Here is a 54,981-nt window from a genome sequence, read left to right as displayed (position 1 = left end):
CCGCGGCAGGGTCAACGCGCCACCGCCGAGGTGCAGCACGTCCAGCGCACGCCCCGCCTCGGCCACCGTGTCCAGGACGTGGCCGAGCCGGCGCGTGTACTCGAACTCCAGGTGCGCGGGCTCGTCCAGGTCGACGTACGACTGCGGGGCCCCGTCGACGGTGAGCAGCCAGGCCCGCCTCCGGTCGACGTCGGGCATGAGCTTGGCGGTGCCGTGGTCGGTGACGCGGCTGACGGGTACGGCTTCGTTCACGCCCTCATTGTGCCCGCGGTGGGGGACATGGCGCTCCCTCGTGGCGGAGACGGGACCCCGGTGCCCGGCGGGCCCTCGCCTGCGGGGTCGCCGGGCGGTCCGGGGAGGGCCGGCTTCGGGCGCCGTCGACGGCGGCCGGGCACGAGGGGGCGGCAGGCTTCGGGGCGTCCCCGACCGCGGATGCCGCCAGGTGGGAGGCGTACCGGACCACGAGGCCGATCCTCGCCGACGCCCTGCGCCGCGTCGCACGGGCTGCGCGGCGCGGGAGTTGGAGTGCCGGCCCGGTCCGCTACGGGCCGGTGTTCCGCAGCGCCTCCCGCACCGACAGGGGGGCGAGGCGCCGTCCGTGCTCGGCCACGAAGGCGCGGACGGCGTCCGGGCCGGTCCTGGCGTACTCGCGCAGACACCAGCCGATGGCCTTGCGGACGAAGAAGTCGTCGTGGCCGCCCTGGCGCAGGCAGTAGGAGAAGAGGCGGCCGGTGTCGGTGCGCTCCTTGTACCGCAGTTGGTGGAGCAGGGCCGCACGGACCAGCCGGCGGTCCGCGTCCCCGATCCAGGCGTCCGTCTCGGCCGTGAGGTCGCGATCGGCCGCGACCAGTCCTCCCACCACGTGTACGGAGAGCGGGTCGACGGTGTCCCACCAGGAGACCGTGGTGAGCAGATGCCGGACCACCGGCAGGAGTCCGGACGAGCATTTCGTCACATGCCGGCGCAGGAGGTCGACGGCGAAGTAGTGGTACTCGCGCTCGGGCAGCCGCCGGCAGCGCAGGGCGATCGCGGCGAGGTCCGGCTCGCCGGGACGGGGCACCCCCGCCAGGACGGTGCGGGACAGGGCACGTCGATCAGGGGAGGTCAGCCCCAGGAAGGGAGCCGCGTCCCGCATGTACGCCCGCAGGGCGGCGGCCCGTTCGGGGTCGGCCGCGGCGGCGTACACGGACGTGAGCCGCTCCACCACGGTGTCGGCGAGCGGGCTGTGCGGCACGTCCGGAAGTCCCCTGGCTGTGACGCTCATGAGACGCACCATACGGCGATCACACACATATGTCGGTTAGTGTCACCGGATGTTCGATGCCACCACCCGCTCTGGGGGCACCGCCACGGTCTCACCCCGGACCGCCGCAACGGAGCTCGCCGTCGTCACGGTCGCCGGACCGGTCCCGCCGGCCGCGCCGACCGGTTTCACCGCCCGCCTGACGAGAGTCGTGCTCTCCCCGTGGTCCCGGCTCTCCCTGCTCGTCGCCCTGCTGGCCTCGGCGGCGACGGCGGTCCTGCTGCTGCGGCCGCAGGAGTTGCTGACCGACGGGTGGCCGCCGCAGCTCGGCGGGGCCACGGCGGCGGTCGCGTACGCGGTGGCGTACGGGCTGTGCACCGTCGCCTTCGTCCCGCGTCCGCTGCTGAACCTGGCCGCCGGTGCCCTGTTCGGCGCACAGCTGGGCCTCGCGTCGGCTCTGGCGGGGACGGTGCTCGGCGCCGGGATCGCCTTCTGCCTGGGCCGGGTGCTGGGCCAGGAGGCGCTCCGTCCGCTCCTGCGGGGCAAGTGGCTGAAGGCCGCGGACGGGCAGCTCAGCCGGCACGGTTTCCGTTCGATGCTGGCGGCCCGGCTGTTCCCCGGGGTGCCCTTCGCCGCCGCCAACTACTGCGCGGCCGTCTCCCGCATGGGCCTGCCGCCCTTCCTGCTGGCGACGGCGCTCGGGTCCGTCCCCAACACCGCCGCCTACGTCGTCGCCGGGGCCCGCGCCTCGACGCCCACGTCGCCGGCCTTCCTCATCGCGCTGGCGTGCATCGCCCTGCCGGGCCTGGCGGGCGCGGTGGTGGCCTGGCGCAAGCGGCACCGGCTGCGGGGGCGCTGACGGAGCGCCCGTTCCGCCGGGCCGGGCCCTGACCGGTCCGACGCCGCGTGGGTGCCCTCCCACCCCCGTGGGCTGATCTTCACTTCGGGACGCTACGCTGCCCCTCGGCACGCCAGATCCTGATCACCGCGCACGGCGGTTCGGTGTGTCCATCGACCGTTTCTCGATCGGCACTTGGACTCCGTAACCTCATGTCTTGGTTTGAATCCCTCATCCTCGGACTCGTCCAGGGGCTGACCGAGTTCCTCCCCGTGTCCTCCAGCGCGCACCTGCGCCTGACCGCGGCGTTCTCCGGCTGGCACGACCCGGGCGCGGCGTTCACGGCGATCACGCAGATCGGCACCGAGGCCGCCGTGCTCATCTACTTCCGCAAGGACATCGGGCGGATCCTCGCGGCGTGGACCCGGTCACTCACCGACAAGTCGATGCGTCACGACCCCGACGCCCGGATGGGCTGGCTCGTGATCGTCGGCTCGATCCCGATCGGCGTGCTCGGCCTGACCCTCAAGGACCAGATCGAGGGGCCGTTCCGGGACCTGCGGATCACGGCGACCATGCTGATCGTCGTGGGCGTCATCATCGGCATCGCGGACCGCAGGGCCGCACGGGACGAGAAGGGCGGCCGGCACCGCGCGCCCCAGCAGCGCAAGGAACTGGACAACCTGACCGTCCGGGACGGCCTGATCTACGGCCTCTGCCAGGCGGCGGCCCTCATCCCCGGCGTCTCCCGCTCCGGAGCCACCATCAGCGGCGGGCTCTTCATGGGCTACCGGCGTGAGGCGGCGGCCCGGTACTCGTTCCTGCTCGCCATCCCGGCGGTGCTCGCCTCCGGTCTCTTCGAGCTCAAGGACGCGATGGAGAACGACCACGTCTCCTGGGGACCGACGCTGTTCGCGACGGTGATCGCGTTCGCCACCGGGTACGCGGTCATCGCATGGTTCATGAAGTTCATCTCGACCAAGAGCTTCATGCCGTTCGTCTGGTACCGCATCGCGCTCGGCATCGTCATCATCGTCCTGGTCACGGCGGGCGTCCTCAGCCCGCACGCCGCGGAGTCGGCCGGCTGACCGAACCCGTCTGTGTAGCCGTCCGGTAGCGCACTGTCAGTGCTTGCCCCTAGGCTTGCCCGCATGTCCCCCGATTCCATGATGCGTGCTTCCGTGCGGTCCGCCGCGGAGCTGAACGACCAGATCCGTGCGCTGTGGCGGCGTGCGGGCGGCTCCCTGTCGGCGCAGGAGCGCGTGGAGTACGAGTTGCTGGTGGTCGAGTGGGCGTCCGCGATCCGCGGTGAGGTCATCGAGGCGGCCTGACCGGCCCGGCCGCGCCCGCCCTCCGCTCACCCGCGCCCGACGGCGCGTGAAAGGCCGTCGGCCCGGAGGCCGGCGTCAGCGTCCGCCGGCCACCCGCAGCACCGTGCCCGTCGTGTACGAGGCGTCCGGCGACATCAGCCAGGAGATCGCCGCCGCGATCTCCTCCGGCCGGCCCGGCCGGCCCAGCGGGACGGCGGACCCCATCTCCCACGCCCGGTCCGGGGCGCCCATCGCGGCGTGCATCCCGGTGTCGATGACCCCGGGCGCGACCGCGTTGACGCGGACCCCGTCCGGGCCCAGTTCCTTGGCCAGCCCCACGGTCAGGGCGTCGACACCCGCCTTGGTCGCCGCGTAGTGCACGTACTCCCCCGGACTGCCGATGGTCGCGGCGCCCGACGACACGTTCACGATCGACCCGCTCCCCCGCGCGGACATCAGCTGCGCGGCCCGCCGGGAACACAGCAGCACGCCCAGCAGATTGACGTCGAGGACCCGGCGCAGGTCCGCGGTGTCGCTGTCCGCCAGCCGCCCCAGCGGGCCGGTCACCGCCGCGTTGTTCACCAGTCCCGTCACCGGCCCGAGACGTTCCTCCGCCACCTCGAAGAGCCGGTCGACGTCGGCCTCGACCGACGTGTCGGCCCGCACCGCGGCAGCCCGGCCGCCGGCCTCGCGCACCCCGGCCACGACCGCCTCGGCGGCCGCCGGGTCCCGTACGTAGCCCACGACGACGTCGTGCCCGTCCGCCGCGAGACGCAGACAGGCCGCCGCGCCGATTCCCCGGCTGCCACCGGTGACCACCGTGAGGGGACGCTCCATGAGTACCTCCAGCAGAAGAACGTGCGGCCGGCACGTCCGACCCCGCGCCACCCGTTTGATCGATCATCGATCATTCTAGGCGAGGCTCCGTCTCCCGGGAACCGGACATCCCAGTGATCAACTGCGATCCGTCCTCGCGGAAGCGCACACTGAAGGCACCACGGGGCAGGGAGGCGCCCATGAAGACGCTCGACCGCTGGACGGCCTCCCCGTGGCGACGCTCGGGCACCGCCGTGCTGGCCGGCGCGCTCCCCGTACTGGCCTTTCCGGGGCCGGCCCTGTGGTGGTGGGCGTGGTTCGCCCTGGTGCCCTGGCTGCTGCTGGTCCGGGCCGCTCCGGGCGGGCGGCGGGCGGCGTACGACGGGTGGTGCGGCGGGTTCGGCTTCATGCTGGTCATGCACCACTGGCTGCTGCCCCACCTGCACGTGTTCACGTTCGTCGTCGCCGCGCTGCTCGGCGCGCTCTGGGCGCCCTGGGGCTGGCTGGTGCACCGGCTGCTGGGCGGAACGCCCTCGCTCCACAGGGCCGGGACGGCGCTCGTGGTGCTGCCCTCGGGGTGGCTGGCGGTGGAGCTGGTCCGCTCCTGGGAGGGGCTCGGCGGGCCCTGGGGCGTGCTCGGCGCGAGCCAGTGGCAGGTGACGCCGGCGCTGCGGCTCGCGTCGGTGGGCGGGGTGTGGCTGCTGAGCTTCCTCGTGGTGGCCGTCAACGTCGCCGTCGCCGTGCTCGTCGGTGTACGCCGGGCCCGGACGCCCGCCCTGGCCGGGCTCGTCGCCACCGCGGCCGCCGCCTCCGCGGCCTGGGTCTGGTCACCGCGCCCCGAGACCGACGAGCGCGCCGCGATCGCCGTCGTCCAGCCCGGCGTCGTCAGCGGGGCGGACAGCGCCGACCGGCGCTTCGACCGGGAGGAGCGGCTGACCCGCCGGCTCGCCGGCCGGGACCTCGACCTGATCGTCTGGGGCGAGAGCAGCGTCGGCTTCGACCTGGACGACCGGCCCGACCTGGCCCGGCGGCTCGCGGTGCTGTCCCGGGAGACCGGCGCGGGCATCCTGGTCAACGTGGACGCACGCCGCTCCGACAAGCCCGGCATCTACAAGAGTTCGGTGCTCGTCGGCCCGGACGGCCCGACCGGCGACCGGTACGACAAGATGCGGCTCGTCCCGTTCGGGGAGTACGTCCCGGCCCGTTCCCTGCTCGGCTGGGCCACCTCCGTCGGTGAGGCGGCGGGCGAGGACCGCAGGCGGGGCACCGAGCAGGTCGTCATGGACCTCGGGGACGGGCTGCGGGTGGGGCCGATGGTCTGCTTCGAGAGCGCGTTCCCCGACATGAGCCGCCGACTGGCCGCCGGCGGGGCCCGGGTGCTGCTCGCCCAGTCGTCGACGTCGACCTTCCAGCGCACCTGGGCGCCCGCGCAGCACGCCTCACTGGCCGCGCTGCGCGCCGCCGAGACCGGCCGGCCGATGGTGCACGCGACCCTGACCGGGGCCTCCGCCGTCTACGACGCGAACGGCACGCGGATCGGCTCGTGGCTCGGCACGGACGCGAGTGCGTCGCGCGTCTACGAGGTGCCGCTCACGCACGGCAGCACGCCGTACGTCCGCCACGGCGACTGGGCGCCGCACGCGGCACTGCTGGTCCTCGGGGCCTGGGCCGCCGCCGAGGGCGTACGGGCGGTGCGGTTCAGGCGGAACGCTCCAGTACCGCCCGTACCACCCGCTCGCACAGCTCATGGGTCTCCAGCGCGTCCCGGGCGCTGAGCACCTCGCCGGCGCGCACGGCGTCGAGGAAGGCGAGCACCGCCTGCTCGATCCCGCGCTGGCGGGCCACCGGGACCCAGTCGCCGCGCCGCCGCACGGTCGGCTGGCCCTTGTGGTCGATCACCTCGGCGAGGTTGACCACCTGGCGCTTGGTGTCCTGGCCGGAGACCTCCAGGATCTCCTCCGCCGATCCGCTGAGCCGGTTCATGACGCCGAGCGCGGTGAAGCCGTCCCCGGCGAGCTGGAGGACGACGTGGTGGAGCAGGCCGTTCTCGACGCGGGCCCGTACGGTCACGTCGTCGACCGGGCCGGGCACCAGGAAGCGCAGGGTGTCGACGACGTGGATGAAGTCGTCGAGGATCATCGTGCGCGGGTCCTCGGGCAGGCCGGTGCGGTTCTTCTGCATGAGGATCAGCTCGCGCGGGTGCTCCGCGCACTGGGCGTATCCGGGGGCGTGGCGCCGGTTGAAGCCGACGGCGAGGCCGGTGTTCCGTTCCTCGGCGAGGGTCACCAGCCGTCGGGAGCCGGCGAGTTCGTAGGCGAGCGGCTTGTCGACGTAGGTCGGGACGCCGGCCTCCAGCAGCCGCGTCACGATCTCCGGGTGGACGGCCGTCGGCGCGTGCACGAAGGCGGCGTCGAGATTCTCGGCGAGGAGGGAGCCGAGGTCGGCGTGGCGCTGTCCGGGCGCAAGACGGAGGCCGTCGGCGACGCGGGTGAGCGTCGCGGGGGTGCGCGTCTGCGCGTGCAGCTCGATGCCGGGCAGGGCGGCGAGCACCGGCAGGTAGGCCTTCTGCGCGATGTCGCCGAGTCCGATGCAGCCGACCTTCACGGGGTGTGCTCCTCTTGCGCTCGCCGACCTGGGTGTGCTGGGCAGCATACGGGGGCTGCGGGGGGTGCCAGTCGGCGACGCCGTCGAAGCTCCGCAGGAACAGGGCCGGCCGGACCTCGGGGAGGGCGGTGACCGCGGTGTCGTGCGGGGCGGTCCCCGGCGCGGCCGGTCGTCAGGTTGAGCCGGGCGACCCGGACGGCCCGGACGGCCTGGCGGGCGACGGCCGTGGTGCGGGGCAGGCGCGCGGCGGTGCAGGCGTGGACCCGGCCGACCTTGAGGGGGTGCGTGCCCCGGACGCGGCCCCGGCCCCAGGTCTCGTGGGAGGCGAACGCGACGCCGGGCAGCGGGACCACGAGCCGCCAGGTGGTGCGGCGGGCGCCCGCTTCCGGGACCAACCGGGCGCCCTCGTCACCACCGTGGGCTCGCCCGGCCCGGCGCGGCACGTGCTGTCGGTGGTCGCCTGGGCGGACGGGCCGATGTTCAGCTGCGTGGCCGGGGCCCTCCACGCCGAGGTACCCGGACCGGCGGAGGTGCGGGCGGGGCTGCGCGAGGTGTGGGCGGCATGATCGGGGACTCAAAAATCCCTGGTGGGAGGAGAGGGGGTGGGCGAGGATGCGGGCATGACGACCGAACGCCGCGAACCCGTCCCCGACCTCGACGAGCGCGCCATGCTGGAGGGCTGGCTGGAGTACCACCGGCAGACGCTGGCGTGGAAGTGCGAGGGCCTCACCGACGCCCAGCTCCGGACCGCCGCCGTCGCCCCCTCCACGTTGTCCCTGATGGGGCTGGTGCGGCACATGGCCGAGGTGGAGCGCAGCTGGTACCGCAGGGTGCTGGCGGACGAGGACGCGGAGCCGATCCACTACTCCGACGCGGACCCGGACGGCGAGTTCCGTCTGACCGAGGCGGACACCTTCGCCGAGGCCCACGCCACCTGGCAGGCCGAGATCGAGGCGGCCCGGCGCAACGCGGCCGGCGTCCCCCTCGACGAACCGACCCGGGGCAGGCACCGGCACACCGGTGAGCGCTACACCCTGCGCTGGATCCACACCCACATGATCGAGGAGTACGCGCGACACAACGGGCACGCCGATCTGATCCGCGAACGCCTCGACGGCGCCACGGGAGACTGACGTCACCCTCGGCGGCGCCCGGGGCCGCCGTACGGGGCCGGAGATCACCCGTGCGGGGCAACCTCCGCCGGTCCGGCGCCGCGTCCGGGGTCCGAACCACCAGAGTGGCGCGGGTGCATCGAACGACGACCACCGCAACGCTCCTGCTGACCATGGCCGTCTCGACCCTGGCCGGCTGTACGACGGTCCGCGGTCCGGCCTCGGCCGACCCGCCGGCGGCCGGCGTCCACTCGTCCGCGCCGCGCCCGGACGGACCGGCCCAGCCGCGCGTCGTGCAGGCCCCGGCCCGTGAGGCGCTGGAGATGACCGGCCCCTCCCGCACCCCCGGCCACGCGTCCGGCGAACCGCGGCGCACGGCGCCCCCGGCCGCCCTGCCCCGGCCCACGCCGCCGGCCGCCCGCCGTGAACGGCAGCCGCGGCCCGCCCGCCCCGAGGCGCCGAAGCGGCCGCACCCGCCCTCGCGGCCCGGCGCCGAGATGCCCGCCGGTCCTGAGACGCCGCCCCGCACGGACACCGGCGCGAACGCGGACGTGTGCTCCCTGGGCAAGCAGTACGGCGGCTGGCGCCCCGGCAGCCCGGAAGCCGTCATCTGCGAGCAGGCGTACGGACACTGAGGTCCCGCCCGCCCACGACGACCGGCACGCGCGAGGCGTACCGCGACGACGTACCGCGACGGCGGCCGGGCCGGGCCGGCTAGGACCGGCGGCGCGGCGGTCCCCACCACCCGTCGGGCCGGTCGGGACCCTCCGTGGCGGGGCCGGCGGCGGCCAGCCGGGCCTCCAGCCGGTCGATCGCCGTGCGTACGCCCTCGCCGTAGCGGTCGGGGGCGAGGGACTCGGCGGCGCCGCGGGCCCGCCGCAGGTGCAGGCGGGCGGCCTCGCGGTGGCCGAGCCGGTCGTAGTCGGCGGCCAGGTTCAGGTGCAGCGACGGGTAGAGGGCACGCGCGGCGAGCGCACCCTCCCGCCGGTCGGCGGGCCGGTCCCGCGTGAGTTCCTCGGCGGCCGACAACGCCCGCAGGTCCCAGGCCAGTTCGTCCCCCGGATCGTCCTGGGTGTCGGCCAGGTAATGGGCCAGGGTGCAGCGGTGCAGCGGGTCGCCGTGCTCGCCGATCTCCGCCCACAGACCGAGGAAGCGGTGCCGGGCCTCCTCGCGGTCGCCCGCGTGGTGCAGCATGACGACCTGCCCGATCCGCGTCAGCACGGCGTCCGGCGCCGTCTGCTCCTGTCCCTTGGTCACCGCGTCCTCCGTGCCCGTCGTCGGCTGTCCCCGACGACGCTAACCGCACATACCGGCGATCCCGGTCAGGCGGCCCGTGACGCGCGCGGGCCGCTCCGCGACCGGCCGGGCCCACCTCCGGATCAGCCCAGGTCGGGAATGGTCCAGTCGATCGGCTCGTGGCCCTGCCTCGCGACCGCCTCGTTGATCTGCGTGAAGGGGCGGGAGCCGAAGAACTTCTTCGCCGACAGCGGCGAGGGGTGCGCGCCCTTGACCACCACGTGCCGCGTCTCGTCGATCAGCGGCAGTTTCTTCTGCGCGTAGTTGCCCCACAGCACGAACACCGCCGGGTCGCTCCGGTCGGCCACCGCACGGATCACCGCGTCGGTGAACAGCTCCCAGCCCCGGCCCTTGTGCGAGTTCGCCTCACCGGCCCGGACCGTGAGGACCGCGTTGAGCAGCAGGACGCCCTGCTCAGCCCAGGGCATGAGGTAGCCGTTGTCCGGGATCGGGGTGTCCAGCTCGGCGTGCATCTCCTTGTAGATGTTCCGCAGGGAGGGCGGGATCTTCACGCCCGGCCGGACCGAGAAGCACAACCCGTGGCCCTGGCCCTCGCCGTGATAGGGGTCCTGCCCGAGGACCAGCACCTTCACCTGGTCGTACGGCGTGGCCTCCAGGGCGGCGAAGACCTCCTCGCGCGGAGGATAGACGGAGCCGTTCGCCCGCTCGTCCTCGACGAACTCCGCCAGTTCCTTGAAGTAGGGCTGCTGCAGCTCGCCGCCCAGCACCTCGCGCCAGGACTCGGGCAGCATGGCGATGTCGGTCACGTCGACTTCCTTAAGGTGTGCGGTCGTTTCCAGTCCCCAGAACCTACCTGCGACCACTGACATCCCGAACCGCCGCCGGCGCCTACCAGCTGGTCTTCCGGTACAGCTGCCACATCATCATGATCGTCGAGGGGTCCATGGCCCCCTCCGCGCCCGAGATGTCCGCGTGCGCCGCCACGTACTGCTTGCCCTGCCACAGCGGCAGCAGCCGGGCGTCGTCCACGAGGATCTCCTGCGCCCGCTCGAAGTCCCGCTCCACGTTGGCGCGGTCACTCTCCCGGCGTGAGCGCGGCAGCAGTTCGCCGGTGATCTCCGGTGCGGGGTAGGGCGTGCCCAGGGCGTTCTGGTCGCCGACGAAGGGCGCGATGAAGTTCTCCGCGTCCGGGAAGTCCGGGGACCAGCCGCGTCCGAACACCGGGTACTCGCCCTTCTGGTAACCCGCGACGTACGTCTTCCACGGGCGGTTCTCGAGCGTGACCCGGAACAGCCCGGAGGACTCGAGCTGGCGCTCGATCTCCTCGAACTCCCGGCCCGTCTCCGAGCCGTAGCGGTCGGTGGTGTACCAGAGCGTGAGCGGGACGGGCTCGGTGATGCCGGCTTCGGAGAGGATCTTGCGGGCCTTGGAGACGCTCGGGTCGCCGTAGTCGTCGAAGAAGCCCGTGGTGTGCCCGGTGAGGCCCTTGGGGACCATGGAGTACAGGGGGTCGACGGTGTCCCGGTAGATCGTGTGGGCGATCGCGGCGCGGTCGACGACCTGGGCGATGGCCCGGCGCACTTCCTTCCGGCCCGCCCACGGGTCCTCGGGGTTGAAGACGAGGTAGCGGATCTCCGTGCCGCTGCCCTCGACCAGCTGGAGGTTCTCGTCCTCGCCGGTCTGCTGCTGCAGCGTGATGATGTCGTCCGCCGCGAGACCGCGGTAGGTGACCTGGATCTCCCCGTCGCGCAGCGCCTTCACCATGCCGGCGGAGTCCTTGAAGTAGCGCACGGTCACCGCGTCGTTGCGGCGTTCGGCGAAGCCCTTGTAGCGGTCGTTGCGGACCAGCTCGGCCCGCTCGCCGTCCGCGTACGACCGGAGCGCGTAGGGGCCGGAACCGACGACCTCGCCGTCCTCGCGCAGGGCGTCGGCCGGGTAGCCGCCTGGTTCGACGATCGACATGGCGGGTGTGGCGAGCACGAACGGGAAGGTGGCGTCCGGCTTGTTGAGGTGGAAGACCACTTCGCGCTCGCTCGGCGCCTGGACCCGTTCGAGGGTGCCCAGCAGGCCGGCCGGGCCACCGTTGACGTTGATCTGCTTGACCCGGTCGATCGAGTGCTTGACGGCCTGCGCGTCCAGCCGGTCCCCGTTGGAGAAGGCCAGCCCCTCGCGCAGCTCGCAACGGTAGGTCTGGTGGGAGGCGTCGGTGAAGGAGCACTGCTCGGCGGCGTCCGGCTGGGGCGCGGTCGCACCGCTGGGGTAGCTGAGCAGCGTCTGGTAGATGTTGCGGAACAGCTCCCAGGAACCGTCCCAGGAGGCGGCCGGATCGAGGGTGCTGGGGGCGCTGGTCGTCCCGACGACGATGGGCCCCTCGTCGTCCGAGCCATCGGGCGACAGGATGCCGCATCCGGTGGCCAGCGACGATATGGACACGATGGCCGCGACCCGCCGCAGGCCTCGGTTCCGGTTGAACACGCGCACGCTCCTCGATCCGCCGTACCAAGGGTCGGCAGACCATACCGCAGCACCACACCCCCTGAACCCCCTTCTGAGCAGGGGTTTTGATCATCCGGCGATGACTACGTTGTCATCTCCCCGTGGTCTCGAAACGCGGACACGGGCGCCGTTCGGTGTCGACGGCGCCCGTGCTCGTGCGCGTCCCGGCGGGACGGCGACAGTCGATATCAGGCCACACCGGCGTTCAGGAAGATGCCGCCGTCGACCACGAGGGTCTGACCGGTGACCCAGGCGGACTGCTCCGAGGTGAGGAAGGCGGCGGCGCCGCCGATGTCGGAGGGCACGCCGAGCCGGCCCAGTGGGTAGCCCGCGGCGGCCTCCTTCTCGCGGCCCTCGTAGAGGGCGGCGGCGAACTTGGTCTTCACGACGGCCGGGGCGATCGCGTTGACCCGCACGCCCGGCGCGAACTCGTGCGCGAGCTGGGCGGTGAGGTTGATCAGCGCGGCCTTGCTGACGCCGTAGGCGGCGATGAAGGGCGAGGGCGACAGGCCCGCGACGGAGGCGATGTTGACGATCGCGCCGCCGTTGTCCTTCTGCCAGGCGTGCCAGGTGCGCTGGGCGAAGCCGAGCGCCGAGATCACGTTGGTCTCGAAGACCTTGCGCGCGACGTCCAGGTCGAGGTCGGCGATCGGCCCGAACACCGGGTTGGTGCCGGCGTTGTTGACCAGGAAGTCGACGCGGCCGAAGGCGTCCATCGTGCGCTCGACGGCGACGGCCTGGTGGGCCTCGTCGTGCGCCTTGCCCGCGACGCCGATGACCCGGTCGGAGCCGAGCCTGTCGACGGCCTCCTTCAGGGCGTCCTCGTTACGGCCGGTGATGCAGACGCGGTCGCCACGCGCGACGAGCGCCTCGGCGACGCCGTAGCCGATGCCGCGGCTGGCGCCCGTGACGAGCGCGACCTTGCCGGAGAGTCCGGGAAGTTCAGTCATGTCGGTGTTCCCCAGTCTCCTGTGGTCCCTAGTCGAGCGGTCCGCCGGCCACGTACAGCACCTGGCCGGAGACGAAGCCGGCGGCCTCGCCGGTGAAGAAGGCGATGGCGTTGGCGATGTCGTCGGGCTCACCGACGCGGGCCACCGGGATCTGGGTGGCGGCGGCGGCCTTGAAGTCGTCGAAGCCCATGCCCACGCGGTCGGCGGTGGCCTTGGTCATCTCGGTGGCGATGAAGCCGGGGGCGACGGAGTTGGCGGTCACGCCGAACTTGCCGAGCTCCTTGGCGAGGGTCTTGGTGAAGCCCTGCAGACCGGCCTTGGCGGCGGAGTAGTTGACCTGGCCGCGGTTGCCCAGCGCCGAGGACGAGGACAGGTTGACGATGCGGCCGAAGCCGGCGTCCACCATGTGCTTCTGGCAGGCCTTGGACATCAGGAAGGCGCCGCGCAGGTGCACGTTCATAACGGTGTCCCAGTCCGAGACGCTCATCTTGAACAGCAGGTTGTCGCGCAGCACGCCCGCGTTGTTGACGAGGATCGTCGGCGCGCCCAGTTCCTCGGCGATCCGCGCGACGGCCGCCTCGACCTGCGCCTCGTCGGAGACGTCGCAGCCGACCGCGACGGCCTTGCCGCCGGCCGCGGTGATCTTCTCCACGGTGTCCTTGCAGGCGGCCTCGTCGAGGTCGATGACGGCGACGGCGCGGCCCTCGGCGGCCAGTCGTACGGCGGTGGCGGCACCGATGCCGCGTGCGGCTCCGGTGACGACGGCGACCCGCTGCTCAGTGGTGGACATTGCTGCTCTCCTCGTCCTGGGGATGCGGCCCATGCGGAGCGTCGCGGGGCGCCCGGTGGTGAGCGACCGCTTAGTACCTTCCGCAGACGTGACGCTAGAAGCCCTGGCACCCGGTGTCAACGGGACACCGGGCCGGTGTGATCCATTACCCGGGCCGCCGGAGGGACCACCGCGCCCGCCCCACCCGATCGGCCCAGCGCTGCGGGCCCCCGGGGCACCGGCCCCCTAGCGTCGGAGTTCGAGCCACTCGTGGCCGGAAAGGAGGCGTCCATGCGCCGTTGTACCGGTGCCGCAGGCATAGCCGTCGCGATCGCCGCGATCGTGCCGCTGGCCGACCCCGCACACGCCCAGGGAACGGGCCTTCGGCAGCCCGCCCATCCGCAGGCGTCCCAGCAGCTCGCGTCCGGCCGCGCCGCGGGCGCGCCGGACTCGTTCGTCCCCGGCTCCTTCGCCGCAGGCTTCTTGACTGCCGATTCCTTCGCCACCGACTCCTTCACCGCCGACCCGTTCGCCCCCGACTCCTTCGGCCCGGACGCCCCGGCCCCGGACGACTTCGGCGCCTACCTGCACGACGGGGGCCGGCTCGACGGGAGCGGAACCGGCGAAGGCCCGGTCGACCACGGCGGACTCGACGAGCACCGCCCCGGCCAGGGTGGCGCCGGCGGGATGCGGCCCGGCCAAGACGGCTTCGGGCAGGGCGACTTCGGAGAGGGCGACCTCGGAGAGGCCGGCTTCGGGCAGGGCGACCTCGGGCAAGGCGACTTCGGACAGGGCGACCTCGGAGAGGCCGGCTTCGGGCAAGGCGACTTCGGACAGGGCGACCTCGGAGAGGCCGGCTTCGGGCAAGGCGACTTCGGACAGGGCGACCTCGGAGAGGCCGGCTTCGGGCAGGGCGACTTCGGACAGGGCGGGATCGGAGAGGCCGGCTTCGGGCAGGGCGACTTCGGACAGGGCGGGATCGGCCTGGGCCCGTTCGACGAGGGCCGGCTCGACCTGGGCCCGTACGACCTGGGCCCGTACGACCAGGTCACAGTCGGGGCCGTCCGGGAGGCGGACGGCGGCTCGGCCGGCGGGGCACCGCCGCGGCGGGACTCGCCCCCGACGATCTCCGCGACCTCCAAACCGCGCCCCACGCCCACCGCACCGGCCCCGGTCACCACGCCCACGGCCGTACCGGGCCCCGTGTCCTCCCCGGCCGTCACGCCGACCCGCGGCACCCGGGGCGGACTGGGCGGCGCCTCGGACACGGGGCCCAGCGGCCGGGACATCGGCATCGGCGTGAGCTGCGTGGCGGGCGCCGCTCTCACCGCCGCCTTCGTGTTCAGGCGCCGTCGGCGCGCCTGACCCCGAACACGCGGGCCGCCTACCGCACCAGCAGGCCGAGGAGCCGTTCCGTCTCGGCCGCCGGGTCGGACGTGAGGCCGGTGTGGACGGGACCCGGCTGGACGATCGTCGAACGGGGGGCGATCAGCCAGCGGAACCGGCGGCCGGGGTCGTCGTGGGCCGCCTGGCCCGCCGCGTCCCCGCCGGCGCACAGGCACTCGACGGCGCCCAGCGCCGCGCGCACGCCGGGCAGGTCCACGTGCGGGTCGAGGGCCAGCAGCCTGCCCTCGTCGAGGTGGGTGCGGGCGCCGACGTAGGCCGCGGCCCGGCAGTACACGAGCACCCCGGCGTTGACGCACTCGCCGCGCTCGATGCGGGGCACGACGCGCAGCAGCGCGTACTCGAAGACGTGGCGGTCGCTCATCGGTGCCCCTCTCCCCCGACGCGTGCATGGATGGTGGCGGCCCGGGCGAGGAGGGGCCGGGCGTAGGCGCGCCGTAGCTCGTCGGGGGTGGCGAAGCCGGGCTCGTCCAGCAGCCAGGCGTCCGGGATCTCCGCGGTGACTTCGGCGAGGAGATCCTCCGTGACCAGCGGGGCGAGCACGGCGGCGGCCGAGCGGACGTCCGGCGCGAAGCGCGCGAGGGCATGGTCGGAGGCGTCGTACGGGCGGGCGGCCGAGGTCTCGGCGCCGGGCCAGTTGTGGTGCCAGATCATCGTCGCCCCGTGGTCGACGAGCCACACCTCGCCCTGCCACCGCAGCAGGTTGGGATTGCGCCAGGACCGGTCGACGTTGTTCACCAGGGCGTCGAACCACACGATCCGTCCGGCCTCCTCGGAACTCACCTCGAAGGCGAGCGGATCGAAGCCGAGGGCGCCGGAGAGGAACTCCATGCCGAGGTTGGTGCCACCGCTCGACTTGAGCAGTTCCTGCACCTGCTGGTCGGGTTCGCCGAGCCCCAGCACCGGGTCGAGGCCGACCGTCACCAGGCGCGGCATCCGGAAGCCCAGCCGACGGGCGAGTTCGCCGCAGACCACCTCGGCGACGAGCGTCTTGCGGCCCTGACCGGCGCCGGTGAACTTCAGGACGTACGTTGCGCAGTCGTCCGCCTCGACGAGACCCGGGAGCGAGCCGCCCTCACGCAGGGGGGTGATATAGCGGGTGGCGGTCACGTTTTTCAGCATTCTCGAAGCCAACCTGCTTGTCTGAGCTTGCTTTCCATGACCGTCCGCCCCTTACTTCCGGCCCCTCTGGCATGAAGTGTGCATAGTAACCGAGGGTGATCACCGGTGGGGAATGCGTCCGGTCCCTGCGTCACGGCGCCGTCGTCATCTCGCCGGCGGTGAACTTCCTGCGCCAGGCGAGCGCGACGTAAACCAGGCCGATCAGGACCGGGACTTCGATGAGCGGCCCGACGACGCCGGAGAGGGCCTGGCCGGAGGTGACGCCGAAGGTGGCGATGGCGACCGCGATGGCCAGCTCGAAGTTGTTGCCCGCCGCGGTGAAGGCCAGGGTGGTGGTGCGGTCGTACGCGAGCCCCAGGCCCTTGCCGAGAAGGAAGGTGCCGAAGAACATGACCGCGAAGTACACCAGCAGCGGAAGCGCGATCCGGGCCACGTCCAGCGGCTGGGAGGTGATGGTCCTGCCTTGCAGGGCGAAGAGGATGACGATCGTGAACAGCAGCCCGTACAGCGCCCACGGCCCGATCTTCGGCAGGAGGCGCTGCTCGTAGCCCTCGCGGCCCATCCTCCGCTCACCGATCCGGCGGGTCAGGAAGCCGGCGAGCAGCGGGACGCCGAGGAAGACGACCACGTTCAGGGCGATCTCCCCCGTCGAGATGTCCAGGTTCTCGCCGGCACCGAGGCCGAGCCAGCCGGGCAGCAGGTCGAGGTAGAACCAGCCCAGCAGACCGAACGCCAGGACCTGGAAGACCGAGTTCAGCGCGACGAGCACGGCCGCGGCCTCGCGGTCGCCGCAGGCGAGGTCGTTCCAGATGATGACCATGGCGATGCAGCGGGCCAGGCCGACGATGATTAGGCCGGTGCGGTACTCGGGGAGGTCCGGCAGGAAGATCCATGCCAGGGCGAACATCACCGCGGGCCCGAGGATCCAGTTGATGACCAGGGAGGAGATCATCAGCTTGCGGTCGCCGGTGACGGCGTCCAGCTTGTCGTAGCGGACCTTGGCCAGGACCGGGTACATCATGATCAGCAGGCCGAGCGCGATCGGCAGGGAGATCCCGCCGATCTCCACCTTCGCCAGCGCGTCGTTCAGTCCGGGGATCGCGCGCCCCAGCCCGAGGCCGACGGCCATGGCGAGGAGGATCCACACGGCGAGGTAGCGGTCGAGGGTGGAGAGCTTCTTGACGATCGAGTCGTCCCCGCCCCCGGTCGGAGCGGGGGCGGTGGTGGGCTCGGTGGAGGTCACGGGCAGGCCCTCTTGTTCTCGGCGGCGGTACGGGCGGAGGCGGCCAGGCCGGCGAACTGCTCGGACAGGCCGGCGAGGACCTCGGGCTTGAGCTTGTAGTAGGTGTAGCGGCCGCACGGCTCGGTCTCCACGATCCCGGCCTCGCGCAGCACCTTCATGTGGTTGGAGAGGTTGGTCTGCCTGGCTCCGGTCTCCTCGACCAGATGCGTCGTGCAGAGCGTCTCGCGCGCCAGCAGGGTCACGATCCGAAGGCGGAGCGGATCGCCGAGCACCCGCATCACATCAGGATCGACTGAAGTCAGCATGCGCTGATATTGTCACATCATCGCCCGCTGACACCAGTGGGCGCCGAAGCCATGGGCGGCCTATCGCGCCATGCGACGAGAGGGAACGATCACCATGGCCGACAAGCCGTCCGTCCTGTTCGTCTGCGTCCACAACGCCGGCCGCTCCCAGATGGCCGCCGCGTGGCTGACCCACCTGGCCGGAGACCGCGTCGAGGTCCGTTCCGCCGGCTCCGCCCCCGGTGACCGGGTCAACCCGGCCGCCGTCGAGGCCATGGCCGAGGTCGGCATCGACATCTCCCGCGAGTCGCCGAAGATCCTCACCGTCGACGCGGTCCGCGAGTCGGACGTCTGCATCACCATGGGCTGCGGCGACACCTGCCCCGTCTTCCCCGGCAAGCGCTACCTCGACTGGAAGCTGGAGGACCCGGCCGGCCAGGGCGTCGAGGCCGTCCGCCCCATCCGCGACGAGATCAAGAACCTGGTCGAGGGCCTCCTTGCCGAGATCGCCCCCGGGGAGGCCGGGGACGCCGGGGACGCCAGGACACCGGGGACACCGGGGACGCCGGGGACGCCGGGGACGCCGGCCTGAGCTGGACACGCGAGGTCGTCCTCATCGGCTCCGGCCCAGCCGGATGGACCGTCGCCCTCCGCACCGCCCCCGCCCGGCTCACCGGCGAACCCGGAGGCGAAGCGTCGGTGTGCGGTGCCGGTGAGGGTGAGGGTGCAGCAGGCCTCGCCTCACCGGCGAGTGCCGCACCTGCTCTCCTGTTCCCCGCTTCCCTGCTCTCCTGCTCCCCCGCTTCCCGGTGGTACGGCACTGCGCGGACTGCGGAGGTCCGGCGTGGTGGCCCCCGGGGACCGTCCCCTCATCCCCGGGTTTCGTTGTTCTCTCCCACCGTGCCGTCGTCCTCGGAGAGGATGGCGTGGACACGTCGCAGCACGTCGAGGTGGGCGCGGTTGTGGAACTCGACCAGCGCGTGCACGACGACCGACTCCGCGACTGCCGTTTCCCGGTGCGAGGACGACCCGAGATCGGCCAGACACGGGTGGTCCTCCTGCTGTCGGCGGACCTCGGGCACCATCCGTTCCGCCAGCCGCTGCCGCACGTCGTCGGGAGCGTCCTCCCCGAGCGCCGCGAATTCCGCGTCGAGGTCACCGCGGGGTCCCGAGAGCTGCTCTTGGAGGGCGGCCATCGCCACGGGTGTGAGGATGCTGGAGTAGGCCAGCAGCAGGGACCGCTGGGCCTCGGGCAGGTCGTCGGCGAGCGTCCTGAAGTCCGGGGGCATGTCGAGCGCGGCCCGGTTCTCCATGACGGCCGCCAGTTCCCGCCGCATCCGCTGCCGGCGTTCGATGTCCGCCGCGAGTTCGGCGTCCAGATCCCTGAGGATCCGCCGCGCCCTCTCGTCGCCGTTCTCGACCGAGGGGACGTCCGCGAGGGCCACACCGAGGTCGGTCAGTCTGCGGATGCGCAGCAGGCGGACCAGATGGCCGACGCCGTACCGCTTGTAGCCGTTGGACGCCCGTTCCGGCTCCTCCAGCAGGCCGATCTCGTGGTAATGCCGGACGGTCTTGGTCGTCGTGCCCGCGAGTTCGGCGAGCTGACGCGTACTCCACCCCACCAGGAGCCCCTTCTCCGGGAACGTGCCCTGCGGCCATTCAAGACCCTGCCCCCGGGGCACGGTCAACCGCGGCCCGTTCCGCGCCGGTCGCGGTTGACCGTGCCCCTAGGGCAGGGGGTGTGGTGGTGGCGACCACGACCGTGAACCACCATCCGGAGACTGGACATGAAACGACAGCGCAGTGCCGGCCAGAGCCTGGCCGTCTTGGTGGTCCTCGGCCTGGGCGGCTCGCTGGCCACCGTGCCCGCCGCCGCCGAGGAGCCGAGGACGCCGCAGGTGGAGTGGGGCCGGTGCCCCGACGACGTCGTGGCCGAAGCCGCTCCGACCGAACTGCGGTGCGCCACCGTGCCCGTGCCGCTGGACTACGCCGACCCGGAGGGCGAGCAGATCGACCTCACCGTCTCCCGGTTGGCCGCCGCCGACCCGGACAAGAGGCGCGGTGTCCTCATGCTCAACCCGGGCGGCCCCGGCGGATCCGGGCTGACGCTGTCCGCGCTGCTGGTGGCGCAGGGCCTGCCCGGCAGCGTCACCGACCGCTACGACCTGATCGGCATGGACACGCGCGGGGTCGGTCATTCCACACCGGTCAGCTGCGGCTTCACCCAGGACAGTCCCTACTACGCCAACATCCCGCCCTACGCGGTCGACGACGCCGCGGTCACCGCGCAGGCGCAGGTCGCCGAGCAGGCGGCCGGGCAGTGCGCGGGCAACGACCCCGACGGCCGGCTGCGCCACCTCACCACCGCGAACACCGCGCGCGACCTGGACCGGATCCGGGCCGCGCTCGGCGAGGAGAGGACCAGCTACCTGGGCTACTCCTACGGCACGGCACTCGGCGCCGCCTACGCGTCGATGTTCCCCGAGCGCGCCGACCGGATCGTGCTCGACAGCAACATCGGAGACACCCACCTCGACCGCGACGGCATGCGCCGCTACGCCCTCGGCATGGAACAGACCCTGCCGGACTTCGCGGAATGGGCCGCCCGCCGGCACGACAGCTACGGCCTGGGCCGCACACCCCGACAGGTCCGGGCGTCCTACCTCACGATCGCCGGCCGGCTCGACGACGCTCCGGTCGCGGGGATCGACGGCAGCCTCTTCCGGCTCCTGACGTTCGGCCACCTGTTCAAGCAGGCGCAGTACCCCACGCTGGCACAGACCTGGCAGGCGCTGCACGACGGCGACACGGCGGCGGCCCGCGGCCTGGCGACCGCCCGGGAGGAAACGGCGGACGGGGCGCTGTCGCCGAACGACAACGCGCTGACCGTGTTCCTCTCCGTCACCTGCAACGACGTCGAGTGGCCCGAGGACGTCACCACCTACCGGCGGGGCGTCGCCGAGGACCGCGAGCGCTACCCGCTGTTCGGAGCCGCCACCGCCAACATCACACCGTGTGCCTTCTGGCCGTACGCCCCCGCCGAGGCACCGGTGGAGGTCGACGCCGAAGGCCCGCGCAACGTTCTGCTCCTGCAGAACCGGCGAGACGCGTCGACCCCGCACCGGGGCGGGAAGATGCTGCGCGAGAAGTTCGGCGACCGGGCCCGGCTGGTCAGCGTCGACGACAGCGGGCACGGCGTCTACGTCCTGGGCGACAACTCCTGCGCGCTGAACACCGCGACGCGCTACCTCGTCGAGGGCGAGATGCCCGCGGAGGACGTGTTCTGCCGCGCGGACTGACTGCCCGCCCCGCAGGCGACGGGCCCCGGCCCGGCGACCCTGTCCGACCTGTCGCGCCGCCGCCTCGCGGGGCTACCGCCTCTCGTACGGATTCTCGGGCTGTTCGACGTGTACGACGTCGGTGGCGGCCAGCACGGGCGGCCACGCCTCCTCGGAGCCGAGTGCGCCTTCCGGTACCCAGGTGCCGGTGACGTCCACCCAGCTGTCGACGGCCGGCGCGTCGGCGCCACGGATCTCGACCTTGTCCGCCTGCGCGTCGGCGGCGCAGCAGGCGATGAGAAGCCTGGTCAGGTACCAGGTGCCGTCCTCGTCCTGCGTGACGAACCCGGTCATCCGGATCGTGCGGCCCCGCATCGAACGTCCGCTGTCGTAGACGGCACGGGAGGTGAACTGGTGGAGAGAGAGCTCGACCGGGTCGTTCTCGGGCAGGGCGGGGAACGTGCCGATGCCCTGAGCGGCGTCCGTGACCGCCTCCCGGCCGGCGCTGTACGAGCCCAGGGCCGGGGGCGGGAAGAGCAGCAGGGCCAGCGCGGGGACGACGAGCAGCCAGGCGACACGGGGACCGTGGGCATGGGGGTGGGGGTGGGGGTGGGGGTGGGAGCGATCGTGCGCGTGCTCGGGCTCCCTCTCGTCAGGGCGCGTCCTGCCCGCGGCGACCGCGCTCACGACTCCCAGCACCAGCAGCAGCGCACCCGACGCGACCAGGTAGGGCCGCAGCGCTTGCTGCACGTACCTCAGGTACAGCTCGCTGAACAGCGAGATGCGCAGCACCGCACCGCCGCACAGCACCAGTACCAGCGCCGGACCGTACCGCCTCACAGCAACCACCACCCCACGAGCACGCTGCTCGTCACCGCGACCACCCACGTGGCCGCCGAGAACCGCACCGCGAAGGCCCGCCCGAAGGTCCCAGCCTGCAACGCGATGAGTTTCAGGTCCACCATCGGCCCGACGACCATGAACGCCAGCAGTGCCGTCGGCGGGAAGCCGGTCAGCGAAGCGGCCACGAACGCGTCGGCCTCGCTGCACACGCACAGGACCACCGCCAGGACCGCCAGCAGCAGCACCGCGAGCCACGCCGACCCGGTGAACGCGTCCAGTACCGACCGGGGCACGGCGATGTTGAAGGTCGCCGCGGCCGCGGCCCCGACGACCAGGAAACCGCCCGCGTGCAGGAAGTCGTGCTGCAGCCCGGCCCGGAAGGTCTGCCCGCGCGATTCGGGCGACGTGGACGCCGCGCGCGCCTTGGGCAGTCGCAGCCACTCCTCGCGCCCGAACCGCGCCCACAGCCAGCCCATGACGACGGCGGTGGCGAGCGAGGCGACGAGGCGGGCCAGCACCAGGTCCGGGTTGCCGGGGAAGGCGATGGAGGTGGCCACCAGCACCACCGGGTTGATGGCGGGGGCCGAGAGGAGGAAGGCGAGCGCGGCGGCCGGGGCCACCCCGCGCTTCATCAGGCTCCCGGCCACCGGCACGGACGCGCACTCGCACCCCGGCAGTACGACACCGGCGGCCCCCGCGAGGGGAACGGCCAGCGCCGGACTGCGCGGCAGCAGCCGGCCGAAGACGCGCTCGGGCACCAGGGCTCCGATGGCCGCCGACACCAGCGTGCCGAGCACCAGGAAGGGAATCCCCTGCACGACCACGGCCGTGAACACCGTCCACCAGGCGGCCACCGGCGGGGTGTAGAGATCGAGGGCGAGCAGCGGCGCGAGAACCGAGGCGACCGTGACGATCACGAGGAGCGCACTGCCACCCACCACCACGTACATGAGGGTGCGCACGACCAGCCGCACCGTGTCAGCGGCCGAACCTCGTCGGTCCTCCGCGCGTTCCTGGATCTCCACGCCCCTCGTTCTCCACCCTCGTCGTCCGGGCCACCTTACGGCCGGCCCCGCGGCCGGCGTGCACCCGCACCCGGCCGAGCGGACGATCAGGCACCGCGGGTCTCGCACGGGGAGGAAGAGCGCGCGGACCAGCGCGTTTCCGGGAGGGCGGGCGGTGGGCGCGCCCGGTCGACAGCGAATCGACAGCCGTAACTTACGCCCTTCCGACCGCCGACCCGAGAGCATCTCGGCACGGTCTGAACAGCATGTGCCCCGGGGCCGTACCTCTCGGCAGATCATCACGCATCCACCCCGGAAGGGAACCCCAGCATGACCAGCGCATCGTTTCACCCCGCAGCGGGACCGGCACGTCGTACCGTCATGGCGGCGGCCGGAGCGGCCGGGCTCGCCGTCGCGCTGACCGCGTGCGGAGGATCCGACGACGACGCGTCGGGTGACACCGGCGCCGCTCCGTCGGCGCCCTCTGCGGAGTCGGCGGACGGCGGCGCCTCGGGCGGCGGCGACCAGGCCGGTACCGCGCTCGCGGCGACCGCGGACATCCCCGAGGGCGGCGGAAAGGTCTTCGCCGACCAGAAGGTGGTGGTCACCCAGCCCGCGGCGGGCGAGTTCAAGGCGTTCTCCGCCACCTGCACCCACCAGGGGTGTGCCGTGAAGAGCGTGGCCGACGGTGTCATCAACTGCCCCTGCCACGACAGCAACTTCTCGATCACCGACGGCAGTGTGCAGAGCGGTCCCGCTCGCAAGCCGCTGCCCGCGGTGCAGATCACGGTCAGCGGGGACTCGATCCAGTTGGCCGGATGACCGTGGCTCAGCGCCGGGGCCGGAAGATCATGATGACGCCCGGTGAGCTGGACGTGTTCCTCACCACCCAGCGCACCTGCCGGGTCGCCACGGTCTCGGCCGACGGCTCCCCGCACGTGAGCACGCTCTGGTTCGCCTGGGACGGTTCCGCGATCTGGCTGTACTCGGTCGTGCGCAGCCGGCGCTGGGCGGATCTCCGGCGCGACCCCCGGCTGGCCGTCGTGGTCGACACCGGCGAGGAGTACGACGAGTTGCGGGGTGCGGAGCTGTCCGGCCGGGTGGAGTTCGTGGGCGAGGCACCACGCACGGGTGAGCTGTGCGCCGAACTCGACCTTCCGGAGACCCTCTTCGCCCGCAAGAACTTCGGGCTCGACGAGATACCGCACGACGGCCGCCACGCCTGGCTGCGGCTGACGCCCGAGAAGACCGTCTCCTGGGACTTCCGCAAGCTGGCGTCGCGATAGGGCGGGGAGACTTCCCGCACGGGGCCCGCCGGGGAGAGCCCGGGCCCCACCCGACGGGCAGGCACCACCCACGCCCCGGCGAACGGGCAGCATGCGAGGCCCGGCGGACGCGCAGCACAAGGCCCCGAACGGACCGCACGCGGCGCCCGGCCGACAGACCGCACGCGAGGCCCCCCGAAGGGACCGCACGCGGCGTCCGGCGGGCGGGCGGCGCGGAGCGGCGAGCGGTCCGCCCCGGCCCGCGGCCCTCGGGACGAGTCCCTCACACGTAGCCCCGCAACCGGCCCATCCCGGCGACCGCCGCCCCCGCGACCGCGTCCGCCAGCGGTCCGACGTCGCCCTCGGCCAGCGTCGAGACGGTGATCCGGACGCCGGGCGGGGCGGTGATCCGGAAGCGGGCGCCGGGCGCCACGGCCCAGCCGGCGTGCAGCAGCCGGGCGACGGCGCCGGTCTCGTCCGGTACCGGGACCCACACGTTCATACCGCTGCGCCCGTACGCGGTGATCCCGCGTTCCGCGAGCGCGCCGAGCAGAGCGTCCCGGCGCCGCCCGTACGCCGCCGCCACCGCGTGCGGGTCCACCGCGCCGTCCGCCCACAGCCGGGCCACGGCCCGCTGGGTGACGCGGCTGACCCAGCCCGGGCCCAGCAGCTGCCGGCCGCGCACCCGGTCGAGCGTGACGGCGTCCCCGGTGAACACGGCGAGGCGCAGGTCGGGGCCGTAGGCCTTGGCGGCGGAGCGGACGAAGGCCCAGTGGTCCGTCGTACCGGCGAGGGGGTGCAGGGGCAGGTCGACGATGCGGTGGCCGTGATCGTCCTCGATCAGCAGCGTCCGGGGGTGCGCGCGCAGCACGGCCCGGAGGGCACGCGCGCGCGGGGCGCTCACCGCGGCGCCCGTCGGGTTCTGCGCGCGGTCCGTGACGACCAGGGCGCGGGCGCCGGCCGCGAGCACCCGGCGCACGTCGTCGGGCAGCGGACCCTCGTCGTCGACACCGACGGCGACCGTGCGCAGACCGAGCGCGGGGACGAGGTCGAGGAGGCTGCCCCAGCCCGGATCCTCGACGGCGACGGCGTCGCCCGGCCTGAGGTGGGTCGCGAGCACCCGTTCCATGGCGTCCAGCGAGCCGGACGTGACGGCCAGGGGCCCGTCCGGCACCCCGTCGGCGTCCAGTTCGGCCCGAGCCAGGCGCAGCAGCTCCGGCTCCACCGGCGCGTGCCCGTACAGCACCGGCTCCCGGTCCCCCTGCTCGGCCGCGGCGGCGAACACCGGGCCGAGGGCGGGCAGCAGCGCCGGGTCAGGGTTGCCGTCGGACACGTCGCGCACCCCCTCCGGCACCTCGACCCGGATGAACTCGCGCCCGGTGGTGGCGGGTTGCGCGCGCACCCGGCTGCCCCGGCGCCCGGCCGTCTCGATGACCCCGCGCTCGCGCAGGGTGCGGTAGGCGGCGGCGACGGTGTTCGGGTTCACCCCGAGCCGCTCCGCCAACTCCCGCATCGGCGGAAGCGGTTGCCCCGGCTCCAGCTCGCCCGCACCCACCGCACGCTCGATGCTCGCGGAAATCTCCGCTGCGCCCCGCCCGGTGAACCGATACTCTCCTAGCACAAATCAGATTATGCACTAGTACAATGGAGAACGCCATGCAGGGGACCAGGCAGACGCCGTCGCAGCCCGCCACCGCCTACCGGCCCACCGACCGCACCGTCCCCACCCGCTCCGCCGACCGGGCGTCCTACGACAAGGAGCTGGTGCACTCGATACTCGACGAGGGCTACGTCTGCCATCTCGGCTTCGTCCGGGACGGCGCCCCGGTGGTGCTGCCGACGCTCTACGGCAGGGTCGGTGAGCGCCTCTACGTGCACGGCTCGACGGGCTCCCGCCCGCTGCGGATGACCGGCGCGGCCGGCCCGGGCCTGGCCGTGTGCCTGACGGTGACCCATGTGGACGCGCTGGTGCTGGCCCGCTCGGCCTTCCACCACTCGGTCAACTACCGGTCGGTGGTCGTGCACGGCACCGCGTACGACGTGACGGACCCCCAGGAGAAGCGCACGGCCCTGGACTCCCTGGTCGACCACGTCGTCCCCGGCCGCTCCCGCGACTCCCGGCCGGCCAACCGGAAGGAGCTGGCCGCCACCGCCGTGATCCGCCTCGACCTGGACGAGGTCTCCGCCAAGCTCCGCACCGGCGGCGTGAACGACGAACCCGAGGACCTCGCCCTCCCCCACTGGGCCGGTCTCCTCCCGCTGCGCAAGGGATACGACACCCCGGTCGCCGACCCGGACCTGGCCTCCGGCACCGGGCTGCCCGGCTACCTGCCGGCCCCGTGACGCCGGCCCGCCCCTGAAACACGCCGCAGGAGGTCGCCGGGGCGGCGGTGGGTCACCTGCGCCCGGGGACGGTGGTGGCTTTCTCACGCCCCGGGGCAGGAGTGGCTCCCAGCGCCGGGGGGCGGTGGGTCTCCGGGTACGGCCTCGGCCTCGGCTACGGCTACGGCTACGGCTACGGCTACGGCTACGGCTACGGCTGGACGGAATCGGTCCGCCGCGGGAGAAGGGGCCTCTCCCGACGAGGCCCCGGCGGTCACGCCGGCCGCTCCCTCCCGGAGACCTCCGCGATCACGCCGGCGCCGGTCGTGTCCGCGTCCGCCTCGCCTCCTTCGCCGCCCTCGCCTCCGCCACCGCGAGCCCGGCGACCGAGCCGAGCATCAACAGGGTGCCGGCCAGGGTCGCCGCGGTGAGGCGCTCGCCCAGGAGAAGCACGGCGAGTGCCGCCGCGCCGACCGGTTCGAGGAGCATGATCACGGAGACGGTGGCAGACCGGACGACGGCCGCCCCGGCGAAGTAGAGCCCGTAGGCGAGCGCGGTCGGGACGGCCGCGACGTACACCAGGAGCCACAGGAGCCGGGCCGGTTCGGCGGTGTACGGCACCAGCCCCTCGGCCAGGGCGAAGGGCAGCAGGCACAGGCTCGTGACGGCGAACGCGCCGACGGACGTGCTCGCGGCGTCCGCCCCGCCGCCCCGTCCCCACCAGCGGGTGAGCAGGGTCATCGCCGAATACCCGGCTGCGGACAGCAGGGCGAGGAGCACGCCCGGCAGGCGGACGGTCGTACCGCCCCCGCCCCCGCCGAGGACGAGCACCGCGAGCCCGGCGAGCGCGCCGGCCACGGCGGCGGCTCCGCCCCGTCCGAGCCGCTCCCCCAGGACGAGGCGCGCGCCGAGCGCGATCAGTACCGGGCCGGCGCCGAGCGTGACGACGGTGGCCACCGCGAGGCCGGTGGACCGGACCGCGGCGAAGTAGGCGGTCTGGAACACCGCGAGGCCGAGGCCGGTGACGAGAGCCCGCAGCGCCGTACGGGCGAACGGCTCGCGCACGGCGGCGCGCCCCCGGCACGGCCGCAGCGGACGGGCGGCGAGCAGCAGGACGAGACCGAGGGCACAGCGCCAGAACGACAGGGCGACGGGCCCCATGTCGCTGGCCAGGTAGACCAGCGAGGCGGCGGCCCCGGCGGTGCCCCAGGCGACACCGGCGACGATCAGATACAGGAGGCCACGCCCGACGGGCAGGCCGATGACGGCATTCGACACGAGTTCTCTCCGCAGACGCGCACGGGGCGCGGGAGTTCGAGGCGGCCCCGGAACGGCCGGGGGCGCGGGGACTGCGTCTGCGGGCAGCACCGTCCGGCCCGGCGGCAGCGCGCCGGGCCGACTCCGGAAGCCCGCCTCAGGCGGCCGGAGGCGGAAGGACGAGTGCGTCGGAATGCATGATCGGCACCCTAGGCCGCCGTCCCCCGGCCGGACAACTCCCTTTCGGGTCCGCCGCTCGTCAGGGGGCCGTCGGAGCCCTTCGCGGGCGTGGACGACTGGGCAACGAAGGCGCCGACCAGGACCACGACGCCGCCGGCGATCTGCGGGGCGGAGAGGTGCTCGCCGAGCAGCACCCAGGCCAGGACGGTCGCGACGACCGCCTCGAGGCACGCCACCACGCCCGCGACCTGCGGCGAGAGACGGCGTACGGCGACGACGCCGGTGACGTAGGCGAGGACCGTGGCGATGAAGACGATCCAGGCCAGCAGCAGGGCGGCGGCGACCGGGGTGCCGTTCATCGGCGCGGCGCCGGCGAGTACGGACCAGTCCATGGTCCAGGGGCGGGCGAGGACGGTGAGCACCGCAGCTCCGACGAGCAGGCCGTAGGCGATGACGCCGAGCGGGTCGGGCGCCTCGTCACCGGCGTCGCCGCCCTGGTCGGACAGGACGAAGTAGCCGACCTGGCAGCAGGCGGCCCCGAGGGCGAGGAGCAGCCCGAGGGCGTCGAAGCCCAGTCCGGACCAGATCTCCACGACGCAGGCGAGTCCGCCGACCGCGAGGACCACGCCGAGCGCCGCAGCCCGCGTCACCGGCCGGCGCTGCACGAACCGCACCCAGCCGAGCACCAGGGCTGGGGCCAGGTACTCGACGAGCAGCGCGACGCCCACGGGAATGCGCGAGATGGAGGCGAAATAGCAGGCCTGGACACCGGCCACGGCGAGCAGCCCGAATCCGGCGAGCAGCCCGGGACGGCGGCGCGGCAGCGCACGGTGGCGCACGGCGAGCGGCAGCATCACCAGGGCCGCGCCGGCCACGCGGAGCCAGACCACGTGGAGCGGGTCGAGTCCCGCCTCGATCAGTGGCTTGGCCGCGACCCCGGATCCGCCGAAGGCGACCGCGGACGCGAGCGCCAGGCCGAGCCCCGCGCCCTTCCCGCCACTGCCGTGAGCGCTGTCAGACGTATGCACCGGCACATGATGACAGCGGACGACATGACCGTCACCCCCAATGACTCCTGTCTCACCGACTGGACGTGCACGCCCGCCGGGCGCGGCCGGGGCCGATGCCTCAGGGCGCGGCCTCGAAGTGGTTCTCGGCGCGGGCGAGCACCGCGCACGGCTCGACGGCGGCGCGGCCGAGCACCTCGACGGCCCGCGTCCGCGGATCGGCGACGAGGGCGGCGAGCAGGTCGACACCGCCGGCCCGGTCCGCGCCGCGTCGGGCGGCGCGTGCGCAGGCGTCCGCCATGACCGCGGACGCCAGTGGTGAGAATCCCGCGACCCCGGTCACGTGGGGCAGGGCGCCGGAGTCCTCCACGGTGCCCTGCCAGCGCAGGCCGTAGCCGATGCTGCGCTGCACGAGGTAACCGAGGAGCCGGGCGAGCTGCGGGCCCTCGCCGAGGAGGGCGCGGGCCTCGGGGTCGTACTCCAGGAGGGAGTGCAGCAGGTGGGCCGTGTCGATCTGCCGGTCCCCGTCCCGCACCGCTCGGCGGCGGGCGCCGGAGACCACCGAGGCCAGTTCCGCGCCGAACCGGGCGCCGGCGTCGGTGCCGTCCGGGCGTCGGCCGCCTTGCTCGCCGGCCGACTGCCGGGGGGTACGGGATTGCACGTCCTCAGCTCATCAGCCCCGGGCGAGCGGGTCATCCCCGAGAGGAAGCATTTCGGCGTCCCACGCGAAGTGGACCCGGCCGGTCGTCATCTCCTCCTTGCGGAGGAGATCAGGTCGTTTCGCCCCGCCCCGCGCCCGCCGCCCTGCCGTGCGCCCCGGTGCCGACAGGCGCAGTGCCGACAGGCGCGATGCCGACAGGCGCGATGCCGACAGGGCGAGAGCGCCCTTCCTCGCGGGCGGGCGGGACACCTTCGACGCGGGGTGACGCGGCGGGCCGGCCGGGTGCGCCCGCACGCGAAGGTGCCCCGCGGAACACTCCGCGAGGCACCTCGTCCTGGTGGCCGTACCCCGTCAGTCCTCGTCGGCGAGGATCAGGTACAGCTTCTTGCGGGCGTCGCCGATGACGGCGAGCGCCTTCTCCCGCTGCTCCTTGCTGCCGGTCTTCCAGACCTGACCGAAGGCCTCCATCAGTCCGAAGCCGGCCTGCCGGATGTCGTTCAGGGCCTCCCAGTCGACGCCCCGCGAGGCCTCCTCCCAGGGGGCTTCGGGGCCTTCCTCGGCTGCGGTGCGGCCCGCCTCGGTGAGCGCGAAGAGCTTCTTGCCGCCCTCGCTCTCGCTGGCGATCAGGCCCTCGTCCTCCAGCAGCTGGAGGGTGGGGTACACCGAACCCGGGCTGGGCTTCCACGCCCCACCGCTGCGCTCGGCGATCTCCTGGATCATCTCGTAGCCGTGCATCGGGCGGTCCTTCAGGAGCGCCAGTATCGACGCCCGGACGTCACCGCGCCGCGCCCTTCCCCTGGGTCCGCCACGTCCTCGGCCACCCCAGGGCCCGCCGTGGCCGAAGCCGGGCCCGAAGGGGCCGCCGGGACCACCGGGGCCGCCCGGCCCGAAGGGGCCGAAGGCCGCACGCCGGCCGTCGAAGCCGCCGCGGCCGGAGGGGCCGCCCTCTCCGCGGCCGCGCCCACCATGTCCACGCTCGTATCCGTGGGTACGCATCTCCATCACTCCATTCGATCTTGCTCTCTCGAACATGCATCACGCACGATCACGTATCGCTCGCGATGCCTCAACGATATATCGGAACCTATCGAACGGCAAGTGCCGACCTGGGGACGCGTGTGACCTGTGCCGGTGGCCCCTGATCGATTGCCACTGAAGGGTGATCGATGGCTGTCTGCGTCAGTGGAGGGTGACGACTTACGGATCCGCGCCCCCCAAGGACAACCGTTGGCGGCTGCGTCGTCTCGCGCCGGCAGGTCTCGTTAGGATCGCCTCAGCATGGACGTGATGACGGGGAGCGAGATGATCGCCATCCCACCGGGGCAGGTGACGCTGTCGGACCGGCGGACTCACCGCAGTTGGTCGGTCGACCTCGCGCCCTACCAACTCGCGGCATCCCCGGTCACCCAGGCGTTGTACACACGGATCACGGGCCGGCAGCCGAGTACCACCCCTGGGAACCGGTTGCCCGTCGAGTGCGTCTCCTGGTGGGACGCGGTGCGGTTCTGCAACGCCCTGTCCCAGTGCACCGGCCTCACGCCCGCGTACCACTTCCGCGCCGAGGCCGAAGACATCGAGTGGGACGCGTCCGCCGACGGGTACCGCCTGCCGACCGAAGCCGAGTGGGAGCACGCCTGCCGCGCCGGGACGACCGGGCCGCGCTACGGGGATCTCGACCAGATCGGCTGGTACCGCGGCAACTCGCACGAGCGCCTCCACGAGGTGGGCGGCAAACTCCCCAACGCGTGGGGGCTTCACGACATCTCACCAAAGCATCGCCTCAGCAAAGCATCGCCTCAGCACCGCCTCGCGTTGGCGGTCTGCCGTCCGACGGCGACGCTGGGAGCATGATCAACCTACGGCGACACAAACGGCATGAATGGCATAACCGGCATGAACCAGCGTCGGTCATCCCCCAGTAGCCATCGGTCAGCGATCACTGGCGCAGGTCAGCGCGACGGTCGTCACCTCCCTGGCGCAGGAGCCCGTACGCTCCCCGGCATCGCGGCCCGGCCGTGCGGAACCCGGTCCACCCGTCGTGGATTGGCCTTGGCCGGGTTCACCGTGGAGCGTCTAGCGTCGCGGCATGCGCATCCGAATCGTCGACGCCTTCACCGACCGGCCCTTCGCCGGCAACCCCGCCGGAGTCGTGCTCCTCGACGCCTTCCCGGACGACGACCGGCTCCAGAAGGTGGCCATGGAGGTCAATCACGCCGAGACGGCGTTCGCCCACCGCCTGCCCGCGGGCGGCGGTGCCGACTGGGCGCTGCGATGGTTCACGCCGGTCACCGAGGTCGCCCTGTGCGGCCACGCGACGCTGGCCACGGCCCACGTCCTGCACACCACCGGCGCCCACCAGGGACCGGTGCGCTTCGCCACCCGCAGCGGCGTCCTGGTCGCGACGCCCCGCGAGGACGGCTCGGTCACCCTGGACTTCCCGACCGCGCCGCTCACCCCCGTCGAGGCGCCGGCGGGCGTCGCCGAGGCCCTGGGCGCCGAGCCCCGCGCGGTCCTGGACACGGGGCCGAACCTCGGGGACCTGCTGGTCGAGGTCGCCGACGAAAGGACCGTCCACGGTCTGGCCCCGGACCACAAGGCGCTGGCCGCCCACTCCGAGCGCGGCATCATCGCCACCGCCCGGGCGGACGACCCGGCGGGCGGCTACGACTACGTCTCGCGCTGCTTCTTCCCGAACGTGGGCATCGACGAGGACCCGGTCACCGGCAGCGCGCACACGGCCCTCGCGCCCTTCTGGTCCGAGCGCCTCGGACGCCCCGGCCTCACCGGACTCCAGGCCTCGCCCCGCTCCGGTCGCGTCCGCACGGAGCTGCGCGGTGAGCGCACGCTGCTGAGCGGGCGCGCGGTGACGGTGATCGAGGGCGAGCTGCTGGTCTAGCAGCCTGGAGGGAAGGCGCGGCGAGAACCTCGCGCGGCCCTCCCCCGTCAGGCCGTCGGCAGCCAGTCCACCTTCCCGGCCAGCAGCGCGTAGCCCACGAAGGCACCGATGTCGAGCAGGGCGTGCGCCACCACCAGCGGGCCCACCCGCCCCCACCGGCGGTACAGGTACACGAAGACGACGCCCATCACCATGTTGCCGATGAAGCCGCCGATGCCCTGGTAGAGGTGGTACGAGCCGCGCAGCACCGAACCGGCCGCCAGGGACGCGCCCGGGCTCCAGCCGAGCTGGTCGAGCCGGCGCAGCAGGTAGCCGACGACGATGACCTCCTCCAGGACGGAGTTCTGGATCGCCGAGAGGATCAGTACGGGGTACTTCCACCACACGTCCGGCAGCGCCTCGGGCACCACGGTGAGATTGAAGCCGAGGCCCCGGGCGGCCAGGTAGAAGGCGATGCCCGTGCTGCCGATCACCGCCGCGACGACCGCCCCGCGGGCCAGGTCAGGCCACGGACGGGTGCGGTCGAAGCCGAGCGTGCGCAGGCCGCGCCCCTCACGCAGCAGGAAGTGCGCGACGAGGGCGACCGGTACGAGCGCCGTGGTGATCCCGAAGAGCTGCCAGGCCAGATCCAGCCAGGGACGGCCGGGCGCGGCGGAGGCGTTGAGCGTGGCCGCCTGGTCCTTGAGCCCGCCGGGGCGGGTGACCGAGCCGGTGAAGCTGATGAGGGCCGACACGCCGCTGGCGCCGAGCGACAGGGCCAGGACGAGCAGTGTCTCGTCACGGAGCGTCCGCCGGGAGAGCCGGTCCCGGGGAACCGGCTCTCCGTGAAGTGGCTTGTGAGGGAACGAATCGTCCACCGGGCCCGCCTCCGCCATGCGCACCTGCCTCCAGCTGGGACGTCACAGCTTGCCCGACCAGTATGAGGCGACGTGCGGCGGGGGCCGGACCGACGGTGCCGCCCGGGGCCGACGGCCCTCGCCCCGGCGCCGTCCGGCGTGGTCTCAGCCCAGTGGCGCCGGCTCCGGCACGCCGACCGGCCAGAGGTGGACGGGATCGCCCTCGCGCATGAGTTCGCAGTAGCGGCGGGTGGTGGCGGCCAGTGCGGCCTCCCGGGACAGACCCGCCTCCCGTGCGCGGTGGAACGTGGCCGCCTGCCACGACGCCCCGTTGACCCGGCGGCGGCACCGTTCCTCGATCACGCCGAGGTACAGGTCCCGGTCGGCGGGCTCCACGCCCCACGCGTCCAGCCCGGCCTCGGCGAGCGGCAGCAGTTCCTCGCGTACCAGGACCGCGGCGTCGACCTCGGCGGTGCCGCCCAGCCGACCGCGCCGGGGCCACTCGAAACGGGCGTCGATGCCGTGGCGGCACGCGGCCTCGAAGTTGGCGGCGGCGGCCTCGAACGGGAGCCGCGTCCACACCGGCCGGGGCTCGTCGGCGAGCGCGCGCACGACACCGTAGTAGAAGGCCGCGTTGGCGATGACGTCGGTGACGGTGGGGCCGGCGGGCAGGACCCGGTTCTCCACGCGCAGGTGCGGGACGCCGTCGGCGACGTCGTAGACGGGGCGGTTCCAGCGGTAGACGGTGCCGTTGTGCAGGACCAGTTCGGACAGCGAGGGCACACCGCCCGCGTCGAGAACCTCCAGCGGGTCCTCGTCGTCGCAGATCGGCAGCAGCGCCGGGTAGTAGCGCCGGTTCTCCTCGAACAGGTCGTAGGCGGAGGTCACCCACCGCTCGCCGAACCAGGTGCGCGGCCGGACGCCCTGGGCCTGGAGCTCGGGCGGGCGGGTGTCGGTGGACTGCTGGAACAGCGGGGGCCGCGACTCACGCCACAACTCGCGGCCGAACAGGAACGGCGCGTTGGCACCGACGGCGATCTGCGCCGCGGTGACCGCCTGGGCGGCGTTCCACACGTCCGCGAAGCGGTCCGGGGTGACCTGAAGGTGCAGCTGCACCGAGGTGCAGGCGGCCTCGGGCGCGATGGACTTGGACGTGCAGGTCAGGCGTTCGACACCCTCGATGTCGAGGGTGAAGTCCTCACCGCGGGCGGCGACGATCTGCTCGTTGAGCAGGGCGTAGCGGTCGACGGCGGAGAGATTCGACGAGACCAGGTCGTCCCGGTCCAGGGTCGGCAGGATGCCGATCATCGCGATCGCCGCGTCGACCTCGCCGGCCTTGCGGTCCGCGTACGCCAGTGAGGTGCGGATCTCCTCCGCCAGACGGTCGAACACCCGGCCGCCCAGCCGATGCGGAGCGATGTTGACTTCCAGGTTGAACATGGCGAGTTCTGTCTGGAAGTCACGGCTCGCGATACGTTCGAGGACTTGCGCATTCAACATTTTCGGCGTTCCGTCGGCACCGACGAGATTCAATTCGATCTCCAGCCCCATCAGATTCTTGGGACGGTCGAACCGCTTCTCCGCCAGGAGTCGCTCCAGCCCCGTCAGGCACCGCTGGAGCTTCTCGCGGTAGCGCTGGCGATCGGACAGGTCGAACTGACCTGCCACGACCTTCTCCCCCATGGAAGCGTCCCTTCTCGGAGCGGTGATGCGAAGATCCGGCCGCCGGTGACCGGTCAGGTTGGATGATGCCCAGCGGAAGCGATCGATAACGTCTCCGCGCGGGCCCGACACCCGCTAGGCTGTGCCGATGTGACCGATGGCACATTCACGAGGCATGGCACGCGGAGCAGTTTCCAGGCCCTCGAACTCGTGAAAAAAGTCGATGACAATGGGCCGACCGCTCGGTGAGCATATCCCGAGGTCAGGGTCGCACACCCGGTTCGAAATCCGGAGGATTACCGCATAGCGAAGGCCGAATGCAACCTTGTACGTGTTGCCTCGATCGGCTAGTCGAAACACAGTCTGAACGCATGTCGTATAAACTCCGCGGACAAGGCAGAAGACCGGCGTCAACGGTCGATGGATCCTGCCGTCGAGTCTGACGCGCGGCAGGCCTCACCCACTTCTCGGTTTCCCGGATTCCGGCCCCTGCCTCCCACCCTCGTGAGCCGACAGCGTCGTCCGCCCCGCTCCGCCCTCGCGCCATCGTGCCTTCGAATGAGAGGCGACCCATCATGCCCCTGCATGTCTCCACGGCCCCCGCGCCCGCCCTGCGCTCCGTTCTCACCGCCCTCTCCTCCCCCACCGCGGTCCGCGAGGCCCGGACTCCCTCCCTGCTCGTCGCCCAGGGACCCCTCACGCCCGAACAGCCGTTGCCGGTGCACGTCCTGGAACGGATCACACCGGAGGGCGTGGCGGTGACCCGGCTGACCGGATGGCGGTTCCTCATCCGCTGCGGCGACCGGGCGGTGGCGGCGGCGGAGACCATGCTGACCCCCGACGGCTGGGCGTTCTCGCACTTCTTCGAGGGCCCCTACGTCGCCTCGACCGAGCGCGCGCTGCGCCAGGCCGAGTCGGTGCCCCAGTCCCACCAGCCGCGCCTGCTGTCGGTTCCCGGGCTGTACATGCTCACACTGTGGCTGCACGGGGACCGCACCGCGGACGCCGCGGCGGGGCACCCCGCGGCCACCGACCTGCTGGTGCCGCTGGCACCGGCGCCGCCCGGCATCGCGGCCCACCGCCCGCACCGGGTCGCCGAGCTGCTGCCGGTCCTCACCCATCGGGTGACGCCGGCCAGGCTGCAGCGCTCCCCGGCCTGACCCGCCCCTCACCCACCCGCGCGGACTAGCCCCATCCGGCCATGCCGAACCACCCGAAGTGACAGTGAGTCGAGGTGAACCGTCCGCGCGGGTGACGCGTCATCAACCTGTGAGAAGCGGTGCCGCGAAATCCCTGCGGATCGAGGCACGTAGGGCAACACTGGGTTCGACCGAGTTCACACACACGGGGGGCGGCCATGAACGATGCTTCACGCCGCGGGACAGACAAGACAGCGCAATCACGCGACACCACAGACCGAGAGACCCCACTCATGTGTCAGCACCAGCCACCGTGCCCCTCAGCCGACTCCGCCGACCGGGAATCCGCCCGTCTTGTGGCGCACCACCCGGAGCAGGGTTGGAGCCTGCTGTGCAACGGTGTCGTCCTCTTCGAGGACACCGGTGAGCTTTTGCCGGACGGCCAGGTCATCGCCCCGCACCGCCCGGTCGGCGCGGGCCTGACGACCGCCGCCTGAGCGAGAGCCGGGCGGTGTGGAAGAACACCGCCGGGAGCAGTCCGGGGCCGGCCCGCGGACACGTCCGCGAACCGGCCCCCACGCATGTCCGGGCCCGGTCACTGTTCGTAGCACCCCGCGCCGTCGCGGTCATGTCACCCGTACGGTGCTCCGGCCGGCCCGGGGCGAGCCGCCGGGCCCGTCCCGCCCGGGGCCGGGCGCGGAGCCCGCGATCCGCTCCGGCACTGCACCGACGACGGACCGACCGGGCCGCCGCCCGGCCCCGGGTCCTGCACCTTTCGTCCGAACCCCGGCACGGCGAACGCACCACGACCTGCCCGGCGTCCGAGACGAACGCCGGTCATCGCCCGTGACAGCCTTCCGTTATATCGCGTTACACCCAGCGGCCGACCCCGTGTCCACCGCGCCCCGCCCGCGGCCTATCGTGACCGGCATGCAGTCCTACACGATCGGCCAGGCGGCGCGGCTGCTCGGCGTCAGCCCGGACACCGCCCGACGCTGGGCCGACGCGGGCCGGATCACGACCCACCGCGACGCAGCGGGCCGCCGGCTCGTCGACGGACGGGACCTGGCCGCCTTCTCGGTCGACCTCGCCCGTTCGGACGGCGCCGACGAGGAGGCCCCGCACACCTCGGTCCGCAACGCGTTCCCCGGCATCGTGACCGCGATCAAGCTCGGGGACGTGGCCGCCCAGGTCGAGATCCAGGCCGGACCGCACCGGCTCGTCTCCCTGCTCACCCGGGAGGCGGTGGAGGAACTCGGCCTGGAGGTCGGGATGGAGGCCACCGCCCGCGTGAAGTCGACGAACGTCCATGTCGACAGAGCCTGACCCGGCACCCCCTCCCGTACGAACGCACATGCTAGGGGTTTTCGTGGACTGCCTCGCTCATGCGATGCGACAGCAGACTTACGGCTGGCAGATGCGGAAGTATGATCGACGCAACGAGGAGCCCGACGCAGCCCGGCACCCGGACCCGTCGTCCTCCTGCCTCAGACGACAGAGGGAGTGACCCTGTGACGCCCCGTTCCGCACCCGGAAACCGTCGTAGCCACCGGAACCTCCGGGTGAGCGGTGCGGGGGCCGCCGTGCTGCTGGCGCTCAGCGCGTGTTCGTCGTCCTCCGGCTCGGAGGCGGCCTCGGACTCGGCCGGTTCCTCCTCGTCGGCCTCCGCGAAGGTCTCCGGCCAGGTCACCGTCTTCGCCGCCGCCTCGCTCAAGGAGAGCTTCACCGCGCTCGGCGAGGAGTTCGAGAAGCAGCACCCCGGGACCGAGGTCACCTTCAACTTCGCCGGCAGCGACACCCTCGCCGCCAGCATCACCGGCGGCGCCCCGGCGGACGTGTTCGCCTCCGCCAGCCCGACGACCATGGCCATGGTCACCGAGGCCGGCGCCACGGCCGGTCCCCCGTCCACCTTCGCGCGCAACGAGCTGGAGATCGCGACCCTGCCGGGCAACCCCGACCGGATCGCCTCCCTGAAGGACCTCACCGCCTCCGGCCTCAAGGTCGTGCTGTGCGACGAGACCGTCCCGTGCGGCGCCGCGGCGCGGAAGGCGCTGCAGGCCGGCGGGCTCGACCTCACACCGGTCTCGTACGAGCAGGACGTCAAGTCCGCGCTGACCAAGGTCGAGCTGAAGGAGGCCGACGCCGCCCTCGTGTACAAGACCGACGTGAAGGCCGCCGGCGGCAAGGTGACGGGCGTGGACTTCCCCGAAGCGGCCGAGGCCGTCAACGACTATCCGATCGCCCTGCTCGAGGACGCTCCCCACGCCGACGCGGCGCAGGTCTTCATCGAGCTGGTGAAGTCCGCCGAGGGGCAGCGGGTCCTGACCGACGCGGGGTTCCGCACGCCGTGAGGAAGCGCGCCGTGACCGGGTCCGCCCCGGCCGGGCCCGCCGGGAGCGGCGGCACGACGGTCGACGGCGTCGGGGGTGAGCCCGGGCGCGTCCGCCGTCGCGGTCGCGGTCGGACGGGCACCGTGCCGCTCCCCCTGTTGCTGCCGGCCCTCGTCGGCCTGGCGTTCCTGCTGCTGCCCCTGGTCGCCCTGCTGGTGCGGGCGCCGTGGCGCGGCCTGCCCGACCAGCTGACCAGCCCCGAGGTGTGGCGGGCCCTGCGGCTGTCGCTCCTGTGCGCCACGTCGGCGACCGCGCTGAGCCTGGTCGTCGGCGTGCCGCTGGCCTGGCTGCTGGCCCGCACCGCGTTCCCCGGCCGCGGCTTCGTCCGTGCCCTGGTGACGCTCCCGCTCGTGCTGCCCCCGGTGGTGGGCGGCGTGGCGCTCCTGCTGGCGTTCGGGCGCAACGGTGTCATCGGGCAGTGGCTGGACGCGTGGTTCGGGATCACGCTGCCGTTCACGACGACGGGCGTCGTCCTCGCGGAGACCTTCGTGGCCATGCCGTTCCTGGTCATCAGCGTCGAGGGCACCCTGCGTGCCGCCGACCCTCGCTACGAGGAGGCCGCCATAACGCTGGGCGCCTCCCGTTTCACCGCGTTCCGACGGGTCACGCTGCCGCTGATCGCCCCGGGCGTCGCGGCGGGCGCGGTCCTGGCGTGGGCCCGCGCACTGGGCGAGTTCGGGGCGACGATCACGTTCGCCGGCAACTTCCCGGGCCGGACCCAGACCATGCCGCTGGCGGTCTACCTCGCCCTGCAGAACGACCCGGCGGCGGCGATCGCCCTCAGCCTCGTGCTGCTGGCCGTCTCCATCGCCGTACTGGCCGGTCTCCGGGACCGCTGGATGAGCGCGTCATGACCGGGCGACGCCGTCACGACCGACCGGACGAAGACCTCGCGTCCGACCGGACAAGGGCATCACGACCGGCCCTCCGGCCGAACGAGGACCTCGCGTCCCACCGGACGAAGGCACCACGACCGACCGGACGAGAACCTCACCTCCGGCCGGACGAGGGCGACATGACCGACACCGACGAACCAACCACCGGCGCCGAAGCCCCGGGCGGCCCCACCTCCGGCAGTGGCCTCGACGCGCGGCTCGTCGTGGACCGCGGCACCTTCCGTCTGGACGTCGCGCTCACCGCCGCGCCCGGCGACGTCGTCGCCCTGCTCGGCCCCAACGGCGCCGGCAAGACCACCGCCCTGCGCGCGCTCGCCGGCCTGGAACCGCTCACGGACGGCCGCCTGCGCCTCGACGGCATCGCGCTCGACCGTACGCCGACCGAGTCACGCCCGGTCGGCGTGGTCTTCCAGGACTACCTGCTCTTCCCGCACCTCACCGCGCTCGACAACGTCGCCTTCGGACCCCGCTGCCGGGGCGTGAACAGGGCCCGGGCGCGGGAGCGGGCCGCCGCGTGGCTGGCGCGCATGGGGCTGTCCGACCACGCGGGCGCCAAGCCGCGCCACCTCTCCGGAGGCCAGGCCCAGCGCGTCGCCCTCGCCCGCGCCCTGGCCACCAACCCCCGGCTGCTGCTGCTGGACGAGCCGCTGGCGGCCCTGGACGCCCGGACACGCCTGGAGGTGCGTGCCCAGCTCCGCCGTCACCTGGCCGAGTTCGAGGCCGTCGCCGTGCTGGTCACGCACGACCCGCTGGACGCCATGGTGCTGGCCGACCGGCTGGTCGTCGTCGAGGACGGCAAGGTCGTCCAGGAAGGCGGCCCCGCCGACATCGCCCGCCGCCCCCGCACGGACTACATCGCTCAGCTCGTCGGCCTGAACCTCTACCGCGGGGAGGCCGACGGCCACACCGTGCGGCTCGGCTCCGGGCCCGCCATCACCACCACCGAGGACCTCTCCGGTCCGGTCTTCGTGGCGTTCCCCCCGGGAGCGGTGACCCTGTACGGGGAACACCCCGCCGGCTCCAGCGCACGCAACCTGTGGCGCTGCGAGGTCGCGGGCCTGGAGACGCACGGCGACCAGATCCGCGTGGCCCTCACCGGCGAGCTCGCGCTCACCGCCGACCTCACCGCGGTCGCCGCGGCCGAACTCGGCCTCCACCCGGGCGCACCGGTGTGGGCGACGGTCAAGGCGACGCAGACGCACGCGTACCCGGCATGAACCCGCGGCCGGGCTACGTTGCCCCCATGAGCCCGAGCATCCGCAACCAACTCCCCGGCACCGTCACGGCCCTCACCCCGGGCGAGGCCATGGCGACGGTCAGGGTCCGCCTCTCCGGCGGCCAGGACCTCACCGCGGCGATCACCCGCGACGCCGCCGATGACCTCCGTCTCGCCGCCGGGACCGCCGTCCGCGCCCTGGTGAAGTCGACGGAGGTCTCCCTGGCCACCGGGCGCGTCGACGGCCTGTCCATCCGCAACCGGCTGCCCGGGACGGTCACCGCCCTCACCGCGGGCGAGGCGATGGCCTCGGTCCGGGTCGCCGTCGAGGGCGCCGAACTGACCGCCGCGATCACCAGGGAGGCCGCCGACGACCTGGGCCTGGCCGTCGGCGCTCCCGTCGTCGCGCTGGTGAAGTCGACGGAGGTGTCGCTGGCGACCGCCTGACACGGCGAGAGGTCCCGTCCAGCCCCCTGCGGTTGGGGCTGGACGGGACCTCTCGCCCCTGCTCAGTCCTCGTAGGCGTCCAGCGGCGGGCAGGAGCAGACGAGGTTGCGGTCGCCGAAGGCCTGGTCGATGCGGCGCACCGGCGGCCAGTACTTGTCGGCGGCGGACACCCCGGCCGGGAAGACGGCCTCCTCGCGCGTGTACGCGTGGTCCCAGTCGCCACCCAGCGCACCGGCGGTGTGCGGGGCTCCCCGCAGCGGGTTGTCGTCGGCGGACCAGGCGCCGGAACCGACCTTCTCGATCTCCGCGCGGATGGCGATCATCGCCTCGCAGAAACGGTCCAGCTCGGCCAGGTCCTCGGACTCGGTCGGCTCGATCATCAGCGTGCCGGCCACCGGGAACGACATCGTCGGCGCGTGGAAGCCGTAGTCGATCAGCCGCTTGGCGACGTCGTCGACGCTGACGCCGGTCGCCTTGGTCAGCGGACGCAGGTCGATGATGCACTCGTGGGCGACCAGCCCGGCCGGACCGGTGTAGAGCACCGGGTAGTGCGGCTCCAGGCGCTTGGCGATGTAGTTGGCGGACAGCACGGCCACCTGCGTGGCGCGCTTGAGGCCCTCGCCCCCCATCAGCCGGACGTACGACCACGAGATCGGCAGGATGCCCGCCGACCCCCAGGGCGCGGCGGAGATCGGGCCGACACCCGTCCGCGGACCGGCCGCGGGCTGCAGCGGGTGGTTGGGCAGGTACGGCGCCAGGTGCGACCGTACGGCCACGGGGCCGACGCCGGGACCGCCGCCGCCGTGCGGGATGCAGAAGGTCTTGTGCAGGTTCAGGTGCGAGACGTCGCCGCCGAAGTGACCGGGCTTGGCGAGGCCGACCAGGGCGTTGAGGTTGGCGCCGTCCACGTAGACCTGGCCGCCGGCGTCGTGCACCTGGGCGCAGATGTCGGCCACGTGCTCCTCGAACACGCCGTGCGTGGACGGGTACGTGATCATGAGCACGGCCAGCTGGTCGCGGTGCTGCTCGATCTTGGCGCGCAGGTCCTCGACGTCGATCTCGCCGTCCCCGGCGGTCTTGACGACGACGACCTTCATGCCGGCCATCACCGCGCTGGCGGCGTTGGTGCCGTGCGCGGAGGAGGGGATGAGGCAGACCGTGCGCTGGTCGTCGCCGTTGGCCCGGTGGTAGCCGCGTACGGCGAGCAGACCGGCGAACTCGCCCTGCGATCCGGCGTTCGGCTGGAGCGAGACCTTGTCGTACCCGGTGACCTCGGCGAGCCGCTCCTCCAGCTCACGGATGAGGGTGAGGTAGCCCTGCGCCTGCTCGGCGGGCGCGAAGGGGTGCAGCCCACCGAACTCGGACCAGGTGACCGGCTCCATCTCGGTGGTGGCGTTGAGCTTCATGGTGCAGGAGCCCAGTGGGATCATGCCGCGGTCCAGCGCGTAGTCCCGGTCGGCCAGGCGGCGCAGGTAGCGCAGCATCGCGGTCTCGGAGCGGTACTGGTGGAAGACGGGGTGGGTGAGGAAGTCGTCCGTGCGCAGCAGCGCCTCGGGCAGCGTCTCCCCGGTCGCCGCGTCCAGCGCCTCGATGTCGCCCTCGACGCCGAAAGCGTTCCACACGCCGCCGACCTGGGCGCGCGTGGTGGTCTCGTCGCAGGCGAACGACACGTGGTCGGCGTCGACGAGCCGCAGGTTGATGCCGTTCTCGCGCGCGGCGTGCACGATCGCGTCGGCCCGGCCGGGCACCCGCGCGGTGACCGTGTCGAAGTAGGCGCCGTGCACGGTCTCGACGCCGCCGGCCGCGAGACCCGCGGCGGTGACCGTGGCGTACCGGTGGGTGCGCCGCGCGATGGCCCGCAGCCCCTCGGGCCCGTGGTATACGGCGTACATGCCGGCCATGACGGCGAGCAGCACCTGCGCGGTGCAGATGTTGCTGGTGGCCTTCTCCCGGCGGATGTGCTGCTCGCGGGTCTGCAGCGCGAGGCGGTAGGCCCTGTTGCCGTCGGCGTCCACGGAGACGCCGACCAGGCGGCCGGGCAGGCTGCGCGCGAACTTCTCGTGCACCGCCATGTAGCCGGCGTGCGGCCCGCCGAAGCCCATCGGCACACCGAAGCGCTGCGTCGTGCCGATGGCGATGTCCGCGCCCAGCTCGCCGGGCGAGGTGAGCAGGGTGAGGGCGAGCAGGTCGGCGGCGACGGTGACGAGCGCGCCGAGCTCGTGCGCCCGGTCGATGACCGGCTTGAGGTCGCGGACGGCACCGGAGGCGCCCGGGTACTGGAGGAGGACGCCGTTGATCTCCCGCTCGGCGACCTCGGCCGGAATGCCCTCGCTCAGGTCGGCGACGACGACCTCGACACCGGTCGGTTCGGCACGGGTCCGGATCACGGCGATGGTCTGCGGCAGCGCGTCCGCGTCGACGAGGAACAGGCCCTTCTTGTTCCTGCCCATGCGCCGGGACAGGGCCATCGCCTCGGCGGCGGCGGTGCCCTCGTCCAGCAGCGAGGCGCCGGAGGTGGGCAGGCCGGTGAGTTCGGCGACCATGGTCTGGAAGTTCAGCAGGGCCTCCAGACGGCCCTGGCTGATCTCCGGCTGGTACGGGGTGTACGCGGTGTACCAGGCAGGGTTCTCCATGACGTTGCGCAGGATCACCGGCGGGGTGAAGGTGCCGTAGTAACCGAGGCCGATCATGGAGTCGAGGACCTGGTTGCGGTCGGCGAGCGAGCGCAGCTCGGCCAGCACCTCGGCCTCGGAGCGCGCGCCGGGCAGGTCCAGCGCCTCGGCGTTCTTGATCACATCCGGCACCGCGGCGGCCGTCAGCTCGTCGAGCGAACCGTAACCGACCTGCGCGAGCATCTTGGCTTGGGCCTCGTGGTCGGGGCCGATGTGGCGCTGCTCGAAGGGCGCTGCCTGTTCGAGCTCGGAGAGCGGAATGCGGTGGGCGGTCATTGCGGAGGCCTCCTGGTCTGACGACCTGCGAGGGGCACCACGGCGCGGGTGCCCGGACGGCCTCCCCCTCTGTCATCTCGACCTGAGAGCTTCACCGGGGCGGCCCGAGGCCCCACCGGCTTTCACCGTCGGTGAGAGCGGAAGCCGTCGACACCCGCTCTGCTTTCCAGAGTGACCTCGTCCGTGCGGTACGTGAGCCTGAGAGATTCCGGGGAGGATTTGCTCCTTCGGCGCCTCCGGTGATGTCCGGAGGACTCTCCCGCACGGGGTCAGCAGCCGTTTGCCAGCGTACCAGCGCCCTCACCGCACGGGTCTTCGAGTGGCCGACCCGCTCCATGTGCTCTTTTGTAGTACTTACGGATGATTCGGCGGCTGGTGTGCGACCCAGTGCGACCAAGTGGAGGGCCCCGTGCGTACTGACATCGACCCGCGGAACCTGATCGGCCGCAAGGCGTTCGACCGCCACGGCACCCGGATCGGCACCATCGACGAGGTCTACCTCGACGACGCCACCGGCGTCCCCGAGTGGGCGGCCATACGCACCGGCCTGTTCAGCAGGGACGCCTTCGTGCCGCTGGAGCCGAGCGAACTGGTCGACGGCAGCCTGCGCGTGCCCTTCGACCGGACGCTGATCAAGGAGGCCCCCGACTTCGGTGTCGGCCGCCACCTCTCGCCGGAGCAGGAACTCCAGCTCTACCACCACTACGGACTGGACGTCGCCGCCACTCCCCCGCCCCCCGACCACGACTTCGGCAAGCTGGCCGGCCACGGCAAGGAAGAGAGCTGACGGACCGGCCCCGCGGCGCCCACCGCTAACCGGGGACCGGGCGCCCCGGCCCCGGCGGGCCGGTGTCCGCTGCGGCGTCCACCGCCGGGCCCGGCTCCGCGGCCGCCGCCCCCGCGTCCCCGGGTCCTCGCGGCACGGGAGGCACGAGCGGCAGCGGATCCGCCGGTGTCAGCTCCGGGTCGTCCACCGCGAAGGTCCGCACCCGCCCCCTCGTCGAGTACGGCGTCTCGAACCGCACGGTGACCCGCCCCAGCCCGCTTCCCTGCACCCACCCGTGCCCGTACTCGGCGTGCCGCACATCGTGCCCCGACGGCCACCGGCGCTCGGTGGGCGCCGGCAGGTGCTCGTCGGCGGGCTCGGCCTCGGGTTCCTCGGCGAGTTCCTCGGCACGGTCCCCCGCCGCCTGCGCGAACAGGTCCTCCTGCGTGTAGTCGGCCAGCCCGCTGACGCCGACTCCCAGCAGCCGCACGCCGCCCGTGGTGTCCACCGAGTCCAGCAGCCGGGCCGCCGCCTCGCGCACCACCGCCGGGTCGTCCGTCGGCCCGCGCAGGGTCTCCGAGCGCGTCAGCGTGGAGAAGTCGTACCTGCGCACCTTGAGCACGATGGTCCGCCCGGACAGCCCGGACGCACGGAGCCGCCGTACACACCGGTCGGCCAGCCGTCCCACCTCCACACCGACCCGCACCCGGTCGTGGATGTCCACGTCGTAGGTGTCCTCGACCGACACCGACTTCGTCTCCCGCTCCGAGACCACGGGACGGTCGTCACGGGCCAGGGCCATGGCGTACAGGGCGTGCCCGTGCGCCCTGCCCAGCAGCCGGACGAGCTCGTCCTCGCCCGCCTCCGCCAGCTCGCCGACCGTGGTGATCCCGGCCCGCCGCAGATGGTCTCCCGTCGCCGGCCCCACCCCGGGCAGCGTCCGCACGGACATCGGCTCCAGCATGGCCCGCTCCGTCCCCGGCGGGATCACGACCAGGCCGTCGGGTTTGGCCTCCTCCGAGGCGATCTTGGCGAGCATCTTGGAAGCGGCGAGCCCCACCGATCCGGTGAGTCCGGTGACGGCGCGGATGTCCGTGCGCAGCCGCTGGCCGGCCAGCCGCGCCGACGCCGCGTCCCGGGCCGCCCCGCCGGCCTCCAGGTCCACGAACGCCTCGTCCAGGCTCAGCGGCTCCACCAGGGGCGACAGGGCCCGCAGCAAGCGCATCACCTGCTCGCTGATCGACCGGTAGAGCGCGAAGCGCGGCACGAGGTACGCGGCGTGGGGCGCCAGCCGCCGGGCCTGGCCCATGGGCATCGCCGAGTGCACGCCGAAGACCCGTGCCTCGTACGAGCACGTGGCGACCACTCCCCGTGGCCCGAGACCGCCCACGATCACGGCTTTCCCGCGCAGACTCGGCTTGGACGCCTGCTCCACCGAGGCGAAGAAGGCATCCATGTCGAGATGCAGGATCGTGGGCGCGGTTCTCACCTCTCCGATGCTGCCCTACGCCACTGACAACGTCCCGTCCGCGTCCGGCGGTGTTCAGACCGCCCGGTTGCGACGTCGCGCCAGCTCGTCCGCCGGATTGTGCCCGACCAGGGTCTCCCCCGTGTCGATCCGCTCCCCGTGCAACTGCGACAGCGCCCCCTCGACGTCCCGCCACACGACGCCGACGGCGATGCCGAAGACGCCCTGACCGCCTTGGAGCAGGGCGTGCACCTCGTCGGGTGACGTGCACTCGTGGACCGTGGCTCCGTCACTCATCAGCGTCATCCGCTCCAGGTCCCTGAAGCCACGCTCGCTGAGGTGCCGGACCGCGGTGCGGATGTTCTGCAGGGACACCCCGGTGTCCAGGAAGCGCTTGACGATCTTCAGCACCACGACGTCGCGGAAGCTGTACAAGCGCTGCGTCCCCGAGCCGTGCGCGGGCCGCACACTGGGCTCGACGAGGCCCGTGCGGGCCCAGTAGTCCAGCTGCCGGTAGGTGATACCGGCGGCCGCACAGGCCGTCGGCCCGCGGTAGCCGATCTGCTCGGACGTCGTGGACGCCGTCCCTCCGCCGTCCGGCACGACGGCCGGTCGCTGCGGGGTGGGGTCGACCGCGCCACCCTGCTGGGGATACCCCCCGCCCGCGCGGAGCCGAGAGCTCGGGGGAGGGTACGGTCCACTCGCTCCGAGGCCGTGCCCGGAGCCACCCCCAGCCGTACCGTCGCCGCTCATTCTCACGCCGACCTCCGTCCTTGACCTGCCTCCTCGAAGGTAGGCAGTCACCAAGGGTGCGTCAACGATCGCCACACTCGGCACGCCGAGTGATAATCACCCCAAGAGTGGTTTCGCGTGCCCCATCACGGGGAAAGGCTAGCCGAATGTGCCTGAACGAAGGCCGCCCGAGGCCGTGCACCGCGGCGGCCCGCCCGGCTCACTGGTTACTGGTCCCGAAGTCCTCGGGCGAGATCTGGTCGAGGAACTCGCGGAACTTCTCGACCTCGTCCTCCTGCTCGTCCGGGATGGCGATGCCGGCGTCGTCGAGCACCGCGTCGCTGCCGTAGATCGGTGTTCCGGTACGCAGGGCCAGCGCTATGGCGTCGGACGGCCTGGCACTCACCTCGACGCCGCTCGCGAAGACCAGCTCGGCGTAGAAGACGCCGTCCCGCAGGTCCGTGATGCGCACTTCCGTGAGCTCCTGGCCGACGGCTTCCAGCACGTCCTTGAACAGGTCGTGGGTCAGCGGCCGCGCGGGGGTCATACCCTGCTGGGCGAAGGCGATCGCCGTCGCCTCCCCCGGCCCGATCCAGATGGGGAGGTAACGGTCGCCTCCCACCTCGCGCAGCAGCACGATCGGTTGGTTGGAGGGCATCTCGACCCGGACACCTACGACATCGAGCTCGTTCACACAGCAACCCTAGGCCGTGCCCGGGACCTTTGGGTAGTCGGGCCGGGAACGGGTGGGTGATCCAGACCTTGGAGAAGGCCCGTTTCAGGGCAGCCGCACGCCGAGGGCGGTCTGCACCAGTGCCGCGTGCAGCTTCACCGCCAGCCCCGCCAGCTCCTTGGTGCGGGCTTCCGCGTGCGCCCTGGTCTGAGGGTTGCGGTGACGCTTCAGCGGCGCCACCACCTGGTCCACGAGCCCGGCCTCCCGGTCTGCGGCGGCCTTCATCACCCGCAGGTGGCGCGGCTCGATCCCGAACCGCCCCAGTTCGACCACCAGTGAAGCCACGGTGACCGTCTCGGCGTCGTACGCCCCGTCGGACAGGGGAGCGACGAGCCCGTACGACTCCCACTCCTTCAGCTCCTGATCGCCTATCCCGGCCGCGGCGAGCAGCTCGTCCCGGCCGATCCTGACCGCCGTGGGCTGCTCGGCCCGCTCCGGCGCGGACTCTCCGTCCCGCTGCCGGCCCAGTACCGGCAGCGGCACCGCCTCGCCGCGCTCCATGGCGTCCAGATGCTCGCGGATCACCTTCAGCGGCAGATAGTGGTCACGTTGCATGCGCAGCACCTGGCCGAGACGCTCGACGTCGTGCGCGCTGAACTTGCGGTACCCGGCGGGGGTCCGTCGCGGCTCGACGAGGCCCTCCGACTCCAGGAAACGGATCTTGGAGATGGTGACGTCGGGGAACTCGTCACGCAGTGCGTTCAGCACCGTGCCGATGCTCATCAGCCCACTGTCCGTGGCGGCGGCGCCGTGCCCGGCACCGCCGCTCGGTGTTTGAAGCATGGACCTTCCCTGGGGGTTCCCCGGGTGAAGGCCCGGGGGCGGGTCAGTAACCCCGCTGGCTCGCGTAGAAGACCAGCCGGTACTTGCCGATCTGCACCTCGTCACCGTTCGACAGGGCGACCTGGTCGATGCGCTCGCGGTTGACGTACGTGCCGTTCAGGCTGCCGACGTCGGCGACCGTGAACGAGCCGTCCGGACCGCGGCGGAACTCCACGTGCCGGCGGGAGACCGTCACGTCGTCCAGGAAGATGTCGCTCTGCGGATGACGCCCGGCGGTGGTCAGCTCGCCGTCCAGCAGGAAGCGGCTGCCCGAGTTGGGACCACGGCGCACCACCAGGAGCGCGGAGCCCAGCGGCAGCGCGTCGACGGCGGCCTGCGCCTCGGGGGAGAGCGCCGGCACCGCGGTCTGGCCGGTGACCTCGGCGTCGTACGCCTCCAGGCCGGAGATGGAGATCGTGGAGGTCGTCTCGGACGCACGCTCCGGAACCGCCCCGGCACGCAGCGGCGCGCCGCAGTGGGAGCAGAAACGGCTGTTCTCCGCGTTGCGGTTGCCGCACCTCGTGCACACCAGGGCCGACATGGACGGATCCTCCTGCCGCGGCTGCCCCGCCGGGGCGTTCGACGCGTACGGGCCGGGGGGGAACCCTTCACCCGTACCCGAGGTCGGCGGTTGCCCGAAACCTATGCCGCCGGACTGCGCAGGGTCAACAGACGGCGCGCCCTGACCACCGGAAACGTCGCCACCGGGACCACCCACCTGGTCCCGGAACATCGGGCGGCGGCCCTCCGCGTCGGGCTGTGCGCGATGGCGGGCGGTCGCGTTGTCGCTGCCCTCTCGCGCGCTCTTGCCGAACCATTTCGCAAACAACTTCACGGGCGATTCCCCTTGACCGAAACAGACCCGCCCGTGGGGCAGGACGAACCCTGACTGAACCTACTGGCCGACCCGGACACCTTCACAACGTCCGTCATCACCAGACAGTTTCCACCACGCACCACCCAATCGGTGCGCCGACCCCCCGCAACCTCATGCCCTGGCCGGTCGCCCCCCATGCACCGCTGGTTCACTGGGAGGACGACCGAGCGTAGTCAGGCTGCTTCGCCGCTCGCAAGGCGTCCACGACGATCTTGCTCGACCGCTCCACAGTAACGGTGGCCTGTTCCTTCTCCAGTGTCTGCACCACTCCTCCAGGAATGTTGAGAGCCGGCTCGAGGTCCTGCGGCTTGCCGATGACCTGGAAACGATACGGTGCGTTGATCTTGTTCCCGTCGACGTTCACGGACTTGTCGGCGTCCGTCAAGTACGTGCCGGCGACGACCCGCACGCCGTTCACCTGGATCGCCTCCGCACCCGCCGCCCGCAGTTCCTGGATGGCGTCGAGCAGCATGTCCGCCTCGACCGTCTCCTTCGTGTCCTCGATCGTCACCGTGATACCGGGTCCCTGGGCGGCCACGGTGCCCGCGAGGACGCCGAGTTGCCGTTCCTTCTCGAGAGTCTGCCTGCGGGCCTCCTCGGCCTGGTCGGAGCTGTTCTCCAGCTCGTCGCGCTGCTTCTCCAGGACCTGCTTCTCGTCTTCAAGACGCTGAGTGCGGTCGTCCAGTTCATCGAGGATGCGGACCAGATCCTCCTGCCGTGCGCCGCGCAGCGCGCTGTCGCCCTCGCTGTTGGACGCCACCTGGACGGCCAGGCCGAAACCGAGGCCGAACAGCAGCAGCGCGACGATGAGTTGAGCCCGGGTGAGGCGCGGCGGCCACAGCCCCTTGACGAGCCTCTGCCTGCCGGTCAGCCCGGTGCCCGGCGCCCGCCGCCCCTCACCCGGCGTCCCGTCCGACGCGTCGCCGGCCGGGGCCACCTCCGCCGGGGGTGGCGGCGGTACCTCGTCGGGCAATTCCTTGCGCAGCCTGTGCGCATTCTGCTCGCCGTGGTCTCTCATCGGCCTCACGCCCGGAAGACGTGGCGGCGGATCGCCGCCGCGTTGGAGAAGATGCGGATGCCCAGGACGACCACGACCCCGGTGGACAGCTGGGCCCCCACGCCCAGCTTGTCGCCGAGAAACACGATCAGCGCGGCCACCACCACGTTCGACAGGAACGACACCACGAAGACCTTGTCGTCGAAGATGCCGTCGAGCATGGCCCGCAGACCGCCGAAGACGGCGTCGAGCGCCGCCACGACGGCGATCGGCAGGTACGGCTCGACGGCCGCCGGCACCTCGGGCCGGACCAACAGGCCGGCCACGACTCCCACGACGAGGCCCAGTACGGCGATCACGATGTGCCCTTCCCGGTTATCGGTTGTGCTGTACGTACGGTCATGCTCGGTGCGGCGGGCAGCTCGAGGTCCTCCGCGGCGGAGATGGCCGTGCGGATGCCGTAGTTCTCCTGCAGGACATGCAGGTAGATCCCGTCGGCGCTGTCCTGGAACCGGGTGCTGAGCCGCTCGCCGTCCCCCACCGCGAGCACCGTGTACGGCGGCACGAGCGGTTTGTTGTCGACCAGTATCGCGTCACCGGCGGCCCTGATCGCCGACAGTGCCGTCAGACGCTGACCGTTGATGGAGATCGCCTCGGCCCCCGACTCCCACAACCCGTTGACGACCCGCTGCATGTCCCGGTCCCGCACCCGGCCCGTGTCGGAGAACCCGGAGGTGCCGCGCGCCTGCCCGTCGCCGCCCGTGCCCGCGTCCTTGGCGTCGTTCACCACGAGCTTCACGCCGGGGCCGTGCACTTCGACCGCGCCCGACAGGACGCCCATCAGGTCGGACCGACCGCTGTCGCCGTTCTTCTCCAGCGCCTCGCGCTGGCGCGCGCTCACGTCCTGGCGCAGTTCGTCGACGGTCTTCTCGAGCTTGTCGGCCGCCGAGGTCTCCCCCTCGATACGGTCGATGAGTTCTTCGCGCTCCTTGGCGACCGCGGGAGCCGCGACCCGCGCCTGGGCGGCACCGACCGTCACGACCAGGGCAGCCAGGACCAGCCCGGCGGCCAGTCCGAGCTTGGCCCGGAGAGTCCTCGGCACACCGCCGCCGCCGTCGGCCTTCTTCCGTGCGGCGGTTTCGGCGTAGCCGTCATCCAGGCTGTGGTCCATGACGTTGGTGAGCAACGACATGGAGGCGTCCGGGCGAGCGGGCCGCGTGAATGTGCTCCGAACGGGGGGTTGCTGCGGCATGCCGCACATCGTCGCACGCCACCACCACTACCTCCGAATGGCCCCACCGGCGTGCCGGACAGGCCCCCTTGGGGACACTTGTCCGGCACGCACGCGTGCGGTGTGTTCTACCGGCCCGCGCTGTCCACCACCGCGGACCACTCGTCGAGCAGCGCCTGTGCGGAGGCGTCGTCGGGGCCCTCGGCCCACAGGTGGGTGACCGCCTCGGCGGGGTCGGGCAGCACCATCACCCAGCGCCCGTCGGTCTCCACCACGCGCACACCGTCCGTGGTGTCCACGAAGCGGTCTCCGGCGGCCTCGACGACCCGCCGCATGACGAGGCCCTTGACGGCCCAGGGAGTCGCCAGATCGCGCTTGAGGACGTGGGCCTTCGGGATGCGCGCATCGATCTGGCTCAGCGTGAGCTGCGTCCGGGCCACCAGCCCGATCAGCCGCACGAAGGCCGCCGTACCGTCGTAGACGCTGCTGAACTCCGGGACGATGAAGCCGCCCTTGCCGTCGCCGCCGAAGATCGCGCCTTCCTCACCGCCGACACGCGTCAGGTCGTCGGGAGAGGTGGTCGTCCACTCGACCTGGGTCCCGTGGTACGCCGCCACCTGCTCGGCGATCCTCGTGGTGGTGACCGGCAGCGCGACCCGGCCGCTGCGCCGTTCGGCCGCGATCAGGTCGAGCATCACCAGCAGTGCCCGGTCGTCCTCGATGATCCGGCCCTTCTCGTCGACGAGCGACAGCCGCTCACCGACCGGGTCGAACCGCACGCCGAACGCCGCCCGGGAGGACGCCACGATCTCGCCCAGACGCACCAGCCCCGACCGCCGCATGTCGGCCGACTCCGTCGGCCTGGACTCGTCGAGACCCGGGTTGATGGTCAGCGAGTCAACGCCCAGCTTGCCGAGCAGACTCGGCAGGACCAGCCCCGCGCTGCCGTTGGAGGCGTCGACGACGACCTTGAGCCCGGACTCCGCGATCCCCGTGATGTCGACGTTGCGCAGCAGCGACCCGGTGTACGAGTCGAAGACGCTGGACGGGAAGTGCAGGTCACCGATTTCCCCGGGGAATGCCCGACGGTACTCCTGCCGCGCGAAGACCCGGTCCAGCTTCCGCTGGCTGCCCTGCGAGAGGTCCGCGCCCTGTCCGTCGAAGAACATGATGTCCACGGAGTCCGGCACCCCGGGCGTGGTCCGGATCATGATGCCGCCGGCACTGCCCCGCGCGGTCTGCTGCCGCGCCACGGGCAGCGGTACGTTCTCCAGGTCCCGTACGTCGATGGCACTGGCCTGCAGGGCGGAGATCACCGCCCGCTTCAGCGCACGGGCACCGCGGGAGTGGTCGCGGGCCGTGGTGACGGTGGACCCCTTCTTCAACGTGGTCGCGTAGGCGCCGGCCAGCCGTACGGCCAGCTCCGGCGTGATCTCCACGTTGAGGATGCCGGACACCCCGCGGGCCCCGAAGAGATGCGCCTGTCCGCGGGACTCCCAGATGACCGAGGTGTTGACGAAGGCACCGGCCTCGATGGTCTTGAACGGGTAGACCCGGACGTTGCCCTGGATGATCGATTCTTCACCGACCAGGCACTCGTCTCCGATGACCGCGCCGTCCTCGATCCGCGCGGCGCGCATGATGTCGGTGTTCTTGCCGACGACGCAGCCCCGCAGGTTGCTGTGGGGGCCGACGTACACGTTGTCGTGGACGACTGCCTTGTGCATGAAGGCGCCGCTCTTGACGACGACGTTGGAGCCGACCACCGAGTGTTCCCGGATTTCGGCGCCGGCCTCGACCTTTGCGTAGTCGCCGATGTACAGGGGTCCCCGGAGCACGGCGTCGGGGTGCACCTCGGCGCCCTCGGCGACCCATACGCCGGGCGAGATCTCGAAACCGTCGATGTCGACGTCGACCTTGCGCTCCAGGACGTCGGCCTGGGCCTTCACGTAGCTTTCGTGCGTGCCGACGTCCTCCCAGTAGCCCTCGGCGACGTAGCCGTAGACGGGCTTGCCTTCCTTCATCAGCTGCGGGAAGACGTCACCGGACCAGTCCACGGGCACGTCGGGGTCGACGTAGTCGAAGACCTCGGGCTCCATGACGTAGATACCGGTGTTCACGGTGTCCGAGAAGACCTGGCCCCAGGTCGGCTTCTCCAGGAAGCGCTCGACCTTGCCCTCTTCGTCGACGATGGTGATACCGAATTCCAGGGGGTTGGGCACGCGTGTCAGACACACGGTGACGAGCGCGCCCTTTTCCTTGTGGAAATTGATCAGGTCGGTGAGGTCGAAGTCGGTCAGGGCATCGCCGGAAATCACGAGGAAGGCGTCGTCCTTCAACGCCTCTTCGGCGTTCTTGACGCTTCCGGCGGTACCGAGTGGCTTCTCCTCGTTGGCATAGGTGAGCTCCATTCCGAGCTCTTCGCCGTCACCGAAGTAGTTCCTGACCAGCGAAGCCAGGAACTGGACGGTGACCACGGTCTCGTTGAGCCCATGCCTTTTGAGCAGCCGCAGAACGTGCTCCATGATCGGCCGGTTGGCCACCGGCAGGAGCGGCTTGGGCATGCTCGAGGTCATCGGACGAAGGCGTGTGCCTTCGCCTCCGGCCATCACGACGGCCTTCATGTCGGAAGCGTCCTCCTCTAAGAGATGACGGGTTGACCGACTTCCCTCGTCCAGAGTCCCGCACTTTTGCAGAGCGGGCCATCCGGCCGCCGGGGCCGCTCAATCAGCGAACGAGTTCAATCGGCCATGGTGTCCGCACGGACCAAGCGGCGGACCTGAACCACGTAGAGAACACCTGCCCACCAGTACAGGGTTGTACCCCATCCGGCGAACGCCCATCCGAAAACTGCAGCGAGTGACGCGATCCATCCACTTCCGTCACTGAGCAGTAGTAGAGGGAAGGCGTACATGAGGTTGAAGGTGGCGGCCTTGCCCAGGAAGTTCACCTGGGGCGGCGGATAGCCGTGCCGTCGGAGGATGCCCACCATCACGAGCAGGACCGCTTCGCGGGCGAGCAGGACGAGGGTCAGCCAGAGCGGGAGGATCTCCCGCCAGGTGAGGCCCACCAGGGTGGACAGGATGTAGAGCCGGTCGGCCGCGGGGTCCAGGAGTCGGCCGAGGCTGCTGATCTGGTTCCAGCGCCGCGCGAGCTTCCCGTCCAGGTAGTCGCTGATCCCGCTGAGGGCCAGCACCAGCAGGGCCCAGCCATCGCTCTTGGGGCCCCCGAACTCGGGCCTGAGGATAAGCCACAGGAAGAGCGGCACGCCGGCGAGGCGGGCCATGCTCAGGATGTTGGGGATGGTGAGGACCCGGTCGGTCTGCACGCGGGTCTCCTGGACCTCCACGCGGGGGCCTCCTGGGGTGGAACGAGCCAATGATGCCCCCTGACCTTACCTCAACACAAAAAAGCTCTGGCTCTCGGGCGGCATGCCCAAGAGCCAGAGCTCTAAGAGGAGTTCGGCGGCGTCCTACTCTCCCACAGGGTCCCCCCTGCAGTACCATCGGCGCTGTAAGGCTTAGCTTCCGGGATCGAAATGTAACCGGGCGTTTCCCCTACGCTATGACCACCGAAACACTATGAAACAGACAACCAACCGGTGACCAACACAGTCTGATTGTTCGTGGTTTCAGAACCAACACAGTGGACGCGAGCAAC

Annotated in this window: 57 protein-coding genes, 1 rRNA gene, 1 pseudogene and 1 riboswitch (1 of these 60 only partly in view); of the genes and pseudogenes, 23 read left to right on the top strand and 36 right to left on the bottom strand. The window is 72.2% G+C overall.

What is annotated here, in order from left to right; translation table 11 throughout:
- Positions 1-252, bottom strand: partial view of a spermidine synthase gene (locus tag ACVV2G_RS12190; RefSeq protein ID WP_453842681.1) — the 5' portion only. 594 nt of this gene lie to the left of the window's left edge; the window shows 252 of its 846 coding nt (coding positions 1-252); its start codon is at positions 250-252; its stop codon lies beyond the left edge, outside the window.
- A 289-nt stretch (positions 253-541) separates the two neighbouring features.
- Entirely contained in the window at positions 542-1,264 is a 723-nt protein-coding gene (locus ACVV2G_RS12185) for a DNA alkylation repair protein (RefSeq protein WP_453842680.1), read from the bottom strand.
- A gap of 49 nt (positions 1,265-1,313) precedes the next feature.
- Here ACVV2G_RS12185 and ACVV2G_RS12180 point away from each other — a divergent pair, with 49 nt between their 5' ends.
- The 3 genes from ACVV2G_RS12180 (at position 1,314) to ACVV2G_RS12170 (ending at position 3,412) form a co-directional block, all read left to right on the top strand.
- Positions 1,314-2,102 carry a TVP38/TMEM64 family protein gene (locus tag ACVV2G_RS12180; RefSeq protein ID WP_453842679.1) on the top strand — a complete coding sequence of 263 codons (789 nt, stop codon included), beginning with the start codon at positions 1,314-1,316 and terminating at the stop codon, positions 2,100-2,102.
- Between the two features lie 191 nt (positions 2,103-2,293).
- A complete protein-coding gene (locus ACVV2G_RS12175; protein WP_453842678.1) occupies positions 2,294-3,169 on the top strand; it encodes an undecaprenyl-diphosphate phosphatase in 876 nt (291 codons plus the stop codon).
- 63 nt (positions 3,170-3,232) lie between these two features.
- Complete coding sequence (locus ACVV2G_RS12170; protein WP_453842677.1) at positions 3,233-3,412, top strand: hypothetical protein; 180 nt, start codon at positions 3,233-3,235, stop codon at positions 3,410-3,412.
- A gap of 75 nt (positions 3,413-3,487) precedes the next feature.
- Here the strand turns inward: ACVV2G_RS12170 and ACVV2G_RS12165 are convergent, their stop codons facing one another.
- Positions 3,488-4,228, bottom strand: a complete 741-nt coding sequence (locus ACVV2G_RS12165) for an SDR family NAD(P)-dependent oxidoreductase (RefSeq protein WP_453842676.1) — start codon at positions 4,226-4,228, stop codon at positions 3,488-3,490.
- A gap of 179 nt (positions 4,229-4,407) precedes the next feature.
- Between ACVV2G_RS12165 and lnt the strand changes: the two genes are divergently transcribed.
- Positions 4,408-5,982, top strand: a complete 1,575-nt coding sequence (gene lnt / locus ACVV2G_RS12160; protein WP_453842675.1) for an apolipoprotein N-acyltransferase — start codon at positions 4,408-4,410, stop codon at positions 5,980-5,982.
- Here lnt and ACVV2G_RS12155 read toward each other — a convergent pair.
- Positions 5,906-6,811 (bottom strand): Gfo/Idh/MocA family protein, encoded by a 906-nt coding sequence (locus ACVV2G_RS12155; protein WP_453842674.1) that lies wholly within the window; start codon positions 6,809-6,811, stop codon positions 5,906-5,908. The genes lnt and ACVV2G_RS12155 overlap by 77 nt on opposite strands.
- A gap of 19 nt (positions 6,812-6,830) precedes the next feature.
- A pseudogene (locus ACVV2G_RS12150) lies at positions 6,831-7,179 on the bottom strand (monooxygenase); the annotation flags it as partial.
- On the opposite strand from ACVV2G_RS12150, the gene ACVV2G_RS12145 reads away from it, so the two are divergent.
- From ACVV2G_RS12145 to ACVV2G_RS12135, 3 genes are all read left to right on the top strand, one after another.
- The gene (locus tag ACVV2G_RS12145; protein WP_453842841.1) at positions 7,069-7,377 is read left to right on the top strand and encodes a hypothetical protein; all 309 of its coding nucleotides are present in this window, start codon (positions 7,069-7,071) and stop codon (positions 7,375-7,377) included. The pseudogene ACVV2G_RS12150 and the gene ACVV2G_RS12145 overlap by 111 nt on opposite strands.
- 54 nt (positions 7,378-7,431) lie before the next feature.
- Entirely contained in the window at positions 7,432-7,944 is a 513-nt protein-coding gene (locus ACVV2G_RS12140) for a DinB family protein (RefSeq protein WP_453842673.1), read from the top strand.
- 113 nt (positions 7,945-8,057) lie between these two features.
- A complete protein-coding gene (locus ACVV2G_RS12135; RefSeq protein WP_453842672.1) occupies positions 8,058-8,558 on the top strand; it encodes a hypothetical protein in 501 nt (166 codons plus the stop codon).
- Between the two features lie 79 nt (positions 8,559-8,637).
- Here ACVV2G_RS12135 and ACVV2G_RS12130 read toward each other — a convergent pair whose 3' ends face one another.
- The 5 genes from ACVV2G_RS12130 to fabG all read right to left on the bottom strand — a co-directional run bounded on the left by ACVV2G_RS12130 (position 8,638) and on the right by fabG (position 13,416).
- Positions 8,638-9,180: a hypothetical protein gene (locus ACVV2G_RS12130; RefSeq protein ID WP_453842671.1), complete on the bottom strand. Its 543-nt coding sequence runs from the start codon at positions 9,178-9,180 to the stop codon at positions 8,638-8,640.
- A gap of 122 nt (positions 9,181-9,302) precedes the next feature.
- Positions 9,303-9,986 (bottom strand): uracil-DNA glycosylase, encoded by a 684-nt coding sequence (ung, locus tag ACVV2G_RS12125; protein ID WP_453842670.1) that lies wholly within the window; start codon positions 9,984-9,986, stop codon positions 9,303-9,305.
- A gap of 82 nt (positions 9,987-10,068) precedes the next feature.
- Complete coding sequence (locus tag ACVV2G_RS12120) at positions 10,069-11,655, bottom strand: ABC transporter substrate-binding protein (RefSeq protein ID WP_453842669.1); 1,587 nt, start codon at positions 11,653-11,655, stop codon at positions 10,069-10,071.
- A gap of 209 nt (positions 11,656-11,864) precedes the next feature.
- Positions 11,865-12,626, bottom strand: coding sequence for an SDR family oxidoreductase (locus ACVV2G_RS12115; protein WP_453842668.1), 762 nt, complete (start codon positions 12,624-12,626; stop codon positions 11,865-11,867).
- A 28-nt stretch (positions 12,627-12,654) separates the two neighbouring features.
- Positions 12,655-13,416, bottom strand: coding sequence for a 3-oxoacyl-ACP reductase FabG (gene fabG, locus ACVV2G_RS12110; protein WP_453842667.1), 762 nt, complete (start codon positions 13,414-13,416; stop codon positions 12,655-12,657).
- 270 nt (positions 13,417-13,686) lie between these two features.
- Between fabG and ACVV2G_RS12105 the strand changes: the two genes are divergently transcribed.
- Positions 13,687-14,760: a hypothetical protein gene (locus tag ACVV2G_RS12105; protein WP_453842666.1), complete on the top strand. Its 1,074-nt coding sequence runs from the start codon at positions 13,687-13,689 to the stop codon at positions 14,758-14,760.
- Between the two features lie 19 nt (positions 14,761-14,779).
- On the opposite strand, the gene ACVV2G_RS12100 is transcribed toward ACVV2G_RS12105, so the two are convergent.
- From ACVV2G_RS12100 to ACVV2G_RS12085, 4 genes are all read right to left on the bottom strand, one after another.
- Positions 14,780-15,163 carry a DUF3037 domain-containing protein gene (locus ACVV2G_RS12100; protein WP_453842665.1) on the bottom strand — a complete coding sequence of 128 codons (384 nt, stop codon included), beginning with the start codon at positions 15,161-15,163 and terminating at the stop codon, positions 14,780-14,782.
- Entirely contained in the window at positions 15,160-15,921 is a 762-nt protein-coding gene (locus ACVV2G_RS12095; RefSeq protein WP_453842664.1) for a HipA family kinase, read from the bottom strand. The genes ACVV2G_RS12100 and ACVV2G_RS12095 overlap by 4 nt, the downstream gene beginning before the upstream one ends.
- Before the next feature lie 130 nt (positions 15,922-16,051).
- Positions 16,052-17,164, bottom strand: a complete 1,113-nt coding sequence (arsB, locus tag ACVV2G_RS12090) for an ACR3 family arsenite efflux transporter (protein ID WP_453842663.1) — start codon at positions 17,162-17,164, stop codon at positions 16,052-16,054.
- On the bottom strand, positions 17,161-17,469 hold the full coding sequence (locus ACVV2G_RS12085) for an ArsR/SmtB family transcription factor (RefSeq protein WP_453842662.1): 309 nt from the start codon (positions 17,467-17,469) through the stop codon (positions 17,161-17,163). The genes arsB and ACVV2G_RS12085 overlap by 4 nt, the downstream gene beginning before the upstream one ends.
- A 94-nt stretch (positions 17,470-17,563) precedes the next feature.
- Here ACVV2G_RS12085 and ACVV2G_RS12080 point away from each other — a divergent pair, with 94 nt between their 5' ends.
- Positions 17,564-18,040 (top strand): arsenate reductase ArsC, encoded by a 477-nt coding sequence (locus ACVV2G_RS12080; protein WP_453842661.1) that lies wholly within the window; start codon positions 17,564-17,566, stop codon positions 18,038-18,040.
- Positions 18,041-18,317: 277 nt separating this feature from the next.
- On the opposite strand, the gene ACVV2G_RS12075 is transcribed toward ACVV2G_RS12080, so the two are convergent.
- Positions 18,318-19,070: a helix-turn-helix domain-containing protein gene (locus ACVV2G_RS12075; RefSeq protein WP_453842660.1), complete on the bottom strand. Its 753-nt coding sequence runs from the start codon at positions 19,068-19,070 to the stop codon at positions 18,318-18,320.
- 165 nt (positions 19,071-19,235) lie between these two features.
- On the opposite strand from ACVV2G_RS12075, the gene ACVV2G_RS12070 reads away from it, so the two are divergent.
- A complete protein-coding gene (locus ACVV2G_RS12070) occupies positions 19,236-20,747 on the top strand; it encodes an alpha/beta hydrolase (RefSeq protein WP_453842659.1) in 1,512 nt (503 codons plus the stop codon).
- A gap of 72 nt (positions 20,748-20,819) precedes the next feature.
- Here the strand turns inward: ACVV2G_RS12070 and ACVV2G_RS12065 are convergent, their stop codons facing one another.
- Together ACVV2G_RS12065 and ACVV2G_RS12060 are read right to left on the bottom strand one after the other, a co-directional pair.
- Entirely contained in the window at positions 20,820-21,566 is a 747-nt protein-coding gene (locus ACVV2G_RS12065; RefSeq protein WP_453842658.1) for a TIGR03943 family putative permease subunit, read from the bottom strand.
- A complete protein-coding gene (locus tag ACVV2G_RS12060; protein WP_453842840.1) occupies positions 21,563-22,519 on the bottom strand; it encodes a permease in 957 nt (318 codons plus the stop codon). The genes ACVV2G_RS12065 and ACVV2G_RS12060 overlap by 4 nt, the downstream gene beginning before the upstream one ends.
- Before the next feature lie 384 nt (positions 22,520-22,903).
- Between ACVV2G_RS12060 and ACVV2G_RS12055 the strand changes: the two genes are divergently transcribed.
- Positions 22,904-23,395 (top strand): Rieske (2Fe-2S) protein, encoded by a 492-nt coding sequence (locus ACVV2G_RS12055; RefSeq protein WP_453842657.1) that lies wholly within the window; start codon positions 22,904-22,906, stop codon positions 23,393-23,395.
- Positions 23,392-23,859: a pyridoxamine 5'-phosphate oxidase family protein gene (locus tag ACVV2G_RS12050; RefSeq protein ID WP_453842656.1), complete on the top strand. Its 468-nt coding sequence runs from the start codon at positions 23,392-23,394 to the stop codon at positions 23,857-23,859. The genes ACVV2G_RS12055 and ACVV2G_RS12050 overlap by 4 nt, the downstream gene beginning before the upstream one ends.
- Positions 23,860-24,121: 262 nt before the next feature.
- Here the strand turns inward: ACVV2G_RS12050 and ACVV2G_RS12045 are convergent, their stop codons facing one another.
- Positions 24,122-25,459: an aminotransferase class I/II-fold pyridoxal phosphate-dependent enzyme gene (locus ACVV2G_RS12045; RefSeq protein WP_453842655.1), complete on the bottom strand. Its 1,338-nt coding sequence runs from the start codon at positions 25,457-25,459 to the stop codon at positions 24,122-24,124.
- A gap of 35 nt (positions 25,460-25,494) precedes the next feature.
- On the opposite strand from ACVV2G_RS12045, the gene ACVV2G_RS12040 reads away from it, so the two are divergent.
- Positions 25,495-26,181 (top strand): pyridoxamine 5'-phosphate oxidase family protein, encoded by a 687-nt coding sequence (locus tag ACVV2G_RS12040; RefSeq protein WP_453842654.1) that lies wholly within the window; start codon positions 25,495-25,497, stop codon positions 26,179-26,181.
- A 288-nt stretch (positions 26,182-26,469) separates the two neighbouring features.
- Here ACVV2G_RS12040 and ACVV2G_RS12035 read toward each other — a convergent pair whose 3' ends face one another.
- The 4 genes from ACVV2G_RS12035 to ACVV2G_RS12020 form a co-directional block, all read right to left on the bottom strand.
- Positions 26,470-27,438, bottom strand: coding sequence for a DMT family transporter (locus ACVV2G_RS12035; RefSeq protein ID WP_453842653.1), 969 nt, complete (start codon positions 27,436-27,438; stop codon positions 26,470-26,472).
- A gap of 188 nt (positions 27,439-27,626) precedes the next feature.
- The gene (locus ACVV2G_RS12030; RefSeq protein WP_453842652.1) at positions 27,627-28,631 is read right to left on the bottom strand and encodes an EamA family transporter; all 1,005 of its coding nucleotides are present in this window, start codon (positions 28,629-28,631) and stop codon (positions 27,627-27,629) included.
- 94 nt (positions 28,632-28,725) lie between these two features.
- Positions 28,726-29,265 carry a Clp protease N-terminal domain-containing protein gene (locus ACVV2G_RS12025; protein ID WP_453842651.1) on the bottom strand — a complete coding sequence of 180 codons (540 nt, stop codon included), beginning with the start codon at positions 29,263-29,265 and terminating at the stop codon, positions 28,726-28,728.
- A 351-nt stretch (positions 29,266-29,616) separates the two neighbouring features.
- Complete coding sequence (locus ACVV2G_RS12020; RefSeq protein WP_453842650.1) at positions 29,617-30,261, bottom strand: PadR family transcriptional regulator; 645 nt, start codon at positions 30,259-30,261, stop codon at positions 29,617-29,619.
- A gap of 282 nt (positions 30,262-30,543) precedes the next feature.
- On the opposite strand from ACVV2G_RS12020, the gene ACVV2G_RS12015 reads away from it, so the two are divergent.
- Positions 30,544-31,116, top strand: a complete 573-nt coding sequence (locus ACVV2G_RS12015) for a formylglycine-generating enzyme family protein (protein WP_453842649.1) — start codon at positions 30,544-30,546, stop codon at positions 31,114-31,116.
- A gap of 235 nt (positions 31,117-31,351) precedes the next feature.
- Complete coding sequence (locus ACVV2G_RS12010; RefSeq protein ID WP_453842648.1) at positions 31,352-32,161, top strand: PhzF family phenazine biosynthesis protein; 810 nt, start codon at positions 31,352-31,354, stop codon at positions 32,159-32,161.
- A gap of 47 nt (positions 32,162-32,208) precedes the next feature.
- Here the strand turns inward: ACVV2G_RS12010 and ACVV2G_RS12005 are convergent, their stop codons facing one another.
- Positions 32,209-33,036, bottom strand: a complete 828-nt coding sequence (locus tag ACVV2G_RS12005; RefSeq protein WP_453842647.1) for a CPBP family intramembrane glutamic endopeptidase — start codon at positions 33,034-33,036, stop codon at positions 32,209-32,211.
- A 126-nt stretch (positions 33,037-33,162) separates the two neighbouring features.
- Positions 33,163-34,680: a glutamate-cysteine ligase family protein gene (locus ACVV2G_RS12000; RefSeq protein WP_453842646.1), complete on the bottom strand. Its 1,518-nt coding sequence runs from the start codon at positions 34,678-34,680 to the stop codon at positions 33,163-33,165.
- 554 nt (positions 34,681-35,234) lie between these two features.
- Here ACVV2G_RS12000 and ACVV2G_RS11995 point away from each other — a divergent pair.
- From ACVV2G_RS11995 to ACVV2G_RS11965, 7 genes are all read left to right on the top strand, one after another.
- Positions 35,235-35,819, top strand: a complete 585-nt coding sequence (locus ACVV2G_RS11995; RefSeq protein ID WP_453842645.1) for a hypothetical protein — start codon at positions 35,235-35,237, stop codon at positions 35,817-35,819.
- A gap of 272 nt (positions 35,820-36,091) precedes the next feature.
- On the top strand, positions 36,092-36,295 hold the full coding sequence (locus ACVV2G_RS11990; RefSeq protein WP_453842644.1) for a DUF5999 family protein: 204 nt from the start codon (positions 36,092-36,094) through the stop codon (positions 36,293-36,295).
- A gap of 433 nt (positions 36,296-36,728) precedes the next feature.
- Positions 36,729-37,124 carry a TOBE domain-containing protein gene (locus ACVV2G_RS11985; RefSeq protein ID WP_453842643.1) on the top strand — a complete coding sequence of 132 codons (396 nt, stop codon included), beginning with the start codon at positions 36,729-36,731 and terminating at the stop codon, positions 37,122-37,124.
- Between the two features lie 236 nt (positions 37,125-37,360).
- Positions 37,361-38,149, top strand: coding sequence for a molybdate ABC transporter substrate-binding protein (gene modA, locus ACVV2G_RS11980; protein WP_453842642.1), 789 nt, complete (start codon positions 37,361-37,363; stop codon positions 38,147-38,149).
- A gap of 11 nt (positions 38,150-38,160) precedes the next feature.
- Positions 38,161-39,042 carry a molybdate ABC transporter permease subunit gene (gene modB, locus ACVV2G_RS11975; RefSeq protein ID WP_453842641.1) on the top strand — a complete coding sequence of 294 codons (882 nt, stop codon included), beginning with the start codon at positions 38,161-38,163 and terminating at the stop codon, positions 39,040-39,042.
- Between the two features lie 161 nt (positions 39,043-39,203).
- On the top strand, positions 39,204-40,301 hold the full coding sequence (locus ACVV2G_RS11970; protein ID WP_453842640.1) for an ABC transporter ATP-binding protein: 1,098 nt from the start codon (positions 39,204-39,206) through the stop codon (positions 40,299-40,301).
- A gap of 26 nt (positions 40,302-40,327) precedes the next feature.
- The gene (locus ACVV2G_RS11965) at positions 40,328-40,747 is read left to right on the top strand and encodes a TOBE domain-containing protein (RefSeq protein ID WP_453842639.1); all 420 of its coding nucleotides are present in this window, start codon (positions 40,328-40,330) and stop codon (positions 40,745-40,747) included.
- Between the two features lie 62 nt (positions 40,748-40,809).
- On the opposite strand, the gene gcvP is transcribed toward ACVV2G_RS11965, so the two are convergent.
- Positions 40,810-43,695, bottom strand: coding sequence for an aminomethyl-transferring glycine dehydrogenase (gene gcvP, locus ACVV2G_RS11960; protein WP_453842638.1), 2,886 nt, complete (start codon positions 43,693-43,695; stop codon positions 40,810-40,812).
- A gap of 176 nt (positions 43,696-43,871) precedes the next feature.
- Positions 43,872-43,967: riboswitch (glycine riboswitch) on the bottom strand.
- Positions 43,968-44,104: 137 nt separating this feature from the next.
- Here gcvP and ACVV2G_RS11955 point away from each other — a divergent pair.
- Entirely contained in the window at positions 44,105-44,482 is a 378-nt protein-coding gene (locus tag ACVV2G_RS11955) for a PRC-barrel domain-containing protein (protein ID WP_453842637.1), read from the top strand.
- Between the two features lie 25 nt (positions 44,483-44,507).
- Here ACVV2G_RS11955 and ACVV2G_RS11950 read toward each other — a convergent pair whose 3' ends face one another.
- The 11 genes from ACVV2G_RS11950 to rrf form a co-directional block, all read right to left on the bottom strand.
- The gene (locus ACVV2G_RS11950) at positions 44,508-45,950 is read right to left on the bottom strand and encodes a DNA polymerase IV (protein WP_453842636.1); all 1,443 of its coding nucleotides are present in this window, start codon (positions 45,948-45,950) and stop codon (positions 44,508-44,510) included.
- A gap of 54 nt (positions 45,951-46,004) precedes the next feature.
- Entirely contained in the window at positions 46,005-46,688 is a 684-nt protein-coding gene (locus tag ACVV2G_RS11945) for a MerR family transcriptional regulator (RefSeq protein ID WP_453842635.1), read from the bottom strand.
- Between the two features lie 193 nt (positions 46,689-46,881).
- The gene (locus ACVV2G_RS11940) at positions 46,882-47,355 is read right to left on the bottom strand and encodes a bifunctional nuclease family protein (RefSeq protein ID WP_453842634.1); all 474 of its coding nucleotides are present in this window, start codon (positions 47,353-47,355) and stop codon (positions 46,882-46,884) included.
- A gap of 84 nt (positions 47,356-47,439) precedes the next feature.
- Positions 47,440-48,177: a transcriptional regulator FtsR gene (gene ftsR, locus ACVV2G_RS11935; RefSeq protein WP_453842633.1), complete on the bottom strand. Its 738-nt coding sequence runs from the start codon at positions 48,175-48,177 to the stop codon at positions 47,440-47,442.
- 43 nt (positions 48,178-48,220) lie between these two features.
- Positions 48,221-48,757, bottom strand: coding sequence for an FHA domain-containing protein (locus ACVV2G_RS11930; protein WP_453842632.1), 537 nt, complete (start codon positions 48,755-48,757; stop codon positions 48,221-48,223).
- A gap of 484 nt (positions 48,758-49,241) precedes the next feature.
- A complete protein-coding gene (locus ACVV2G_RS11925) occupies positions 49,242-50,111 on the bottom strand; it encodes a DUF881 domain-containing protein (protein WP_453842631.1) in 870 nt (289 codons plus the stop codon).
- A 5-nt stretch (positions 50,112-50,116) separates the two neighbouring features.
- A complete protein-coding gene (locus ACVV2G_RS11920; RefSeq protein WP_003977440.1) occupies positions 50,117-50,449 on the bottom strand; it encodes a small basic family protein in 333 nt (110 codons plus the stop codon).
- Positions 50,446-51,282 carry a DUF881 domain-containing protein gene (locus tag ACVV2G_RS11915; protein WP_453842630.1) on the bottom strand — a complete coding sequence of 279 codons (837 nt, stop codon included), beginning with the start codon at positions 51,280-51,282 and terminating at the stop codon, positions 50,446-50,448. The genes ACVV2G_RS11920 and ACVV2G_RS11915 overlap by 4 nt, the downstream gene beginning before the upstream one ends.
- A 167-nt stretch (positions 51,283-51,449) precedes the next feature.
- A complete protein-coding gene (locus tag ACVV2G_RS11910) occupies positions 51,450-53,945 on the bottom strand; it encodes a sugar phosphate nucleotidyltransferase (protein WP_453842629.1) in 2,496 nt (831 codons plus the stop codon).
- A 116-nt stretch (positions 53,946-54,061) separates the two neighbouring features.
- The gene (gene clsA, locus ACVV2G_RS11905) at positions 54,062-54,670 is read right to left on the bottom strand and encodes a cardiolipin synthase ClsA (protein ID WP_453842628.1); all 609 of its coding nucleotides are present in this window, start codon (positions 54,668-54,670) and stop codon (positions 54,062-54,064) included.
- A 110-nt stretch (positions 54,671-54,780) separates the two neighbouring features.
- Positions 54,781-54,897 (bottom strand): 5S ribosomal RNA (gene rrf / locus ACVV2G_RS11900).
- Between the last annotated feature and the right edge of the window lie 84 nt (positions 54,898-54,981).

Source organism: Streptomyces sp. JK94 (assembly GCF_053613315.1).
This window is presented reverse-complemented; position numbering and strand designations above follow the sequence as displayed.

What these genes read in the sequence shown, in the direction of transcription:
- ACVV2G_RS12000 (WP_453842646.1), bottom strand. Translation starts at nt 34,680, where the DNA reads ATGGGGGAGAAGGTCGTGGCAGGTCAGTTCGACCTGTCCGATCGCCAG.
- ACVV2G_RS12080 (WP_453842661.1), top strand. Translation starts at nt 17,564, where the DNA reads ATGGCCGACAAGCCGTCCGTCCTGTTCGTCTGCGTCCACAACGCCGGC.
- ACVV2G_RS12020 (WP_453842650.1), bottom strand. Translation starts at nt 30,261, where the DNA reads ATGCGTACCCACGGATACGAGCGTGGACATGGTGGGCGCGGCCGCGGA.
- ACVV2G_RS12095 (WP_453842664.1), bottom strand. Translation starts at nt 15,921, where the DNA reads ATGCTGAAAAACGTGACCGCCACCCGCTATATCACCCCCCTGCGTGAG.
- ACVV2G_RS11990 (WP_453842644.1), top strand. Translation starts at nt 36,092, where the DNA reads ATGTGTCAGCACCAGCCACCGTGCCCCTCAGCCGACTCCGCCGACCGG.
- ACVV2G_RS12060 (WP_453842840.1), bottom strand. Translation starts at nt 22,519, where the DNA reads ATGTACGTGGTGGTGGGTGGCAGTGCGCTCCTCGTGATCGTCACGGTC.
- ACVV2G_RS12070 (WP_453842659.1), top strand. Translation starts at nt 19,236, where the DNA reads ATGAAACGACAGCGCAGTGCCGGCCAGAGCCTGGCCGTCTTGGTGGTC.
- ACVV2G_RS12050 (WP_453842656.1), top strand. Translation starts at nt 23,392, where the DNA reads ATGACCGTGGCTCAGCGCCGGGGCCGGAAGATCATGATGACGCCCGGT.
- fabG (WP_453842667.1), bottom strand. Translation starts at nt 13,416, where the DNA reads ATGTCCACCACTGAGCAGCGGGTCGCCGTCGTCACCGGAGCCGCACGC.
- lnt (WP_453842675.1), top strand. Translation starts at nt 4,408, where the DNA reads ATGAAGACGCTCGACCGCTGGACGGCCTCCCCGTGGCGACGCTCGGGC.
- ACVV2G_RS11925 (WP_453842631.1), bottom strand. Translation starts at nt 50,111, where the DNA reads ATGAGAGACCACGGCGAGCAGAATGCGCACAGGCTGCGCAAGGAATTG.
- ACVV2G_RS12140 (WP_453842673.1), top strand. Translation starts at nt 7,432, where the DNA reads ATGACGACCGAACGCCGCGAACCCGTCCCCGACCTCGACGAGCGCGCC.
- ACVV2G_RS12165 (WP_453842676.1), bottom strand. Translation starts at nt 4,228, where the DNA reads ATGGAGCGTCCCCTCACGGTGGTCACCGGTGGCAGCCGGGGAATCGGC.
- ACVV2G_RS11910 (WP_453842629.1), bottom strand. Translation starts at nt 53,945, where the DNA reads ATGAAGGCCGTCGTGATGGCCGGAGGCGAAGGCACACGCCTTCGTCCG.
- ACVV2G_RS12085 (WP_453842662.1), bottom strand. Translation starts at nt 17,469, where the DNA reads ATGCTGACTTCAGTCGATCCTGATGTGATGCGGGTGCTCGGCGATCCG.
- ACVV2G_RS11965 (WP_453842639.1), top strand. Translation starts at nt 40,328, where the DNA reads ATGAGCCCGAGCATCCGCAACCAACTCCCCGGCACCGTCACGGCCCTC.
- ACVV2G_RS12040 (WP_453842654.1), top strand. Translation starts at nt 25,495, where the DNA reads ATGCAGGGGACCAGGCAGACGCCGTCGCAGCCCGCCACCGCCTACCGG.
- ACVV2G_RS11985 (WP_453842643.1), top strand. Translation starts at nt 36,729, where the DNA reads ATGCAGTCCTACACGATCGGCCAGGCGGCGCGGCTGCTCGGCGTCAGC.
- ACVV2G_RS11915 (WP_453842630.1), bottom strand. Translation starts at nt 51,282, where the DNA reads ATGTCGTTGCTCACCAACGTCATGGACCACAGCCTGGATGACGGCTAC.
- ACVV2G_RS12175 (WP_453842678.1), top strand. Translation starts at nt 2,294, where the DNA reads ATGTCTTGGTTTGAATCCCTCATCCTCGGACTCGTCCAGGGGCTGACC.
- ACVV2G_RS12005 (WP_453842647.1), bottom strand. Translation starts at nt 33,036, where the DNA reads ATGGCGGAGGCGGGCCCGGTGGACGATTCGTTCCCTCACAAGCCACTT.
- ACVV2G_RS11970 (WP_453842640.1), top strand. Translation starts at nt 39,204, where the DNA reads ATGACCGACACCGACGAACCAACCACCGGCGCCGAAGCCCCGGGCGGC.
- ACVV2G_RS12185 (WP_453842680.1), bottom strand. Translation starts at nt 1,264, where the DNA reads ATGAGCGTCACAGCCAGGGGACTTCCGGACGTGCCGCACAGCCCGCTC.
- ACVV2G_RS12180 (WP_453842679.1), top strand. Translation starts at nt 1,314, where the DNA reads ATGTTCGATGCCACCACCCGCTCTGGGGGCACCGCCACGGTCTCACCC.
- ACVV2G_RS12170 (WP_453842677.1), top strand. Translation starts at nt 3,233, where the DNA reads ATGTCCCCCGATTCCATGATGCGTGCTTCCGTGCGGTCCGCCGCGGAG.
- ACVV2G_RS12055 (WP_453842657.1), top strand. Translation starts at nt 22,904, where the DNA reads ATGACCAGCGCATCGTTTCACCCCGCAGCGGGACCGGCACGTCGTACC.
- ACVV2G_RS12010 (WP_453842648.1), top strand. Translation starts at nt 31,352, where the DNA reads ATGCGCATCCGAATCGTCGACGCCTTCACCGACCGGCCCTTCGCCGGC.
- ACVV2G_RS12100 (WP_453842665.1), bottom strand. Translation starts at nt 15,163, where the DNA reads ATGAGCGACCGCCACGTCTTCGAGTACGCGCTGCTGCGCGTCGTGCCC.
- ACVV2G_RS12015 (WP_453842649.1), top strand. Translation starts at nt 30,544, where the DNA reads ATGGACGTGATGACGGGGAGCGAGATGATCGCCATCCCACCGGGGCAG.
- ACVV2G_RS11995 (WP_453842645.1), top strand. Translation starts at nt 35,235, where the DNA reads ATGCCCCTGCATGTCTCCACGGCCCCCGCGCCCGCCCTGCGCTCCGTT.
- ftsR (WP_453842633.1), bottom strand. Translation starts at nt 48,177, where the DNA reads ATGCTTCAAACACCGAGCGGCGGTGCCGGGCACGGCGCCGCCGCCACG.
- ACVV2G_RS12115 (WP_453842668.1), bottom strand. Translation starts at nt 12,626, where the DNA reads ATGACTGAACTTCCCGGACTCTCCGGCAAGGTCGCGCTCGTCACGGGC.
- ACVV2G_RS12105 (WP_453842666.1), top strand. Translation starts at nt 13,687, where the DNA reads ATGCGCCGTTGTACCGGTGCCGCAGGCATAGCCGTCGCGATCGCCGCG.
- gcvP (WP_453842638.1), bottom strand. Translation starts at nt 43,695, where the DNA reads ATGACCGCCCACCGCATTCCGCTCTCCGAGCTCGAACAGGCAGCGCCC.
- ACVV2G_RS11930 (WP_453842632.1), bottom strand. Translation starts at nt 48,757, where the DNA reads ATGTCGGCCCTGGTGTGCACGAGGTGCGGCAACCGCAACGCGGAGAAC.